Genomic DNA, 56,491 nt, shown 5'->3' on the forward strand with positions numbered 1-56,491 from the left:
TGGTCGCGCTGCCCGGCGGCGACGCGATCGGCTCGCGTCCGCTGGACATGCACCAGAACGGCCTGCGCAAGCTCGGCGCGCACAGCGAGATCGCGCACGGCTGCGTGGTCGCCGAGGCCGAGGGCCTGCACGGCGCGCAGATCTGGCTGGACTTCCCCAGCGTCGGCGCGACCGAGAACATCCTGATGGCGGCCGTGCTGGCGGACGGCACCACGGTGATCGACAACGCGGCCCGCGAGCCGGAGATCATCGACATCTGCGAGATGCTCGTGCAGATGGGTGCCCGGATCGAGGGCGCCGGCACCTCCACGCTGACCGTGCACGGCGTCGAGCAGCTCGAACCGACCGAGCACCGCGTGGTCGGCGACCGGATCGTGGGCGCGACCTGGGCGTTCGCCGCGACCATGACCCGGGGTGACATCACCGTCCGCGGGGTGAACCCGCACCACCTCGAGCTGGTGCTGGAGAAGCTCCGGACGGCGGGCGCCGAGGTGACCACGTTCGACGACCACGCGTTCCGCGTCGTGCAGCGCGAGCGCGCCGAGTCGGTGGACTTCGTCACGCTGCCCTACCCGGGCTTCGCGACCGACCTCCAGCCGTTCGCGATCGCGCTGTCGGCGGTGTCCGACGGCACGTCCATGATCACCGAGAACCTGTTCGAGGCCCGGTTCCGGTTCGTGGAGGAGATGATCCGGCTGGGCGCCGACGCCCGGACCGACGGCCACCACGCGGTCGTGCGCGGCGTCGAGAAGCTCTCCAGCGCGCCGGTGTGGGCCTCGGACATCCGCGCGGGCGCGGGCCTGGTGCTCGCGGGCCTGTGCGCGGACGGTGCGACGGAGGTCTACGAGATCTTCCACATCGAGCGCGGCTACCCCGGTTTCGTGGAGAACCTGCGCCGGCTCGGCGCCACCGTCGAGCGCGTGGGGGCCTAGAGCCCCCGCAGCACCAGCTTCGCGTCGCGGACGTCGGCGGGGAACACCAGCAGTCGGTGCGCCCCGCCGCGCCGCACGACGGTCGTCCTGATCCCGGCCGACCGCAGCCGGGCCGCCAGCACGTCGGCCGCCTCGACCGTCGGCAGCACGGCCACCTCGGTCAGCAGCCCGAAGTCGTCGCCGGTGTGGTCGGGTACGGCACGCCGGTCGCTGCCGAACGCCCAGCGCAGCCCGAGTCCCAGCAGCACGAAGACGATCACCAGCAGCAGGAACGGCGTGAGCGCGGTCACGTCGTCCATGCTCCCGCAATCTCGATTCAGTGAGCAACGGCACGCGCGACTTGTGTTACCCGTCAGTACGCTACGGGGACCGACGACGTGGGAGGTTGCCGTGCCCTACCCGGCCGACCGAGAGCGGGATCGCCCCTGGGTGATGCGCACCTACGCGGGTCACTCCAGCGCCACGGCCTCCAACGAGCTGTACCGGCGCAACCTCGCCAAGGGTCAGACCGGCCTGTCGGTGGCGTTCGACCTGCCCACCCAGACCGGCTACGACCCGGACGACGAGCTCGCCAGGGGCGAGGTCGGCAAGGTGGGCGTCCCGATCGGCCACATCGGGGACATGCGGGCGCTGTTCGACTCCATCCCGCTCGGCACGGCCAACACGTCGATGACCATCAACGCCACCGCGATGTGGCTGCTCGCGCTGTACGTGAGCGTGGCCGAGGAGCAGGGCGCGGACCGCGCCGCCCTGTCCGGCACCACGCAGAACGACATCATCAAGGAGTACCTGTCCCGCGGCACGTACGTGTTCCCGCCCGGGCCGAGCCTGCGGCTGATCACCGACATGGTCGCGTGGACCGTGTCGAACGTGCCGAGGTGGAACCCGATCAACATCTGCTCGTACCACCTCCAGGAGGTCGGCGCGACGCCCGCGCAGGAGATCGCGTACTCGATGTCGACCGCGATCGCGGTGCTGGACTCGGTGTTCGACTCCGGCCAGGTGCCCGAGGAGCGGCGCGGCGAGGTGGTCGCCCGGATCTCGTTCTTCGTCAACGCCGGGGTCCGGTTCGTCGAGGAGATGTGCAAGATGCGGGCGTTCGTCCGGCTGTGGGACGAGATCACCCGCGACCGGTACGGCATCGCCGACCCGAGGCACCGCCGCTTCCGGTACGGCGTGCAGGTCAACTCGCTCGGCCTGACCGAGGCGCAGCCGGAGAACAACGTGCAGCGGATCGTGCTGGAGATGCTGGCCGTGTCGCTGTCCCGCGACGCCCGGGCCCGCGCGATCCAGCTGCCCGCGTGGAACGAGGCCCTGGGCCTGCCGCGGCCGTGGGACCAGCAGTGGGCGTTGCGGATGCAGCAGGTGCTGGCCTACGAGACGGACCTGCTGGAGTACGAGGACATCTTCGCGGGTTCGCACGTGGTCGAGGCCAAGGTGGCCGAGATCGTGGCCGGCGCGCGCGAGGAGATCGACCGGGTGCAGGCCATGGGCGGCGCGGTGGCGGCCGTCGAGTCCGGCTACATGAAGTCGGCGCTGGTGTCCTCGCTCGCCGACCGGCGGCGTCGGGTCGAGTCCGGTGAGGACGTCGTGGTCGGCGTGAACCGGTTCGACACCACCGAACCCTCGCCGCTCCAGGCCGAGGGCGCGAAGGCGATCGAGACGATCGACCCCGAGGTGGAGAAGCACGCGATCGCCGCGATCCGCGAGTGGCGGGCCGGTCGGGACGAGGCCGCGGCGAAGTCCACCGTGGACGAACTGCGGGCCGCCGCGAAGACCGACCGCAACCTGGTCGAGGCCACGATCGCGTGCGCCCGTGCCGGTGTCACGACGGGGGAGTGGGCCTCGGCGCTGCGCGAGACGTTCGGCGAGTACCGCGCGCCCACCGGGGTGTCCGCCGCCTCCGCGTCCGGTGAGGCCGGTGCCGAGATCGGCCGGGTGCGCGACCGGGTCCGGACCACCGGCGAGGAACTGGGCGAGCGTCTGCGGATCCTGGTCGGCAAACCCGGTCTCGACGGGCACTCGAACGGTGCCGAGCAGGTCGCCGTCCGGGCGCGCGACGTCGGTTTCGAGGTGGTGTACCAGGGGATCCGGCTCACCCCGGCGCAGATCGTGTCCGCCGCCGTGCAGGAGGACGTGCACGTGGTCGGCCTGTCGATCCTGTCCGGCTCGCACCTCGAGGTGGTGCCGGCGGTGGTCGACGGGTTGCGCGCGGCGGGCGCGGGCGACGTGCCGGTCGTCGTCGGGGGGATCGTCCCGCCCGACGACGCCGACACGCTGCGGGAGCGCGGTGTCGCCCGGGTGTTCACGCCCAAGGACTACGAGCTGACCCAGATCATGGACGAGATCGTGACCGTGGTGCGGCAGGCCAACGGTCTCGACTAGCCCGTGATGTCCACAGTGGACACGATGGAGGCGAAGCCGCCGCCGCGCAGGTTGGTCGCGGTCGCCTCGGAGAGCTGGTCCGCGGTCAGGTCCTCCAGGTCGAACGTGAACGTGGCGTCCAGCACGACCTTGACGTCGTAGCCGAGGTTGCCGCCGACGCGCGCGGTCGTGTCGACGCACATGTTGGTCTGGATGCCCGCGAGCACGATCTCGGTGATGCCCCGGTCGGCCAGCCACGAGTGCAGGTCGACGTGGCCGTGGAACGCCGAGTTGACGTTCTTGGAGAACACCAGGTCCGGCTGCGCGCCGTCGAGTTCGGGCTTGAACCGGTTGCCGTCGGTGCCGGGCTCCAGCGGCGAGCCGGGCTGGAGCGAGTCGTGCCGCACGAGCACCAGCGGGCCGGTCCAGAAGTCCAGCAGCGCCGCGATGTTCGCCTCGGCGGCGGGGTTGTTCCGCTTGCCGAGCACCGGGAGGTCGAAGCCGCGCTGCACGTCGATGAGGATCAGGGCCGTGTTGGTCATGGCTTCATCCTCGGGGGTGCCGCGTGCGCTCCGGGAGTGGCAGGAGCGGCGCGATCCGGTACTTTCCTGCCATGCGCACCGTGGGAGTCCTCGTGCTGCCGGGCAGTCGGCTGTTCGACATCTCGGTGGTCAGCGAGGTGTGGCTGGTCGACCGCGTGGACGCGGGCGTCGGCCCGTTCGAGCTGCGGCTGTGCGCGCCCGGCCGGGTCGCCACACCGGTGCACCCGATCGGCGTCGTGCCCGCGACGCACGGTCTCGCCGGGTTGGCGGGCTGCGACCTGGTGGTCGTGCCGGGTCGCGTCGACCCGTTCGCGCCGGTGCCCGAGCAGGCGCTGCGCGCGCTGCGGTCGTTCGACGGCACGGTGGCCGCGCTCTGCTCGGGCGCGTTCACCCTGGCCGCGGCCGGGATGCTGGACGGGCGGCGGGCCACCACGCACTGGAAGCTGTTGGACGCGCTGGAGGAGGTCGCGCCGCGCGCGGACGTGCAGCGGGACGTGCTGTTCACCGACGAGGGTGACGTGCTGACGTCGGCGGGCGTGGTCGGCGGGCTCGACCTGTGCCTGCACCTGGTGCGCCGGGACCTGGGCGTGGACGCCGCGTCGTCGTTGGCGCGCCGGCTCGTGATGCCACCGACCCGCGAGGGTGGTCAGCGCCAGTACGTGGAAACCCCGTTGCCCGCAAGGCCTCGCGGTATCTCGTCCACTGTGGACTGGGCGGTGGACCGGCTCGGCTCGTCGATCGGGGTCGCCGACCTGGCCGCGCACGCCGGGTTGAGCGAACGCACGTTCCACCGCACCTGGGTGGCCGCGACCGGGAGCACCCCGGGCCGGTGGCTCCAGGTGCAGCGGGTGCTGCTCGCGCAGCGGCTGCTGGAAACCACCGACCTGCCGGTGGACCGGGTGGCCGAACGCGCCGGCCTCGGCACGTCGGCCAACCTGCGGCGGCGGTTGCGCGCCGAGATCGGCGTGGCGCCGGACGCGTACCGCCGCACGTTCCGCGTGGTGCCGAGCGCCTCCTGACGGCGCGGCGCCCGGCGGCCGGCCGAAGCGCGTGGGGCGCGGCGCCCGGCGGTCGGCCGAAATGCGTGGGGCGCGGCGCCCGGCGGTCGGCCGAAATGCGTGGGGCGCGGCGCCCGGCGGTCGGCCGAAATGCGTGGTGTCGAGCGCTTTTTGACGGCGCGGTGCCCGATGGCCGGCCGAAATGCGTGGTGCCGAGCGCTTCCTGACGGCGCGGCGCCCGGCGGTCGGCCCAAGCGCGTGGTGCCTCGCTCGGGAGCCACTTCGTGCCGCGCCCGGTGGCGGTCCGGGCGCGGCACCTCGGCCGCTCGCTACCGCTTGGTGACCGGCACGACGCCGCCGCCGGTGTCCAGCAGCAGGCGCGCGCCCAGCGGCTTGGCCAGCTTCACCTGGTAGGCCTGGGTGTGCAGGGCCAGGTCGCGCGGGCAGTCGCCGACCTCGCCGTTGATCTTCACGCTCACGATGACCGACTTGTCCGACTCGTGCACCACCGGCTCGGCGGTCGCGGGCTGGTCGCCCGGGCACGGCGACGGCGCGGACTCCATCACGACCTCCAGCGTCGACCCGCTCTCGGTCGCGCTCGGCGCGCTGGTCGACGGCTGGTTGATCCCCATGCCCCAGAACGCCTCCGGCACCGGCGCGGGCCACACCAGCTCGGTGCCGGACTCGGTGGTGAACCGCCACGACGGCAGCGCGAGCTTGCCCCGGTCGCTGAGGAACTCGTAGGTGCCCTCCTCGGCCTTGACCAGCTTGACCGGGTTGTCCACCTGCTCCACGGACATGGCCCGCACCGCGTCCAGCGCGCTGATCAGCGACAGCTTCACCTGGCCGTCGGGCAGCTGCACGTCCTGCGGGTCCGGCGTCTTGGGCGGCGTGCCGACGAACGTGAACCCGCCGCGGCCGACGTCCGCCTTCTCCGCGTCGGTGTGGAAACCCTTGTCCACCACCAGGGGCGACCCGACGAGCACGATCGGGCGCGGCTTGGCGTCGATCGGGAAGCCGGTGTCCTTCGGCGCGATGCCCGGCACGGTCGTCTCCTCGGAGGCCTGGGTGGGGTCGGACGGGGTGGCGGTGCCGGCTCCGGGCTGCTGAGCGGAGGCGCCACAGCCCGCCAGCAGGACGGCCAGCACGAGCAGTCGAAGTGTCATGCCCCGAGGACGGAACGAGGTCGCCCGGCGGTTGCACGCGCGCACTACGGTCGACCCCATGGCCGACTACCAGCACATCCGGGTCGAGCGCACCGGCGACGTCGCGCGCATCACGATGGCCAGGGCGGCGCGGCGCAACTCGCTGTCCGTCGAGCACCTGGCCGAGCTGCTCGCGGCGTTCCGCGAGGTCGCGGGCACCGACGCCGCAGGCGTGGTGCTGGCGGGCGAGGGGCCGGTGTTCTCCGCCGGGCACGACTTCGCCGACGTGGCCGCACGCGACCTGGACGGGGTGCGGGAGATGCTGACCCTGTGCACCGAGCTGATGCGCGCGATCGGGTCCGTGCCGCAGGTCGTCGTCGCCCGGGTGCACGGGCTGGCCACCGCCGCCGGGTGCCAACTGGTGGCCTCGTGCGACCTCGCGGTGGCCGCCGAGGAGGCCGGGTTCGCGCTGCCCGGCGGCAAGGGCGGCTGGTTCTGCCACACCCCGGCCGTGCCGGTCGCGCGGGCCGTCGGCCGCAAGCGGCTGATGGAGATGGCGCTGACCGGCGACGTGGTGGACGCCCGCACGGCGCTGGAGTGGGGCCTGGTGAACCGGGTCGTGCCGGCCGCGGGGCTGGACGCCGCGGTGGACGACCTGATGGCGCGCGCGACGCGGGGCAGCCGGGCGAGCAAGGCGCTGGGCAAGCAGACGATCCAGGCCCAGCTCGACCGGCCCGAGGCCGACGCGTACGCGATCGCGGTCGAGGTGATGGCCGCCGCCTCGCGGACGCCCGCCGCGCGCGAGGGCATGGCGTCGTTCCTGGAGAAGCGCGCGCCGGAGTGGACCGACTGACAGCCGACCGACCGGGGGGCGGGGACGACGACCCCGCCCCCCGGCTCACAGCTTCTTGTAGAAGTACGTGGTCGGCTTGAGCGCGCCGTCCGGGTCGGCCGCGAAGTCGGGGATCGTGCCGACCTCGGTCCACCCGGCGGACCGGTACAGCCGCTCGGCGGGCGAGCCCGTCTCGGTGTCCAGCACGAGCAGGGTCTGCCCGCGGCGGACCGCCTCGCGCTCGGCGGCGTCCAGCAGGGCCCGGCCGACGCCGTGCCCCCGTGCCGCCCGGGCCACCATCAGCTTGGCGATCTCGGACCGGTGCGCGCCGTTGGGCATGGTCCCGAACTTCAGCTGGACGGTGCCGACGATCCGGTCGTCCACCCGCGCGACCCAGCACACCAGCGCGCCGTTGGCCAGCGGGGCGGCGCTCGTGCGCCACCACGCGGCCGCCCTCGCCGCCGTCAGCCCGGACCGGAACCCGACCGACGAGCCGCCCGCGACCACGTCGGCCAGCAGCGCGCCGAGCTCGTCCGCGGCGGCGAGCAGGCCGGCCGAGGTCACCTCCTCGACGGTGGTCACGGCTGGGCGTGCTCGTGCAGCAGGAGCAGGGTGTAGGCGGCGATCGACTGGGCGTCGGTGATGTCGCCGCGCGCGATCATCGCCTCGAACTCCGCGCGCGGGAACCACGCCGAGCGCATGTCCTGCTCCTCGTGCTCCCGCTCGTGGAAGCCCTCGGTGAGCTTCGTCGCGAGGAACACCCGGCCGCGCTGGCTCGTCATGCCCGGCGCCACGTCGAGCAGCCCCAGCTCCACGAGTTCGCCCGCGCGCAGCCCGGTCTCCTCGCGCAGCTCGCGGGCGGCCAGCTCCAGCGGGTCGGCGGCACCCAGGCCGGGCGCGGTGCCCTGCGGGAACTCCCACCGGCGGAGGCCGAGCGGGTAGCGGTACTGCTCGACCAGCCGCAACCGCTCGCCGTCGAGCGGGATGACCAGTGCGTAGTCGGGCTTGTCGACCACGCCGTAGATGCCGGTGCTGCCGTCGCTGCGGCGGATGGGGTCCTCCCGGACCGTCATCCACTGGTTCGCGTACACCTGACGCGATCCGAGGGTTTCCACGATCACTCTCCCTGTGCCGGTCGGCGGACATCGCGGTCCGCCACCGGAAGTACACCACCGGGGCCGCGGCGCGCCGGTGCCGCCACGGCCGACGGTACCTGCCCGTCGCGCGCCGCTCGCACCCCGTAGCCTGTCGGCCGTGCGCCTCGTCATCGCCCGCTGCCAGGTCGACTACGTCGGCCGGCTGACCGCCCACCTGCCCATGGCCCAGCGACTGCTGCTGATCAAGGCGGACGGTTCGGTGTCCATCCACTCCGACGACCGCGCGTACAAGCCGCTGAACTGGATGAGCCCGCCGTGCTGGCTCATCGAGGAGCCGGACCTGTGGGTGGTGCAGAACAAGGCGGGCGAGAAGCTGATCATCAGCCTCGACGAGGTGCTGCACGACTCGAAGCACGAACTGGGCCCCGAGCCGGGCCTGGTCAAGGACGGCGTCGAGGCGGACCTCCAGAAGCTGCTCGCCGAGCACGTGCACACCCTGGGCGAGGGCTGGACCCTGGTCCGCCGCGAGTTCCCGACCGCGATCGGCCCGGTCGACCTGATGTGCCGCGACGAGGGCGGCGTGTCGGTGGCCGTGGAGATCAAGCGCCGCGGCGAGATCGACGGCGTCGAACAGCTGACCCGCTACCTGGAACTCCTCAACCGCGACCCCCTGCTGGCACCGGTGAAGGGCGTGTTCGCGGCCCAGCAGATCAAACCCCAGGCGCGAACCCTGGCCGAGGACCGCGGGATCCGCTGCGTGGTGCTGGACTACGACGCGCTGCGCGGCATCGAGTCCGACGAGTTCCGGCTGTTCTGACCCCGAGGCGCGAGCCCGTGCGACCGGCGCACGTCGTTTGGCTGAACGGCGCCGATGTCCGGGATTCCGGGTGGGCCCGCCGCTAGAGTGATCCCACTGCGGTAACAGCGTTTCCGTATTTTTGCGGAATTCGGGAGCGGGGGTCGTGTTGGCGCACACGGACTACTTCCAGGTCGCGATCGTGTCGTGCGACATCAGCGGGCACTCCACGGCGGACGGGCCCGTGCAGCACCAGCGGATCAGCGAGATCAACGAGATCGTCGGCGCCACCCTCGACCTGTGCGCGCCCGGCGACGTCGTGTGGTCCTCCGGCGGCGACGGCGGGCACGTCGCGTTCCGGCACGCCGACTGGCACTCCGACGCCCTGTCGCTGGTGGACGTCCTGGTGCACTGGACGAAGGCGCGCGGCGTGCCGCTGCGCATCGCGTGCCACGTCGGCGAGGTGTCCGAGATCGTCGGCGCGGACGGCCGGGTCCAGCTCATCGGCGGCGGGATCAACTACGCGGGGTGGCTGCTGGGGCAGATCACCGCCGGCCGCGTGGTGGCGTCCGAGGACTTCCGCCGGCACGTCGAGGAGGCCGGCACGCCGCCGGAGGTGCGGTTCGGCGAGGCCAGACCCGCGCCGAGCCGGGTGACGACGACGCTGTGGCTGTACCCGATGACGACCGACGGCGGTCCGCCCGACTGGCCCGTCGACATGCTCGACGACCGGCGCCGGCTCGGTGACCGCAAGCGGGACAACTGGGAGGTGCTCTACCTCGCCAAGCGGGTCTGGCAGGTCGACTCCGGCGACAAGGCGGTGATCGGCAGGCTCACCGCCGCGGCGGGCAACCTCTGGTACCACGACACGAACACCAACAGCACCAAGGCGAACGAGGTGCTCAACCGGCTCTACCCGGACGACCTGCGGGCGATGCTGCGGCTCGCGCAACTGGTCGAGCGCAAGGAGGGCGAGTACCTCTGCCGGTTCGACGAGCCCGGCGACGCGCTGTTCGTGATCCTGCGCGGCCGGGTCGGCGTCTACAACTCGGAGAACAGCGGGTACCGCAGCGAGCCCGACTACGTGAACGGTCCCGGCGAGATCGTCGGCGACCTGGCCTACGCGCTCGGCCGCAACCGCACCGCGGACCTGGTGGCGCTGACCGACGTCGCGGTGCTGTCGTTCACCAACGAGGACGTGCGGGCCAAGGTGCTGGGCGACGACGCCGGCCGGTCCGCCGCCGGGCTGTTCCTGGAGTCGATCTACGCCAAAACCCTGGAGCACGTCAGCGACAACGCGCCGTACCTGCTCGGCCGGGACAGCGGCGGTCCGCTCGGCGAGGGCCCGGACTACGAGGACGACCCGCTCGAGCCGTTGCGCCGGCACTGCGACCTCGTGCCGCTGGACGGCATCTCGCCGCTGACCCTGGACCACGTGCCGCCGCCGTACGACAGCCCGCACAAGGGCGTGTGCATCCTGGTGACGGGTTCGCTGCGGGACGACGAGGGCCGTGCCGAGCTCAAGGGCACCGGGTTCCCGCTGCTGTGGGTCGACCTGCCCGACCTGAGCCTGGAACCCGCGACCTACCACGCGCTCGACCGCAAGGTGCAGGCGCTGCGGATCGGTCCGCGCGGCGTGGAGAAGCTCAGCCCGCGCCAGCACGAGGCGCTGCTGCGGGAGTTGCCGCACGCCCTGCGGCACCCGCGCGACGAGCGCGCCTACGACGTGTTCCTCTACCACTCCAGCCTGGACCGGCCGGTCGTGCTGCGGCTGCGCGAGGAGTTGGAGGCGGCGGGGGTGCGGTGCTGGTACGACGAGCACGACAGGTGGGAGGGCGACCGCACCCGCGACGTGGCGCAGCAGGGTCTGCACGACAGCAGGCGGGTGCTGCTGTGCGTGAGCGACAACTTCTTCAGCTCGCGCCGCGCGGACTGGGAGCGGGACGTGTTCGCGCCGTCGCAGGCGAAGCAGTCGCAGCCGCGGGCGATCCAGGTGGTCGTGCTGGACGAGGGGTTCGACGAGGACGGCCACCTGCGCGGGCTGATCGGCACGTTCCAGCGCACCCACTACCGCAGGCCCGGCGCGGTCGAGCGGCTGATCCACAGCCTCCGGTCGTGAGCCGGGTCCGGTCCGACCCCGCACCCGCACGAGGTCGGACCGGATTTCCCAGTGGCCCCCTGACCAGACAGTCGTCGGCGGCGGGCGGACGTGACACCGGTTCACCCGTTCGGTGGTGCCAAGATCACCCGATGCGCTGGGCCGTTCGGGTGCATGGCGGAGGATGGTCCGCGATATACGCTGTCTGCCCGGTGTCCCGGTGGGGAGGCGTTGTGCGAAGACCCTGGTTGCCCGCTGTGTTCGTGCTGGTGTTGGGCGGGTGCTCGGTGGAGAGCGGTCCGGTGCCGATCGCCACACCCGTACCGGTGCGGAAGGTGGACACGACCTCCACGACACCCGCGCCCGCGCACCTGGCCGCGCAACCCATGGCCGGCAAGGCCGGTTTCCCGGTCGACATCAGCGGTGACGGCTTCCCGCCCGGTCGGCCGGTCGTGATCACGTTCAACGGCCAGAAGGTCGGTGAGGCCTCCGCCGACCTGGCCGGTGCCTTCACCGCCGTCTCGGTCACCGTGCCCGCGTCGTACGGCGACTCGGCGCCCGGCACGCAGTACTTCATCCGGGGCACGTCCGGCCCGCAGTACGCCGAGGCGCCGTTCGTGCTCACGAGGTAAGCCACCCCCCGCGGATCCGCGCACGGCCCTCTTCGCCGTGCGCGGATCCGCCGTTCCCACCGGGGGTTTAGGCCCGGGTAGTTCAGATCGGCGAGGTCGACCGGCCTGCACTACGGTCGCGACACGCGCTGTGCGCTACTGCTCAGTAGCGTTCGGGTCTGTTCGAACCGGGAGGTGGGCGACGGTGCCCGTGCTGGCCGAGGCGGATCTCCGGTTGGACGCCGGACCGCTGGACTACGCGTTGCTGGCGGTCTACTTCGTCTTCGTGCTCGGCATCGGCTTCCTGGCCAGGCGGTCGGTGTCGTCGTCGCTGGACTTCCTGCTGTCCGGCCGCTCGCTGCCCGCGTGGGTCACCGGGTTGGCGTTCATCTCGGCCAACCTCGGCGCGATCGAGCTGCTCGGCATGGCGGCCAACGGCGCGCAGTACGGCATGGCGACCGTGCACTACTACTGGATCGGCGCGATCCCGGCCATGGTGTTCCTCGGCCTGGTGATGATGCCGTTCTACTACGGCTCCAAGGTGCGCAGCGTCCCCGAGTTCCTCCGCCGCCGGTTCGGCACCGGCGCGCACCTGGTCAACGCGATCAGCTTCGCGGTGGCGCAGGTGCTGATCGCGGGCGTGAACCTGTACGCGCTGGCGTTCCTGCTGAACCTGATGCTCGGCTGGCCGATCCCGCTGTCCGTGGTGATCGCGGCGGTGATCGTGCTGGCCTACACCACCCTCGGCGGCCTGTCGGCGGCGATCTACAACGAGGTGCTCCAGTTCTTCGTGATCATCGCCGCGCTGACGCCGCTGACCGTCGTCGGCCTGCACAAGGTGGGCGGCTGGCAGGGGTTGGTCGACAAGGTGACCGCCGGGCCCGGTGGCGCCGAGCAGCTGTCCGCGTGGCCCGCGACCGAGCTGACCGGCATCGCCAACCCGGTGCTGAGCGTGATCGGGATCGTGCTGGGGCTGGGCTTCGTGCTCTCGTTCGGGTACTGGACGACGAACTTCGCCGAGGTGCAGCGCGCGCTGTCGGCCAAGTCGATGTCCGCCGCCAAGCGCACGCCGATCATCGGCGCGTTCCCGAAGGCGTTCATCCCGTTCGTGATCATCATCCCCGGCATCATCGCGGCGATCGTGGTGCCCGAGCTGGCCGCGCTGAAGGCGGGCGACGGGTCGTCCGGCATCGTCTACAACAACGCGCTGCCGGCGCTGATCGGCGAACTGCTGCCCAACGGCATGCTCGGCGTGGCGATCACCGGGTTGCTGGCCTCGTTCATGGCGGGCGTGGCGGCGAACGTGTCGTCGTTCAACACCGTGTTCACCTACGACCTGTGGCAGTCCTACGTCCGCAAGGACCGGCCGGACGGGTACTACCTCAAGGTCGGCCGGTACGCGACGGTCGGCGGCATCGTGATCGCGGTCGGCACCGCGTTCCTGGCGGCCGGCTACGGCAACATCATGGACTACATCCAGGCGCTGTTCTCGTTCTTCAACGCGCCGCTGTTCGCGACGTTCATCCTCGGCATGTTCTGGAAGCGGATGTCGGCGGCGGCCGGCTGGTCCGGCCTGGTCGCGGGCACGCTCGCGGCGGTGGCGGTGTTCGTGCTCGCCGAGACCGGCGTGCTCGACCTGCCCGGCCAGGGCGCGAGCTTCATCGGCGCCGGCGCGGCGTTCGTGGTGGACATCGTGGTGAGCGTCGCGGTCACCTCGGTCACCCGGCCGGTGCCCGCGTCCCAGCTCACCGGTCTGGTCTACGGGCTGACCCCGAAGGCGGACCGGGCGCACGAGTCCACCGGCGAGAACGCCGGCTGGTACCGCTCGCCGGCGCTGCTGGGCGGCCTCGTGATCGCCCTGACCGTCGTGCTCAACATCGTCTTCGGCTGAGGGAGGTCGTCGTGGCGCGCAAGGCAGGCCTGTTCGATCTGCGACTGGTGATCGCGTTGCTGTTCGGTGTGTACGGGATCGTGCTGACCGTCGTCGGGCTCGGGTTCACCTCGTCCGACGACCTGGCGAAGGCGGACGGGCTCAACATCAACCTGTGGTCGGGCGTGGGCATGGTCGTGCTCGCCGTGCTGTTCGCGGTGTGGAACTTCGCGCGGCCCGTGGTGGTGCCGGACGGTGACTCCTGAGAGGTCCGTCGAGAGCTGTTCGCGGTGGTGAAAGCAGGGTTGTGACCACGAACGGGCGAACCGGTCGCTACCGTGCACCCGTGCCCCGTCGCGTTCCCGCCCTCGTGCTGGCCCTGTGCGCCGTCCTCGTGCCGGCCGGGTGTGCCGGCGCGGACCTGAAGAAGCAGCCGCCCCAGGCCCGCAGCACCATCCCCGCCAACGCGGAGAACGTGACGCGGTCCTCCGGCCCGACGCCGACCGACGTGCCCTCCGGAGAGGCCGTCGACCCGGCGTTCGCGGTGGAGAAGCTGCGGCTGATCGACCCGTGCAAGCTGTTCGACCACGACGTGCTGGCCAAGCTCGGCAAACCCGCCAACGAGGACGGCGGCGGGTTCAGCCGGTGCTCCAACTTCATGAAGGACAAGAACGGCAAGGACCTCGCGATCACCGTCGAGGTGGGTCAGACGCTCACCTCCGAGGTCAGGAACGCGGACAAGCAGCTCGCCGGGTTGAAGTCCTACGAGCAGACGCTCGAGGGCAGCGCCTGCTTCGTGTCCGTCATCACGCAGGAGAAGCCGCCGCTCGGGATCACCGTGCAGATCGGCTACAAGGAGGGTGACGCGTGCGCGCCCGGCCGCACCGTCGCCGAGTCCGTGGTGAAGGCGGTCAAGGCGCGCACGGGCGCGTTCACCCCGGCCAAGGGTTCGCTCGTGACGCTCGACCCGTGCACCCTGCCGGACTCCGCGGCGGTGAGCGCGGCGGCGGGCGCGTCGGCCCGGGTGTACCCGTACGGGCTGCACAACTGCTCGTGGGTGGGCGACGGCGAGGAGATGACCGTCGACCTGCGGCAGACGTTCGTGCCGAAGAACGACAAGTTCGACGACAAGCAGACCGACGTCGACCTCGGCGGGACGAAGGCCTACCAGCTCGACAACCCGGGCGCCTACCCGTCGTGCTCGGTGCGCTGGGTGCAGCGGCGGCTGGCCGACGACGACGCCGAGATCGTGGAGGTGAAGTCGGCGGGCCCGAAGAAGTCGGAGTTCGACCGTTGCGCCAGGGCGGTGGCGTTCTCCAAGGTGTTGGTGGCGAAGATCCCCAAGGGGTGAACGGGGACTGTCGCCACTGGCAGTTACCCGTTACTGTTGAGTAACACCCGCGCACCTTGGAGGGCCCGATGACGCAGACCGCTCCGGCGCAGCCCCCGCGGGTGGACGACGGGCAGGCGCGGTTCGCCTCGCTCGACCCGCGCACCGGTGAAGTCGTCGGCCACCACGTCGTGCACACCGAGGCCGACGTGCACGAGGCGGTGCGCGTCGCCCGTTCCGCGGCCGCGTTCTGGTCCGACCTGGGTTTCGACGGTCGGAAGGCGCGGTTGGACGCGTGGCGACGGCTGCTGGTGAAGCGGTTGGACGAGTTCCAGGCGTTGATCAGCGCCGAGACCGGCAAGTCCGCCGACGACGCGCGGACCGAGGTCGCGCTGGTGATCGACCACCTGCACTGGGCGGCGAAGTCGGCGTCGAAGGTGTTGGGCAAGCGCAAGGTGTCGTCCGGGCTGCTGATGTACAACCACGCGGCGTCACTGGAATACCGACCCCTCGGTGTGGTCGGGGTGATCGGGCCGTGGAACTACCCGGCGTTCACCCCGATGGGGTCGATCGCGTACGCGCTCGCGGCGGGGAACGCCGTGGTGTTCAAGCCGAGCGAGTACACGCCGGGTGTCGGCGAGTTCCTGTCGGCCGCGTTCGGCGAGGTCGTGCCGGAGTTCCCGGTGTTCACGGTGGTGACCGGGTTCGGCGAGACCGGTGCCGCGGTGTGCTCGTCCGGGGTGGACAAGGTGGCGTTCACCGGGTCGACGGTGACGGGCAAGAAGGTCATGGCGGCGTGCGCCGGGTCGTTGACGCCGGTGCTGGTGGAGTGCGGCGGCAAGGACCCGTTGATCGTCGCGGAGGACGCGGACGTGCGGTCGGCGGCCGAGTCGGCGGTGTGGGGCGGGATCTTCAACGCCGGCCAGACGTGCGCGGGCGTCGAGCGGGTGTACGTGGCGGCGGCGGTGTACGACGAGTTCGTGCGGCTGGTGACGGAGCGGGCGTCGAAGCTGCGCCCCGGTGGTGAGCCGGACGCCGACTTCGGGCCGATCACCATGCCCCGGCAGGTCGACGTGATCGCCTCGCACGTGGCGGACGCGCTGGACCGGGGTGGTCGGGCGGTGGTCGGCGGGCTGGAGTCGGTGCGGCCGCCGTACGTGGAGCCGATCGTGCTGGTGGACGTGCCGGACGAGTCGACGGCGGTGACCGAGGAGACCTTCGGGCCGACGCTGGTGATCCGGAAGGTGGCGGACGCGGACGAGGCGGTGCGCCTGGCGAACTCGCTGCGCTACGGCCTGGGCGCCACGGTCTTCTCCCGCAACCGCGGCGAGGAACTGGCCGCCCGCCTCCGCTGCGGGATGGTCTCGGTCAACGCGGTCCTGGCCTACGCCTCGGTCCCGGGCCTGCCCTTCGGCGGCGTGGGCGACTCGGGCTTCGGTCGGATCCACGGCGAGGACGGCCTCCGCGAGTTCACCTACGCCCACGCGGTGACCAGGAAGCGCTTCGGAGCCCTCCTGGACCCCATGACCTACGACCGCGGTTCCCGCACGATGAAGCACATCATCCGCCTGGTCCGCCTCCTCTACGGCCGCTGACCTCGACGTTGACTCGTGGGATCGTTCAACAATCCCACCACGCGGTTCTTCCTGCAGCCGTAGGTCGTCCTACTTTTCCCATGTGGAATTGTTGAACGATTCTACGAGTGCTGCGCGCCTCGCGGAAGGGAATGGGGCGGAGTAGGAAGGAGGCGTCACTGCGGTCACTCGGAGGTGTCTCCCTTGAAGAAGATCATCAATGATCCGGCGACGGTGGTGGCGGACGCGTTGCGGGGGATGGCGGTGGCGCACGCGGACCTGCTGGACGTCCAGTACGAGCCCGCCGTGATCGTGCGGGCCGACGCGCCGGTGGCGCGGAAGGTCGCGCTCATCTCGGGTGGCGGGTCCGGGCACGAGCCGTTGCACGGGGGGTTCGTCGGGCGGGGGATGCTCGACGCCGCCTGCCCGGGCGCCGTGTTCACCTCGCCGACGCCCGATCAGGTGGCGGCGGCCGTGGTGCGGACCAACGGCGGGGTCGGGGCGCTGCTGATCATCAAGAACTACACCGGCGACGTGCTCAACTTCGAGACGGCGGCGGAGTTGGCCGCGGCCGAGGGGATCGACGTGCGGTCCGTCGTGATCGACGACGACGTGGCCGTCAAGGACTCGCTGTACACCGCCGGCCGGCGCGGGGTCGGCGGCACCGTGCTGCTGGAGAAGATCGTCGGCGCGGCGGCCGAGCGCGGGGTCGACCTCGACGGGTGCGAGGCGTTGGCGCGCAAGGTGGTAGGGCAGGTCAGGTCGATGGGGTTGGCGCTCGCGCCGTGCACCGTCCCGCACGCCGGCGAACCGAGCTTCACCCTCGGCGACGACGAGATGGAGCTGGGCATCGGCATCCACGGCGAGCCCGGCAGGCAGCGGGTGAAGGTGGGGACGGCCGAGCAACTCGTGCCCGCGCTCCTGGACCCGATCCTCGAGGACCTCCCGTTCACCGAGGGCGACCGGGTGCTGCTGTTCACCAACGGCATGGGCGGCACGCCGCTGATCGAGCTGTACCTCGCGCACGGCATCGCCGAACGACTCCTCGCCGAGCGCGGCATCACCGTGGAACGCCGCCTGGTCGGTCCGTACATCACGAGCCTGGAGATGCAGGGCATGAGCCTGACGCTGCTCAAGCTGGACGACGAACTCGTGGAGCTGTGGGACGCGCCCGTGCACACCCCCGCGCTGCGGTGGGGTGTCTGATGGCGTGCACGTCCGACACGGTGGTCGCCGGGATCCGGGCGGTCGCGGCCGCGGTCGCCGAGCACCGCGACGAACTCGTGCGGCTGGACCGGGAGATCGGCGACGGCGACCACGGCGAGAACCTCAACCGGGGGTTCACCGCCGTCGTCGCCAAGCTCGACCCCGTGCCCGCGACGCCGGGAGCGGTGCTCAAGCTCGTGGCGACGACGTTGATCTCCACGGTCGGCGGCGCGGCGGGACCGTTGTACGGCACGGCTTTCCTGCGCGCCGCGACGTCGGTCGGCGACGCGGCCGACCTGGACGGGCTCGCGGTGGCCAACGCGTTGCAGGCGGCGCTCGAAGGCGTCGTGTCCCGGGGCAAGGCGGTCGTCGGCGACAAGACCATGGTGGACGCCCTCACCCCGGCCGTCGCCGCCGCCGAGTCGGTGGCCTCGACGGGTGGGGACGCGGCCGCCGTGCTGGGCGCCGCGGCCGAGGCCGCCGAGGAGGGCGCGCGGTCCACCACGCCCCTGGTGGCGCGCAAGGGACGCGCGTCCTACCTGGGCGAGCGCAGTGCCGGCCACCTGGACCCGGGCGCGCGGTCGACGGCGCTCGTGCTGGCCACGCTCGCGGCGGCCGCCCGGTGATCGGGCTGGTCGTGGTGTCGCACAGCCGGATGCTGGCCGACGGCGTCGCCGAGCTGGCCGGGCAGATGGCGCCGGACGTGGTGATCGCGGCGTCCGGCGGTGACGGCTCGGGCGGGTTGGGCACGGACTACGAGGCGGTCGGCGAGGCGATCGACCGCGCGTCGTCGGGTGACGGCGTGGTGGTGCTCTACGACCTCGGCAGCGCCCGGATGGTCGCGGAGATGGCCGCCGAGGAGGCCGACGCCGAGGTGCGCCTCGCCGACGCGCCGTTGGTCGAGGGCGCGGTGGCGGCGGCCGTCGCGGCGCAGGGCGGTGCCGACCTGGCGCACGTGCTGGCCGCGGCGCTCACCGCGCGTGACTACGACGGGACGACGGGAGCGATCGCGCCGGACTCCGCGCCGGACTCCGCCGAGGTGTCCGCCGACCTGACGCTGACCAACGACGTCGGGCTGCACGCCCGGCCGGCGGCCCTCGTCGCCCGGGCGTTGGCCGGGGTGGACGCGCAGGTCGCGGTGCGGTTCGGCGAGCAGTCGGCGGACGGGCGGAGCGTGCTGGCGCTGATGGGGCTCGGCGCGCCGGGCGGCGGGTCGATCACCGTGGTGGCGAGCGGCCCCGAGGCGGCCGAGGCGTTGCGGAGAGTGACGGATTTGGTGCACCGGCGCTTCGACGAGTGAACCGGCCCTGGACCGGTCACTTGCTCGATACCGATGGTGAAGCTCACGCGAACGACCGGTGACGGCCGTGGGATAGTCGGGCCCAAGTTACCGTCTGGTAGCCACTCCGCCGCGTGGGAGGTAAACCGGTGACACGCCAGTTCAGCACGGTCGGGGTCGTGGGTCTCGGCACCATGGGCGCCGGCATCGCGGAAGTGCTCGCCCGGACCGGCCTCACCGTCGTGGCGGTGGACGTGGACGAGGAGGGACTGGCGCGCGGACGCGGTCACCTGGACCACTCCACCGGGCGCGCGGTCGCCAAGGGCAAGCTCTCCGAGGCCGACCGCGACGCCCTGCTCGCCCGGATCGGTTACGCCACGTCACTGGACGCGCTGGCCGGCGCCGACCTGGTCATCGAGGCGGTGCCCGAGCGCATCGAGTTGAAGGCCGCGGTGTTCGCCGAGCTGGACCGGATCTGCGGGCCGGACACCGTGTTCGCGTCCAACACCTCCTCGCTGTCGATCACCGAGATCGGCGTGCACACCGGGCGGCCGGGCAAGGTCGTCGGCCTGCACTTCTTCAACCCCACCACGGTGCTGAGGCTGGTCGAGGTGGTCCGCACGGTGGTCACCGAGCCGGACGTGGTGGCCGACGTGGTGGCGTTCGCGGAAAGCCTCGGCAAGTCGCCCGTCGTGATCGGCGACCGGGCCGGGTTCATCGCCAACGCGCTGCTGTTCGGCTACCTCAACCACGCCGTGCGGATGTACGAATCCCGTTACGCGACAAGGGAAGACCTCGACGCGGCGATGCGCTTCGGCTGCGGCTACCCGATGGGACCGCTCGCGCTGCTCGACCTGATCGGCCTCGACACCGCGTTCGAGATCCTGGACACGATGTACCACCAGTCGCGCAACCGGCTGCACGCGCCGGCGCCGCTGCTCAAGCAGATGATCACCGCGGGCCTGCTCGGTCGCAAGAGCGGCCGCGGCTTCTACACCTACGACGGTCCGGACTCGCCGGTCGTGGTCCCCGACGTGCACACGCCCGTCGCGGCGGACGAGGGCGAGTCGTCCCGCGAGGTGCGGCGGGTCGGCGTGATCGGCACCGGCACGATGGCGACCGGCATCGTGGAGGTGTTCGCCAAGCGCGGGTACGACGTGGTGCTGCGGGCGCGGTCGGCGGAGAAGGCCGACGCGGCGGTCGGCACGGTGCGCCGGTCGCTGGAGAAGTCGGTCGCGCGCGGCCGCCTGTCCGAGGCGGACCGGGATGCCGCGCTGGCCCGGGTGACGCCGGCCGTGGAGTTCGAGGGGTTGGCGGACTGCGACCTCGTGGTGGAGGCGGTCGCCGAGGACCTCGCGGTCAAGAGGGCGGTGTTCGAGGCGCTGGACGGCGTGTGCAAGCCGGGCGCGGTGCTCGCGACCACCACGTCGTCGCTGCCGGTGATCGAGTGCGCCGCCGCGACTTCCCGACCGGGTGACGTCGTCGGCCTGCACTTCTTCAACCCGGCGCAGGTCATGAAGCTGGTGGAGATCGTGGAGACGATCGCGACCTCCGCCGACGTGGTGGCGACCGCGCGCCGGGTGTGCCTCGACCTCGGCAAGCAACCGGTGCACTGCGGCGACCGCGCCGGGTTCATCGTGAACGCGCTGCTGTTCCCGTACCTCAACGACGCGGTGAAGATGCTCGAGGCGCACTACGCCGCGGCCGACGACATCGACAACGCGATGAAGGTCGGCTGCGGTCTGCCGATGGGCCCGTTCGAGCTGCTGGACGTGGTGGGGCTGGACGTGTCGCTCGCGATCGAGCGGACCCTGTACCTGGAGTTCCGCGAGGCGGGCTTCGCGCCCGCGCCGCTGCTGGAGCACCTCGTGACGGCCGGTCGACTGGGCCGGAAGACGGGAAAGGGCTTCCGCGACTACACCTGATGGCGCGCGCGGCCGGCGCGTTTGGCATCGTGGAGCCATGCGGCGTGCTGTGATTTCGCTCCTGGTTGCTGTCCTCGGGCTGTCGAGCGCCTGTGCCTACAAGGTGAACGGCACACCGCTGTCGGCGCAGGCGCTCGACATCGACCCGCCGTTCACCTCGGCCGTGCCGGAGCCGACCGACTCGCAGGACCCCAGCACGTCGGTCGACCCGAGCGCCACGACCTCCGACGTCGGCGACATCTGCGGGTTCGTGGGGTGGAAGGACCTGCCCTACGACGTGCCGGACAAGAACGCCAAGCCGTCGGAGACCGGGTACGACCCGAAGTACGACCAGTCGTGCAAGTGGCAGACCCACGTGGACGAGCTGGACGTGGGCGTGACGCTGCGCTTCCGGGCCGGTCGGACGATCAAGCTCGACCAGAGCAGCGGCGAGTTCGACGTCAACGGCCGCAAGCTCACCTACTTCGACCGGACCACGGACACCACGGTGCAGCCGTCCTGCGTGCTCGTCATGGACTACGCGGGCGGCGGCATCGGGATCATCGTGATCGACGGGACGTCGCGGTACGGCGCGATCTGCGACCAGGGCAAGAAGGTCGCCGAGGCGCTGCTGGCGAAGGAACCGTCCTAGCCGCAGCACCCGCCACCGCAGCACCCGCCGCCACCGGTCGCGGGCGCGGAGGCCTTGCCGGCCAGGCCGACCATGGACAGCAGCTTCACCGTGTCGTCGTGGCCGTGCGGGCAGGTCGCGGGGTCGGACGCCTCCGCGATGGGACGCTTGACGTCGAACGTCGAACCACAGGCCTTGCAGCGGAACTCGTAGGTCGGCACGGGGTCATTGTGACCGGCCGGTCGGCAGCAGCACCAGCACGGGCACCAGGACGACGCTCGTCACCGCCACGAGGGTGACCACCGGCAGCGCGTGCGCCCACCCGAGCCCGGCGGCGGCGAGGTGCGTGCCGGCGAACGGCACCAGCCAGATCCGGGTGTTCGGCCGGAGCCACACGGACGCGAGTACCGAGCCGGCGGTGATCAGCAGCATCGTGCACACCGCCAGGCGCACCCCGTGGCGGATCCGGACGGTCGGTCTGTCGATCGGCGGCACGTCCCGGAGAACGGGCAGCAGCGTGATCGCCACTTCGACCAGCAGTAACAGGGTAACCACGATCCGTTGCCACTTGCGCACGCCCTGGACCGTAGGGGATCACTCGAACGGGTGCCGGTTTACCCTCGGTTCCGTGCCACGCCGCAATCGCCCGAAGCGCGCCGACGACCCGAGTCCACCCGGCGGTCACGCCTGGGCGAGAGCGGAGACCGGGTCGGACGGCGAGTGGCTGGTACGCGCGGTGTCGGGCGCGGGCACCACGAAGACCTACCGCTGCCCGGGCTGCGACCACGAGATCCGCCCCGGCACGCCGCACCTGGTGGCGTGGCCGGCGGGCGAGTACGGCTCCATCGAGGACCGCAGGCACTGGCACCAGTCGTGCTGGAACGCCCGAACCCGCCGAGGCCCCACCTCCCGCCGCTGGTGATCTTCGCCCGCTGCTCCTCACCCGGCGATCCCCGCCCGCTGCTCCCCGCCCGCTGATCTTCGCCAGGCGACGTTCGTCTGCCGATCTTCGCCGGAGTGGGTGTGTTGCGCGAAAAAGTAAAGCGCTGTGGGGTAGTTTCGGGGTTCCGATCAAGATCGAGGGGGCGGCGTGGGCGTTCCGGAATGGGCCGTCGGGTTGTTCGGCGGGCGGGCGGAGGAGATCGGGCGGCGGTTGGTGCGGGCGTTGACCGACGCCCATCAACGGGGGTTGATGGCGCAGGAAGGCGCGCACCTCAAGACCAAGCACGCCTACGGCGGCGCGTGGACCGCCAAGTACGAGTTGGTGGTGGAGGCGTTGCGGGAGTTGCCCGGCGCCGAGGTGTTCCACCCGCACGGCGCGCACTTCGACCTGGTGCGGTTGGACGGCGCGGTGCTGTTGCCGTTCCGGCACGCGACCACGTTGTCCGTGCCGATCGGCGAGGCCAAGGTGACGACGAAGGTCCCCCGGCGCTTGGGCGAGGAGTTCCAGCCCCGGCTGCCGGAGTTGACGTTGTTCGACGTCGAGCGGGCCGAGGAGCCCGAGGACGCGGCGGAGGACGGCGACGGCGGTGCCGGGGAGTTGATCGACGTCGACACCCCGGTCGTGTACGTCGGGTTCGTCTGCAACGCCGGCAGCGACCGGTTGTTGGGCGCCTGGTGGGGCCTGGCCCCGCACCGCGACGCGGAGGGGAAGCTGTGGTGGACGCCGTCGGCCCTCCCGCTCTCCGCCCCCACGCCGCTGACCCTGGCCGGCGCCACCGGACCCGGCTTCGACCAGGGCGAGTTGCCGCTGGTGCCGGTGAAGTCGAAGGTCGACCCGGTCGATGCCCGTCGGCGGTGAGGTTCCCGACGCGGTGCGCTGGGCGTTCGACCCCGCGCGGCTGACCCAGGCCCGGCACCTGGCGGGCGTGACGAAGAAGGCGCTCGCCGAGGCGATCGGCGTGACGGCGGCGGCGGTAGGGCAGTACGAGGTGGGCGCGTCGAGGCCACGCCCCGACCTGATCCCCTTGCTGGCGCGCGAACTGGACGTGCCGCCGGAGTTCTTCGTCGCCGGCCGCCCGCACGGCAGGCTGGACACGTCCACCGCGCACTTCCGCAGCCTCCGCTCCACCCGCGCCTACCAGCGGGCCAAGGCCATCGCCTACACCGAGCAGGCCTGGGAGTTGGTGAACGCGCTGGAAAAGCGCGTCGACCTGCCCCCGGTCGACCTGCCGGGCGTCGACACCGACGACCCGCAGGCCGCGGCCCGCACCGTGCGCGCGCACTGGGGCCTGGGCGGCGGCCCGGTGACGCACCTGGTGCGCCGCCTGGAAGCGCACGGCGTCGTCGTGCTGACCCCACCCCGCGACCCGGACGCCGACTCGGTCGACGCGTTCTCCACCACCCGCCTGACCCGCCCGATCGTGGTGCTGACCCGCAACCGCGCCGACGACGTCCACCGCCACCGCTTCACCGCCGCGCACGAACTCGGACACCTGGTGCTGCACCACGAGTCCGCCGTGCCGGGCGACCCGGCGCGGGAGCGCGAGGCGGACGCCTTCGCCGCCGAGTTCCTCACGCCGCGCGACAGCATCCTGCCCGCGCTGCCGAAGCGCGTGGACCTCAAGCACCTCGCCGACCTGCGCCGGACGTGGGGCGTGTCGGTGCACTCGCTGGTGTACCGGTGCCGGGAACTCGGCCTGATCTCGGACTCGGCCGCCGGCCGCGCCTACCAGCGCCTGCACGCGCTCGCCGACACACCGGGCTTCGCGCCGGAACCCGTCGACACCTTCCCCGGCGAGCTGCCGAGCCTGCTGGCCAAGGCGTACGAACTGGCGTGCGCGCACGGCCTGGACCTCGCCGAACTGGCCACCGAGCTGTCCTGGCACCCGGCCCGGGTGCGGGAGCTGCTCGGGGTGCGGGCCGGTCGACCGGTGTTGACGTTGGTGGAATAGGGCTCCTTTCGGGAGGTTGGTGTGCACCGGCACACCGCCGAGTCCGGGGCGCAGGATCCACGCCTGCGGTGACCCGGGAGCGCCCCGCCCCGCAGCGGTGCTCGCCGGCGGTTGAGCGGGACGTCGTGCGCCCGCGCGGGTGCGGGCTTGCCCGACCGGCGCCCCAGCCGGAGCCGAGTGCCGGGCCACGGTCCGTGCCGCGGGAAGGCCGGGTGGGGCCGCCTAGCATCGGGGTGGACGCGGTGGCGTGGTGGGAGGACAGGGCGTGGGCGAGGTGCGGATCGGGGCCAACACCGTGTTGCCCGCGGTGCGGGAAGCGGTGACGTTGGTGACCGCTGACGGGGTTCGGTTGGTGGGGGAGTTCTCCCTTCCGGTCGACGGGGAGGTGCGCGGGGTGGTGGTGCTGTTGCACCCCTTGCCCACGCACGGCGGGATGATGGATTCGCACCTGCTGCGGAAGGCGGCGTGGCGGTTGCCCGCCCTGGCGGGGTTGGGGGTGTTGCGGTTCAACACCCGGGGCACCGCCAGCGCGGCTGGGCGCAGCGAGGGTGCGTTCGACCACGCCGTCGGCGAGCGGTTCGACGTGGCGGCCGCGGTGGACTTCGTGGTGGGGCGCGGCTTTTCCCCGGTGTGGTTGGTGGGCTGGTCGTTCGGGACCGACCTCGCGCTCATGCACGGGTGCCGGGACGAGGTGGCCGGCGCGGTGTTGATCTCGCCGCCGTTGCGGTGGAGCACGGCCGCGCACCTGCGGGCCTGGGTGGGGCGCCGCGTGGTGTGCCTGGTGCCCGAGTTCGACGACTACCTGCCGCCGGTGGACGCCAGGCGGCGGTTCGGTGTGGACCTCCCCACCGCGGACGTGGTCGAGTTCGCCGGCGCGCGGCACCTCATGGTCGGGCAGTCCGACGAGGTGCTCGACGCCGTCGTGTCCGCGGTGCTGCCCGAGGTGTCCACACCTCTGCCGCGCACCTGGTCCGGCCCCTGTGAGCAACGTCAGGTCGTCATCGGCACCCCCTGACGCCACAGCAGGATCGGGTGACCGTCGATCAGGACGGGCTCGCCCGCGTGCGCGAAGCCCAGCTTCTCCGCGACGCGCTGGGAGGGCTCGTTCGCCACGTCCGTCTGGATGATCACCGGACGGGAGGGGCGTTCCCGGTTGGCCCAGGCGATGGCCGCGCGCGCCATCTCCGGTGCGTAACCCCGGCCCCAGTGCTCGGGCCGGAACCGGTAGAACAGGTTGAACGCCTCCTCGCCGTCGAGGACCTTGTGGCGCAGCCCGCCGAAGCCGATGACCTCCTCCGACTCCGACAGCACCACCGCCCAGTAGCCGATGCCGTCCTTCTCCCAATCGGCCAGCCACTCCTCCAGCACCGCGCCCGTCGCCTCCGGAGTCGGCGGGCCGTACGGGTTGAAGAGGTTGGTCTCCGGGTCGGACATCACGGCCACCGCGGCACGCAGATCACCCGGGCGCACCCGCCGTAGCAGGAGCCGGTCAGTGCGGATTTCACCCGGGTTCGAGGTCATGGGTGCGAAGGTAATCAGGGGGTCCGACAATTTCGGGGTGGACAACCTGCCCCTGGTACTGCTGCACGCGTTCCCGCTCGACTCCCGGATGTGGGACCCGATCCGCCCCGAACTCGCGCCGATCACCCCTGACCTGCGAGGACGTGGTCGGACACCGGACCTGGCGGCGTTCGCCGACGACGTGCTGGAGCTGATCGAACCACTCGGACGAGTGATCCTCGGCGGCTGCTCGATGGGCGGCTACGCGACCATGGCGGTGTTGCGCCGGGCACCGGAGAAGATCGCCGGGATCGTGTTCGCGGACACCCGCGCGACCGCCGACACCCCGCAGGCGAGGGCGAACCGCCTGGTCATGGCGGACCGGGTGGAGGCGGAGGGCGTCGGCTGGGTTCCGGACGCGGTGCTGCCCGGGCTCCTCGGGCCCGACCCGACCGCGACCGCCGTGGCCGCGCTGAGGGAGATCGTGCTGGACCAGGACCCCGCCGAGGTGGCGTGGGCGCAGCGCGCGATGGCCCGCAGGCCGGACTCGACCGAGGTGCTGCGAGGGCTGGACGTGCCGGCGTTGGTGCTGGTGGGCGCGCACGACGCGGTCACGCCGCCGGACCAGGCGCGCGCGTTGGCCGGGTTGCTGCCGAGGGCGGATTACGTCGAGCTGCCGGACGTGGGACACCTGACGCCGGTCGAGGCGCCGGAGGCGTTCGCCGCGGCGGTGCGCGGGTGGGCTCAGCGCTTGCCGGACTGAGCCCTCGTGCCGGGACGGGCGATCTTCTGGGTGGGACCGTCGCCCCGGGGCTTCGCGGCGGCCGGACGTGGCGCGGACTTCGGCTGCGCGGTCGGCTCGTCGGCCACCGGCTCGGCGGACGGCGCCGCGGCCGGGGTTTCGGGCGCCGCGGCGGGTTCGGCCTGGGCCGCGGGCTCTGCGGCCGGGGTCGCCACGGCGGGCTGGACCGGCTGCGGCACCACCTGCTGCGGCGCGTGCGGCTGCACGGCGGGCTGTGGTGCCACCGGGGACTGCGGAGCGACAGGCTGCTGTGGCGGCGGACCGGCCTGGTGGGGCGGCGCGACCGGGGGACGGGGCGCCTGCCGGACCGGCGGCTTCTCCTCCTCCAGCGGATCCAGCAACGGCGTGACCTCGTGCAGCGCGGTGCGGACGTTGTGCAGCTGCTGGGAGAGCCGGTTGCGCAGCTGCTTGAGCGACTCCACCTTCTGGGTGGCCGCGCCGACCCGGCGGTTGGACTCCTCGGTCGCCTCGCGGACCCGGCGGTTGGCCTCGTCCGTGGCCTCCTGCACGCGCGCGGTCGCCTCGGACACCGAGTCGTGGCGGCGGCGGTTGGCCTCCTCGGTGGCCTCCCGGACCAGCCGGTTGGCCTCCGCGTTGGACGCGGCCTGCTCCTGGGCGATCTGCGCGCGGATCCGGGCGGCCTCCTCGGTCGCCTCGCGCACCCGCCGGTCCGCCTCGGCCTTCGAGGACGCCTCGGTCTCGGCCAGCGTCGTCATCGACTCGACGCGCCGGGCGGCCATCGCGATCTCGAAGTCCTCCTCGACGGTGGTGCGCCGGGTCAGGGACTCCTCGTCCAGCCGGGTCGCCTCGTCGCGGGACGTGCCCACGATCCGCTCGGCCTCGGCGCGCGCCTTCTCCAGCACGCCCCGGTGCTCGGCCTCCATCTCGGCGCGCCGCTGGTCCAGCTCCTCGATCAGCTTCTCGTACCGGGAGCGCAGCGCGCCCGCGTCGGCCTCGGCCTTCGCCCGGGTGTGCCCGCTCTCGGCCTCGGCGCGCGCCTTGATCTCGTTGGCCTCGTCCTGGGCCAGCCGCAGCATCCGCTGCAACCGCTCGCTCAAGCCCTCCAAAGTGGTGGGCGGCAAGGACAAGCGGTCGACCTGGCCGCGCAGCTCGCCGACCTCGAGCCGGGCGGCCTCCAACTGCCGCGCGAGGTCGTTGGTCTGCGACACCGCCGCGTCCCGGTCCGCGGCGAGCAGCCGGAGGTCCGAGTCGAGGCGTTCCAGGTGGTCGTCGACCTGGCCGCGGTCGTAGCCGCGTTTCGCGGTGTCGAAGCCGATTCCCAGGGGGACGAGGTCACGGTCGTCGGCGAGGCCCATGGGTTCACGCTACCCGCTACCGCACCGCGGCCGGCACCCCACCGGCCGCAGTGCGAAGCGGATTCGCTTTATACGCCGCGGAAACGGTTGATTTCGGTCACGTGTCGCGCGCGCAGTTCGTGATCGACCACACCGAGGCCTTCCTCGGGCGCGAGGCACAGCACGCCGACCTTGCCCTGGTGGGTGTTGCGGTGCACGTCGTGGGCCGCCTGGCCGGTGTCGGCCAACGAGTACACCTTGGACAGTGTGGGGTGGATCTTCCCCTTGGCGACGAGCCGGTTGGCCTCCCACGCCTCGCGGTAGTTCGCGAAGTGCGAGCCGATGATCCGCTTGAGGTTCATCCAGAGGTACCGGTTGTCGTACTGGTGCAGGAAACCGGAGGTGGACGCGCAGGTGACGATCGTGCCGCCGCGCTTGGCCACGAACACCGACGCGCCGAACGTCTCGCGGCCCGGGTGCTCGAACACGATGTCCGGGTCGTCGCCGCCGGTCAGCTCGCGGATGCGCGCGCCGAAGCGCTTCCACTCGCGCGGGTCCTGCTCGTGCTCGTCCTTCCAGAACCGGTAGCCCTCGGCGGACCGGTCGATGATCAGCTCGGCGCCCATCCGGCGGCAGATCTCCGCCTTCTCCGGCGACGACACCACGCACACCGGCGTCGCGCCGCCGTTGAGCGCGAACTGGGTGGCGTACGAGCCGAGTCCGCCGGACGCGCCCCAGATCAGCACCGTGTCGCCCTGCTTCATGGCGGCGCCGTTGGTCGACACGAGCTGGCGGTACGCGGTGGAGTTGACCAGGCCGGGCGACGCGGCCTCCTCCCACGTGAGGTGCTTGGGCATCGGCATCAACTGGTTGGACTTGACCAGCGCCAGGTCGGCCAGGCCGCCGAAGTTGGTCTCGAAGCCCCAGATGCGCTGCTCGGGGTCGAGCATCGTGTCGCTGTGCCCGTCCGGGTGCTCCAGCTGCACGTCGAGGCAGTGCGCGACGACGCGGTCGCCGGGCTTCCACGCGCCGACGCCCGGCCCGACCCGCAGCACCACGCCCGCGAGGTCGGAGCCGACCACGTGGTAGGGCAGGTCGTGCCGGCCGCCGTACTTCTTGAGGAACCCGAACGTGGACACCGGCTCGAAGATCGACGTCCACACGGTGTTGTAGTTGATCGCCGACGCCATCACGGCGACCAGCGCCTCGCCCGGGCCCAGCTCCGGTGTCGGGACCTCGTCCAGGTGCAGCGAGCGGCGCGGGTCCTTGTCCCTGGTGTCCAGCCCGTGGAACATGTCCGCCTCGTCGGCGTGCACCGTGACGCCGCGGTAGCTCTCGGGCACGTCGAGCGAGGCGATCGCGTCCGGTTCGTCGGCCAGGATCGCGTCGAGGATCTTCTGCACGGCGTTCCCTCCCTATCCGGGGGTCTTCGGGTTGCCGGAGGTTACCCACCGGTAACCGATTCAGACCCCGGGCGTGTGAGGTATCGCACTGCCGTTTCGCCTGATCGGGTGTCCCGCGTCAGTGGCTCTCGGCGGGCTGCACCAGTTCCACCAGCACACCTCCGGCGTCTTTCGGGTGCACGAAGTTCACCCGGCTGTTCGACGTGCCCCGCTTGGGCTGTTCGAAGAGCAACCGCAGGCCCTTGGCCCGCAGCGCGGCCGACGCGGCGTCCACATCGGACACCCGGTAGGCCAGCTGCTGGAGCCCGGGGCCGGACCGGCCGATGAACTTGGCGATGGTCGACTCCGGGGTCAGCGGCGCGAGCAGCTGGATCGCCGTGCCGGCGCCCGTGTCGCCCGGCGCGCGCAGCATCGCCTCGCGCACGCCCTGCTCCTCGTTGACCTCCTCGTGCGCCACCTCCAGGCCGAAGTGGTCCCGGTGGAAGGCGATGGCCGCGTCGAGGTCGGGGACCGCGATGCCGACGTGGTCGATGGCGGTGACGAGACCGCTCAGTTCTTCCCGCATGAGCTGGGAGGGTAGGCCCGGAATCGGTGCAGCGGGGGCTGTGCGGACCCTCACACGGCTACCGCGCGGTAACCGTGGGTATCGTGGCCAGTTAACAACCGCTTACACCCGTCGTGGAGGCCGCTGTGTCCGGTTCCGTCATCGTCGCCGGGGCCCGTACGCCCATGGGACGACTGCTCGGCTCGCTGAAGGACTTCTCGGGCGCCCAACTGGGCGGCGTCGCGATCAAGGCGGCGCTGGAGCGGGCCGGTGTCGCGCCGGAGCAGGTCCAGTACGTGATCATGGGTCAGGTGCTCACCGCCGGCGCGGGCCAGATCCCGGCCCGCCAGGCCGCCGTGGCCGCCGGCATCCCGATGACCGTGCCCGCGCTCACCGTCAACAAGGTGTGCCTGTCCGGCGTCGACGCGATCGCGCTCGCCGACCAGCTGATCCGCGCGGGCGAGTTCGACATCGTGGTGGCCGGTGGCCAGGAGTCGATGACCCAGGCGCCGCACCTGCTGCCCAAGTCGCGCGGCGGGTTCAAGTTCGGCGACGTGTCGCTTGTGGACCACATGTCGCTGGACGGGCTGTTCTGCGCGTTCGACCAGGTGGCCATGGGCGCGTCCACGGAGAAGCACAACGCCCGCTACGGCGTCACCCGCGAGGAGCAGGACGCGTTCTCCGCGCGGTCGCACCACAACGCCGCCCGTGCCGCGGCCGACGGCCTGTTCGCCGAGGAGATCGCGCCGGTCAGCGTGCCGCAGCGCAAGGGCGAGCCGCTCGTGGTCGACACCGACGAGGGCGTGCGACCGGACACCACGGTGGAGGCGCTGGCCAAGCTGCGCCCGGCGTTCGCCGCCGACGGGACGATCACCGCGGGCTCGTCCTCGCCGATCTCCGACGGCGCGGCGGCCGTCGTGGTGATGAGCAAGGCCAAGGCCGAGGAGCTGGGGCTGACCTGGCTCGCCGAGATCGGCGCGCACGGCGTCGTCGCCGGTCCGGACGCCTCGCTGCACGAGCAGCCGGCGAACGCGATCAAGGCGGCGTGCGCCAAGGAGGGCATCGACCCGGCCGACCTCGACCTGATCGAGATCAACGAGGCGTTCGCGGCGGTCGGCCTGGTGTCCACGAAGCAGCTCGGCGTCGCCGAGGAGAAGGTCAACGTCAACGGCGGCGCGATCGCGCTGGGCCACCCGATCGGGATGTCCGGCGCCCGGATCGCGCTGCACCTCGCCCTGGAGCTCAAGCGGCGTGGTGGCGGTGTCGGCGCGGCCGCGCTGTGCGGCGGCGGCGGTCAGGGCGACGCCCTGATCGTGCGGGTGCCCAAGGCGTAGGCGTGTGGCCCGTACCGTCGACGTAGCAGGACTGGTCGACCGCGCGCTGGCCGGCGAGCCGCGCGCGGTCGCCAGGCTGATCTCGCTGGTCGAGACGGCGAGCCCGGTGCTGCCCGAGGTGGCCCGGGCGTTGGCGCCGCACACCGGGCGGGCGTGGGTGGTCGGGTTGACCGGCGCGCCCGGTGTCGGCAAGTCGACCACGACGTCGGCCCTGGTCGGCGCGTTGCGCGCGCGGGGGCAGCGGGTCGGGGTGCTGGCGGTGGACCCGTCGTCGCCGTTCTCCGGCGGCGCGTTGCTGGGCGACCGGGTGCGGATGGGCGCGCACGCCACCGATCCCGGCGTGTTCATCCGGTCGATGGCCACCCGCGGTCACCTCGGCGGGTTGTCCTGGGCGACACCGCAGGCGTTGCGGGTGCTCGACGCGGCCGGGTGCGACGTGGTGCTGGTCGAGACGGTCGGCGTCGGGCAGTCGGAGGTCGAGGTCGTGTCGCTGGCGGACACGGTCGCGGTCTTGATCGCGCCCGGATCGGGTGACGGCGTGCAGGCCGCCAAGGCCGGTATCCTGGAGATCGCGGACGTGTTCGTGGTCAACAAGTCCGATCGGGACGGCGCGGACGCCACCGCGCGCGATCTCAAGCACATGATCTCGCTGGGTCGACGGGACCGGGCACCGACGTGGCGGCCGCCAGTGGTCAAGGCGGTGGCGTCGTCGGGAGTCGGGGTCGACGCGGTGGTCGGGGCGCTGGACGCCCACCTCGCCTGGATGGTCGAGCACGGCGAGCGGGACCGGCGGCGCGCACGGCGGGCGGCGGGCGAGGTCGAGGCGATCGCGGTGGAGCGGGTGCGGTCGCGGTTCGGCGGGCTGCGCGGTGGGGCGGCGCTGGACGTGCTGGCCAAGCGGGTCGTGGCGGGTGAGCTGGATCCCTACGCCGCGGCCGACCTGTTGGTGGACGGGGTCGGCTGAGCGCTGGGGTTCGGTGGATTCGGCGTGCCGTGAACCGGGACGGGACGCGGTTGGCGCCTGCCTTGGTGGCGTGGGCCGCGGTCGGTGACGGGGTGCGTGCCGGCTCGGACGGCGGTGGTCGCGGTGCGTGGCGGCCAGGGTCTGGGCGAGGCGCGGTCGGTTTGGTGCGCCCTGGTGGGTGTGCCGGATGACGTGGCGGCCGGTGGGTCGGCGTGCCCTCACGGAGGTGCCGGGCGTGGCCCGGTGGGTTCGGCGTGCCCTGATGAGGGCGTGCCGGGCGCGGGTGGGTTCCGTGCCGTGCGTGGTGATCGCGAGGCGCGGTGGAATGGTGTCGGGGGTGCCCGATAAGCGGGTGATCGGGCCCGCTCCGGGTGGCGGTGTCGCGCGCTCGGGTGGGATTTCCGGCGTCTCGTTTGGACTCGTTCGACAAATGCGCGGGATGCTCGTGTCGTGGGGGTGTCGTGCCTGGTCGGCGGGGCTGTTCCGGATTGTTGCGGTCCCCGTGGGAGGGGTGACCGATTACTTCCTCCTAGTTCGGCGGAGAACGGGGGACTTCCGCCTCTAGCCCCGGGGTGATCGCGCCAAGGAATGTTCAGGACGACGACCCGGGTGACGAAGAGGTGCGATGTACGACTCGGTTGGGCTCGAGGTGCTCTCCCGACAGGAGTGCCTGGAGCTGCTCGGCTCGACAACCATCGGCAGGCTGGTCTTCACCGACCGCGCGCTGCCCATGGTGCACCCGGTGGTGTACGCCCTCGACGGGGAGTCCGTGGTGCTCCGCGTGCCCGAGGGCAGCACCACGCTCGGCGCCCGGGACGGGATCGTGGCGTTCGAGATCGACGAGATCGCCAAGGACCTGTCGCGCGGCTGGTCGGTGATGGCGGTCGGGCACGTCACCGAGGTGCTGGACGAGGCGGTGCTGGACCGGTTGCGGGGGTTGCCGCTCGCGAGTCGGCCGCACGGGCGGGCCGACCACTACCTCCAGGTCGAGCTGGAGGTGCTGACCGGTCGGCGCATCCCGTGACGGCGTGGACCGGATAACCTCTGGTCGGGAGGGTCCGGTGAGTGGTTCCGCCGAGTCGAACGCGACGCGCCTGGACGGGCTGGTGCGCGAGTTGACCGACCGCACCGCCGAGGTGGTCGTCTCGCAGGAGCGGCTGCACCGGTTGCTCGGCGCGGTCGTGTCGCTGACCAGTGACCTCTCCCTGCCCGACGTGCTGCGGCGGATCGTGGAGTCCTCGTGCGGGCTGGTCGGCGCCCGGTACGGCGCGCTGGCCGTGGTGGGCCCGAACCGGCAGCTGCTGGAGTTCACCTACGGCGACGAGCAGCACGCGGGTCACTCCGAGGGCACCGCGTTCGACCCGGCCGCGCCCGGGTTCCTCGGCGTGCCGGTGCACGTGCGGGGTGAGGTGTTCGGCAACCTCTACCTGACCGACAAGGAGGACGGCGCGGACTTCACCCGCGCCGACCAGGAGGTCGTGGTCGCGATCGCCGCCGCGGCGGGCATCGCGATCGAGAACGCCCGGCTCTACGAGCAGTCCCGGCAGCGCGAGGTGTGGCTGCGCGCGTCCAACGAGGTCACCAACGCGCTGCTCACCGGCACCCCGGACCGGGACGCGCTGCGGTTGGTGGCGGTGCGGGCCCGGCTCGCCGCGGACGGCGCGAGCTCGGTGCTGGCGCTGCCCGACCCGAACGGCGAGCTGGCCGTGCGGGTCATGGACGGCGAGCTGCGCGGGTTCGCCGTGTCGCGCGAGGGCAGCGCGAGCCGCGAGGTGTTCGCGACCGGGCGCACGAAGGTGCTCGACCGGCTGCCCGGCCACTTCGACGGCATCGGGCCGGTGGTGATCGTGCCGCTGGCGGCCGGTGACCGGGTGCTCGGCGTGCTCGTGGTGGCCCGCGCCCGCGACCGGGCGGGGTTCGACCCCTCGGACGTGTCGCTCGTGGAGTCGTTCGCCCGGCAGGCCGCGCTGATCCTCGAGTTCACCCGGGCGACCGGCGCGAGCAGACGGCTGGCGGTGCTGGAGGACCGCGACCGGATCGCGCGCGACCTGCACGACCTGGTGGTGCAGCGGCTGTTCGGGCTCGGCCTCGGGTTGCAGGGGCTCAACGGGCTGGTCGAGCAACCGCTCGTCGCGGACCGGTTGGCGGACTTCGTCAGCGAGGTCGACCAGACGATCCGGGAGATCAGGCGCACCATCTTCTCGCTCCAGGAACCGCCCGCGGGCTCCGCGAGCCTGCGCGTGCAGCTGATGCGCGTCGTGCAGGACTCCAGCAGACTGCTGGGCTTCGAGCCCGTGCTCGCGGTGGACGGGCCGGTGGACTCGGTCGTGCCCGACCAGGTGCGGCCGGACCTGCTGGCCACGCTGCGCGAGGCGCTGGCGAACGCGGCGCGGCACGCGGAGGCGAAGAAGGTGGAGGTCGAGGTGGTCGTGGACCGGGCCGGGACCCGGTTGACGCTGGTGGTGCGGGACGACGGCGGCGGGTTGCCGACCGGTCGGGCCAGGCACACCGGAGGGTTGGTCAACATGGCGGCGCGCGCCGGCCGGTGGAACGGCACGTGCGCGGTGGACTCGGCGGAGGGGCGCGGTGTCACGGTGACGTGGTCCGTCCCGCTGGGATCCGGGTGAGGGGAAGGGACCCATGTCCATCTCGGTGCTGCTCGTGGACGACCACGAGATCGTCCGGCGCGGTCTCCAGCAGTTGCTCGCGGTCGAGGCGGACATCACCGTCGTCGGCGAGGCGGAGAGCGCGGCGGCGGCGGTGGCCGCGGCGGCCGAGCACAAGCCCGACGTCGCGGTGATCGACGTGCGGCTGCCCGACGGCGACGGGGTGACCGTGTGCCGGGAGATCCGGTCGGTCGTGCAGCCGCCGCCCGCGTGCCTGATGCTCACCTCGTACTCGGACGACGAGGCGCTGTTCGGCGCGATCATGGCGGGCGCGGCCGGGTACATGCTCAAGCAGGTGTCGGGCAACGACCTGGTGTCGGCCATCCGCACGCTCGCCGACGGCGGTTCGCTGCTGCACTCGGGCGTCACCGCGACCGTGCTGCAACGGTTGCGCGGCGGCCCGGTCGAGGACCCGCGCTACGCGGCGCTGAGCCCGCAGGAGCGGCGGATCCTCGACCTGATCGCCGAGGGCCTCACGAACCGGCAGATCGCGTCCCGGCTGTACCTGGCGGAGAAGACGGTGAAGAACTACGTGTCCTCGCTGCTGCACAAGCTGGGATTCGACCGCCGGACCGAGGCCGGTGTCTACGCCGCGCGACGGCGGCAGACCGGCGGTTCCGGGTTGTAGCGGTGGATCAGAAGACGCGCGGCAGCACCGGGGTGGTGGTGGCCGAGCGCTTCGCCGACGGCGCGGTCGGGTCGGGCAGGCCGATGCCCTCGCAGGTCAGGTCCTTCGTCGGGACCTTGCCGTCCACCAGGTACGCCTCCACGATGTCGTCGACGCACTTGTTGCCGAACCCGAACGCGCCGTGGTCGCCCTCGTTCTTCACGGTCAGCAGCCGGGAGCCGGCGAACTTCGCGTGCGCCTCGCGCGCGCCCTCGATCGGCGTCGCCGGGTCGCGCTCGGTCTGCACCATCAGCACCGGCGGGACGCCCTTGCCGGTCGGCTTCCTGAGTTGCAGCGCCGGCCGGTCCCAGAACGCGCACGCGGCGGTGATCTGGTAGTAGCCGATCAACGGGTACTGCTTGCCGAGCCGGTTGGCCTCGTTGACCAGGTACTGCCGGTTGCCGTTGAACTTCGTGTCGTTGCACAGGATCGCGTTGCCCGTGGCGTCCGCGGCGTCGGCGTACTGCGGGTCCGCGGCGCCGGCCTTCGCGACGGCGGCGACGGCGCCGGCGAGGGCCTGGGTGTCCGCGGACTCGCTGCCCGCCTGCGCCAGGGTTTGCGCCGCGGTCGCGAAGTTGTACTTGCTGTACATGCCGCCGATCAGCACGAAGTCGAGCTGCGGTCCGTCGAACAGGGTGCCGCCGGGCAGCCGGATCGGGTTCGTGACCAGCTTGGCGCGGGTGGCCTCGTAGGTCTGGCGCACCTGCTCGGCGGTCCCGCCGAGGTGGTAGAGGCCGTCGTACTTCGCGACCCACGGCGTGAAGTCGGTGCGGAACCGGCGTTCGAAGGCGTAGGGGAAGTTGTCGAAGACGTCCTGCCACGTGCTGACGAAGTTCGTGTTCGAGTCGAGCACGAACCTGTCGACGCGGTTCGGGAAGTACGTGGCGTAGTAGGCGCCCATCCACGTGCCGCCCGAGTAGCCGAGCCAGCTGATCTTCTCCCGACCCAGGAGGTGCCGCAGCAGGTCGAGGTCCTTGACGGTCTGCTCGGTGTTGACCACCGCGCCGTACTCGCCGCCCTTGACCTGGCAGGAGGTGGCCTCGAACTCGGCCGCGTCGTAGAGCAGCTTCAGGTTGGCCTTGCTGCGGTCGCGCGGATCGGTCACGTCGAGGTGGTTGAACCCACCGCAGGTGAGGTTGGTCGACGCGCCGGTGCCCCGGACGTCGATGCCGACCAGTTCGACGTTGTCCACCAGCCTGGCGTGGTCGGTGAACGCCAGAGGCAGGTCGCGGCCGGGCGCGCCGGGACCGCCGGGGTTGGTGAGGACGGAGGTCTTGGCCGGCGTGGTGCGCTTGAGCCGGCTGACCGCGATGGTGATCTTCTTGCCGTCGCCGACGCGGTTCCAGTCGCGCGGCGATCGGAAAGTGCCGCATTCCAAGGCTTCCGAGTTCGCGATGTCGGCGCACGGACCCCAGGTGATGGTCTGATCGGCGTACTGGGCCGGGAGCTTCTGCTCCTGTGCCTGGGCGTACACCGGTAAACCGGCTGCCAACAGGGTCGCGGCGGTCACGGTCACGGTGATTCTTCGCATCGTTTTCCCCTCGCAGGAACGGAGGGCTACACCCCACCCTTCGGCCGGTCGCGCGCACAACCGCCTACAGGCCCACTCGCGGAGCAACGAAAGAGTTAGTCCACTCGGCCTCCGGGGAAAGTAAGGTCGGAGGTGTGGGTATGTTCCGGAGGAAGCGGCCGGCCGCGGTCGCCCGTGAGGTCGTGCGGGACCACACCTACGACGACGCGATCCTGGACATCGCGGCGGAGGAGATGGACGCGGGCCACCTGAGAGCGGCCACCACCGTCCTCGCCGAGTGCCGTGACGAACCCGAGGTCCGCGCGTTGCGGGTGGAGGTGCTGGGCGAGCACGCGATCGGGCACGCCGACGAGCTGTCGGACCTGGCCAAGGCCAACACCGATCCGGACCTGTGGTTGTTGGCGGGCACGGCGTTCATCCGCGAGGCGTGGGCGATCCGCGGTTCGGGCCGCGCGGACAACGTCGGCAAGGACCGCTTCAAGGTGTTCTTCGCCACGCTGCGCAAGGCCGTCGGTCCGTTGCACGAGGCCGCGAAGATCCTGCCGGGCGACGCGGTTCCGTGGGCGCAGTTGCAGACCGCGGGCCTCGGCCTCCAGGTGGACCGCGAGCAGAAGGACGAGGTGTGGCGCGAGATCGCGCGCCGCTGCGCCACGCTGTACCCCGCGCACTGGACCCGGTTGCAGATCCTGGCGACGAAGTGGGGCGGCTCGGCCGAGGAGATGATGGCGTTCGCGCAGGGCAGCGCGGACCACGCGCCGCCGGGCGACCCGGTGGTGGCCATGCTGCCGCTGGCGCACTTCGAGATCTTCCTGGAGCAGTTCGAGGAGGCGGTGCAGGCGCGCAGCGCGCTGAAGATCGCGACGTTGAAGATGCGCTACTTCGGCCGGCACCGCGAGGAGATCGCGGCGGCGGCGGACAAGTGGGGCGCCTCGCCGGCGCGCCCGCACCCGCGTTCGCTCCAGGCGCACAACCTGTTCGCGGCGGCGTTCGCGCTCGCCGACGACGCGCCGCGGGCCAAGCGGCACCTGCTCGGCATGCGCGACCACGTCCACGACGTGCCGTGGTCCTACGTCGCCTACCTCGCGGACGACGTGGAGAAGGAGTACTCGGAGCTGGCGAACAAGTACCTCGACGCGTGAGCGGACGCGGCGCGGGGTCGACCGCGCCACGCCCGCCGGCGGGTCAGCACTTCTGGCGGTAGAAGTACTTCTCGTCGGCCTTGTCCTTGGTGAGCGCGACCAGTTCGGTCTGCACGTCCCGCCGCACGGAGCCGCCCTCGATCGCGGCGACCGCCTGCTCGACGCCGGTGCGGCCGATGGTCGCCGGGTCCTGTGCGATCAACGCCTGCACCACACCGGACTTCAGGTCCTGCACTTGCTTCGGCGACGCGTCGAACCCGACGAGGTTCACCGCGCCGGTGCGCCCGGCGTTGCGCAACCCGGTCGCCGCGCCCTCGCCGGTGTTGAGGTTGGTGGCGAACACGCCCACCAGGTCGGGGTTCGCGGCCAGCGTCGCGGTGACCTTCGACGCGGCCTGGTCCGGCTCGTTGTCGGTGTACTGCTGACCGACGTACTTCAGGTCGGGGTACTTGGTGATCTCGTCCTCGAAGCCCTTGGCGCGCGCGTCCGTGGTCGAGGTGCCGGCCTTGGTGTTGAGCACCAGCACCGAGCCGGGTTTGCCGCCGACGAGGTCCGCGAGCGTGCGCGCGGCGAGCCGGCCGCCCTGCTCGTTGTCCGACGAGATCGTGGACGCCGCGACGGAGGTGTCCTCGAGCCTGGTGTCCACCTCGACCACCTTGATGCCGGCGTCCTTCAACTGCCGCATCGGTCCCGCGAGCGCCTTGTCGTCGGTCGGCGCGATGAGCACGCCGGCGGGTTTGTCCGCCAGCACGCCGGAGACGATCGGCGTTTGCAGCGTGGCGTCGAACTTCGCCGGCGCCTGCACGTCGACCTCGTACCCCTTGGCCTCGGCCGCTTCCCGGAAACCGCACTCCATCGAGATGTAGAACGGTTCGGCGGCCACACCCGGGATCAGCACGAGCTTCTTCTTCGCCGCCGTGCCACCGGTGTCGCCGATCTGCCCGCCACCGCAGGCGGTCAGCACCAGTACGGCTAACAGTGCGAGAACCCTCATCGTCGCGCCCTCCTACCGTTGGTTTCGCGCCCTTCTCCGCGACTGGTCGAACCACACGGCGGCCACCAGCACCACGGCCACCGCGATCGGCTGCCAGTACACGTCCACACCGACGATCACGAACCCCTTGCGCAGCACGGCGGGGATGAACACGCCGAGCACCGTGCCGACCACCGATCCGGCGCCGCCGAACAGGCTCGTACCGCCGAGCACCACACCCGCGATGGCGTTGAGGTTGTCCGTGTCGTGCCCGGTGATCGACGCGACGCGGAAGTACGCCAGCGCCATGAAACCGGCCAGCCCGGCCAGCACGCCCGCCAGCAGGTACACCAGCACGAGGTGCCGCCGCACGGCGATGCCCGCCCGGCGCGCGGCCTCCTCGTTCGACCCGATCGCGTAGGTGTGCCTGCCGAACCGGGTGACGCCCAGGCCCAGCGCGCCCAACGCGGTCACCGCGGCGGCGAGCAGCACCAGGTTCGGCACGCCGAACCACGTGCCGGTGCCCAGTCCCTCGCCGAGCACGTCCGGCACGCCGCTGACGTTCGACCCGCCGGAGAGCAGCTGGCCCGCGCCGAGCGCCGCGCCGAACGAGCCGAGCGTCACGATCAGCGGCGGGATCCGGAACGCGGCGATCAGCACGCCGTTCAGCAGTCCCCAGGCCGCGCCGCTCGCGATCGCCACGACAAGTCCCAACAGGACGGTGCCCCACCCGGCCCGGGTCGCGTCGCCGCCGTTGACCGCGTTCATGGTCAGGGCCGAGGTGACGCCGGAGAACACCAGCACGGAGCCGACCGACAGGTCGATGCCGGACGTCACCACGACGTAGGTCATGCCGACCGACAGCACCAGCAGCACCGACGTCTCGACCAGCGTGGTCTGGAGGGTGAACGCGGTCAGCACCGCGTCCGGCCGCAGCGCGCCGAACACCGCGACCAGCACCAGCAGCACCACGCCGATCCACAGCGTGTTCACGCCCAGCAGCCGCTTCACCGCTCCTCCTGGGTGAGCGCGCCGGTCATCGCGCCGACCAGTTCCTCGACGGTGGTGTCCGCGGCGGTGAACCTGGCCACCCGCCGACCCAGCCGCAGCACCTCGACCCGGTCCGCGACCGCCAGCACCTCGGGCATGTTGTGGCTGATCAGCACCACCGCCAGGCCGCGGTCGCGCACCCGGCGCACCACGTCGAGCACGCGTTCCCGTTGCACCACGCCGAGTGCGGCGGTCGGCTCGTCCATGAACACCAGCCGGCTCGCCCACACCACCGACCGGGCCACGGCCACGGACTGCCGCTGGCCGCCGGAGAGCGACCCGATCGGCACGTCCAGGCTTTGCAGGCTCACGCCGAGGTCGGCGAACGACTCGGCGGCCCGGCGGCGCATCTCCGCGCGGTCCAGCACGCCCAACGCGCCCAGCAGGCCGCGGCGGCGGATCTCCCGGCCCAGGAACAGGTTCGCGGCCGGGTCGAGGTCCGGTGCCACGGCCAGGTCCTGGTACACCGTCTCGATCCCCAGCGCGCGGGCGGCGGTGGGCGAGGGCAGCGTCACCTCCGCGCCGTCGAACGCGATCGTGCCCGAGTCCGGGGTTTCCGCCCCGGACAGGCACTTCACCAGCGTCGACTTGCCCGCGCCGTTGTCGCCGACCAGCGCGACGACCTCACCGGCGTGCGCGGTGAACGAGGCGCCGCGCAGCGCCTCCACCCCTCCGTAGTGCTTCACCAACTCCCGTGCGGCCAATAAGGGTTCCGACACCTCGGGCTCCTCGTCGCTCGACTCCTCAGACCGGCTTCGGCGGTCGGCACCGGATGACGACCAGGTCGCCGGTCAGCCCGACCTCGCCCGCGCCGTGCGGCACCACGACCGTGCTGCCACCGCGCACCTCCAGGTCGCCGACCGTCCCGGAACCCGCCAACACCACCAGGACCGCGAACGACGGCTCCAGCACGGCGGCGCCGGACACGTGCAGCCGGTCGGCGCGGAAGAACGGGTCGGCGTGCGCGTCGAACAGCGGCACCGACGGCCCGGTCAGCCCGCCGGTGCGGCGGACCAGCGCGTCCACCGACCGGCCGCGCAGGTCGAGGCACTCCAGCGCGGTGGCGAACCCGAGACCGAGGTGGCCCGCGCCCTCGTCGGCCAGGAAACCGCGCCACTCCAACGTGATCGAGAAGTCCGTCGGCTGTTGCAGCTCCACGATGAAGACGCCCTCGCCGATCGCGTGCGGCACGCCGGCGGGCACGAACACCGTGTCGCCGGGCGCCACCCGCACCGGGTTCAGCGCGTCCAGCAGCGCCGAGGAGTCCTGTGTGGACACCCACCGCGCGACGGTCGCCGCCGGCACGTCCTCGCGGAATCCGATGTGGACGGTCGGGTCGGCGCCCGTGACGCCGACGACGATCCACGCCTCGGTCTTGCCGTGCCGGCACGACAGGTGCTCGGCGGCGAACTCGTCCGACGGGTGGCAGTGCACCGGCAGCCGCTGACCCGCGTCGAGCAGCTTGACCAGCAGCGCGGTGTCCGGGCCGAACGCGTTGACGTGCTCGTGGCCGAGCCAGGTCAGCGGGTCCGCGGCCACCGCCGAGCGCAGCCACCGCCCGTCCGGCAGTCTGCTGAGCCCGGACTCCTCGTGCCCGAACCGGGTCGTGGTCGACGCCACCCAGTCCTCGGGTCCGCCGTCGCCTGCCGGCAGACCGCGCAACGCCGCGATGGCCGCGCCACCGCGGTAGAACTGCTCCGGCTGGTTCGCCGGCAGTGCGACGGGCTTGTCGTCGCTCACGCCCGCACCTCCCCTGATCCACGTGCCACCAACCGCACCGGCAGCACGACGCGGCGCGGAGGTGCCACGTCGCCGTCCAGCCGGGCGTACAACAGGTCGGCCCCCGCCTTGCCGAGCGCGCTCGCGTCGTGCGCGAGCACGGTCACCGGCGGCGAGAGCAGGTCGGCCAGTTCGAAGTCGTCGAAGCCCACCAGCGCCGGGCGCGGCCGGGACGAGCCCGCCAGCGCGCGCAGCACGTGCACGGTGATCCGGTTGTTGCCGGTGACGACGGCGGTCGCGAGGCCCTCGAGCCGGCGCAACACCCCGGCCACCGACCGCTCGTCGTGCGGTCCCATCACGACCAGGTCGTCGCGCGGTTCCAGGCCGGCGCGCAGGCAGCCCTCGCGGTAGCCGCGCAACCGCTCGGCGGCGGTGAAGATCCGCGGCCGGTCGCCCAGGAACGCGATCCTGCGGTGCCCGTGCGCCGCGAGGTGCCGCACGGCCTCGGCGGCGCCGCCCACGTTGTCCACGAGCACGGTGTCCGCCGCGACGTCGCCCGCCGGTCGGTCCAGGAACACCACGGGGGTGCCGGCGCGCATCTCCGGGAGCAGGTAGCCGTGCTGGACACCGGCGGGGACGATGAGCAGCCCGTCGACCCGGCGCGAGCAGAACTCCAGCGCCAGTTCGCGTTCCCGGGCGGGCTCCTCGTCGGACGACCCGGTGATCACCTGTCGACCGCGCAGCCGGGAGATCTCCTCGACAGCGCGCGTCACCCCGGAGTAGAACGGGTTCGCCACGTCCTCCAGCACGAGACCGATCGTGCCGGTGGACGAGCCGCGGCGCAGGTTGCGCGCGCTGAGGTTGCGCCGGAAGCCGAGTTGGTCGATCGCGGCCAGGACCCGTTCGGCGGTGGCCGGGTGCACGCCCGCCTCGTCGTTCACCACGCGCGAGACGGTCTTGATGCTGACGCCCGCGAGTCGCGCCACGTCGTTCATGGTGGCGCGCCGGACTTTGCGGACGTTGGCCGCACCGGTCGGGGACAACGTTGTCATAGTGGGCGAATCACACACCCGGTGTTGCCGGATGTCAACGGTGGGTGGTGTCTCGAACCGGACAACTCGGCCTCCTCGTCTTGACGGCACCCGGGCACGCTCCGCAAGTATGCGATTACGCGATGTTCGTGGACAGGGTTGTCGACGAGGAGGCGCTCGTGAGGATCGCACTGGTGGCGACGGCCCTGGTGGCGGCGGCGGTGCTCCAGCCGGTCCCGCCCGCCGGCGCGCAGGCGGACGACCTGGCGCAGTGGGTGAACCCGTTCGTGGGCACCCGTCCGGGTGGCCCGGACCACGGCACCGGTGGCGGCGCGGGCAACGACTTCCCGGGCGCGGACGTGCCCTTCGGCATGGTCCAGTGGAGCCCGGACACGGTGACGCGGCAGCACGGCGGCTACTTCTACGACGACGACCGGATCAAGGGCTTCTCGCTGACCCACCTGTCGGGCGCGGGCTGTTCGACGTACCAGGACATCCCGTTCATCCCGTTCGCGGGCGAGGTCACCACGTCGCCCGCGACCGATCCGAACCGGTACGTGTCCACCTTCAAGCACACCGCCGAGACCGCCACGCCCGGCTACTACGGGGTGACCCTCGACAGCGGGACCAAGGTCGAGTTGTCGGTCACGCAGCGCACCGGCGTCGCGAAGCTCGCCTACCCCGGCGGTGACCCGGCCACGCTGCTGATCAACACCTCCGGTTCGATCTCCGGCACCGACGACGCGGAGGTCACCGTCGGGACCGACAGCGTCAGCGGGTGGGCGGCCAGCGGGCGGTTCTGCGGCTCGGAGCACACCTACCGGGTGTACTTCCACGCCGAGTTCTCCCAGCCGTTCGCCTCCCTCGGCACCTGGAAGAACGGCGCCGTCACGCCCGGTCGGTCCTCCGAGCGCGGTGGCTCCGGCCGGCGCGTGGGCCTCGGCGACGCGCCCAAAACCCCGGCGGCCCAGCACGCGACGCCCGAGATGAGCACCCGGGACACCACCGTCTCCGGGCCCGGCAGCGGCGCGTGGGTGACGTTCGACGACCCGGACGTGGTGGTCCGGGTCGGCCTGTCGTTCGTGTCGGTCGACGGCGCGCGGCGCAACCTCGCGGCCGAGAACACCGGGAAGTCCTTCGACACCGTCGAGTCCGACGCGCGCCGGGCGTGGAACGACCGGCTCGGGCAGGTCCGGGTGACCGGCGGCACGGACGCCCGGCGCACCACGTTCTACACCGCGCTGTACCACTCCCTGTTGCAGCCCAACGTGTTCTCCGACGCCGACGGCCGCTACCCGGGCTTCGACGGCCGGCAGCACACCGCCGAGCCGGGGCACGCGATGTACACCAACTTCTCCGGCTGGGACGTGTACCGGTCGGAGATGCAACTGCTGTCCCTGTTGGCGCCCAAGGAGTCCTCGGACATGGTGCGCTCGATGGCCGCCTACGCCGAGCAGGGCGGCTCGTGGGACCGGTGGACGGTGGCCAACGGCTACACCGGGGTGATGGTCGGCGACCCGTACCACGTGATGGTGTCGAGCGCGTACGCGTTCGGGGCGCGGGACTTCGACGCGTCCAAGGCGCTGCTGCTGATGCTGCGCGGCGCGACCCAGAAGACCCAGGGCTACGAGGAGCGGCCGGGGTTGGCCGAGTACCAGTCCCTCGGGTACGTGCCGGTGGGCACGCAGGACGTCTGGGGCGCGCCCGCGACCACGCTGGAGTACACGACCGCCGACTTCGCGATCGCCCAGCTGGCCCGCAGGCTCGGCGACGGTCCGTCCTGGCAGACCTTCATGAAACGGGCCCAGTACTGGCAGAACGTGGTCAACCCGGCCACCGGCTACACCCAGGCGCGGGCCAAGGACGGCTCGTACGTGGAGCCGTTCTCGCCGGGCAGCCCGGAGAACTGGGTCGAGGGCAACGCGGCCCAGTACACCTGGATGGTCCCGTACAACCCGCGCGGCCTGTTCACCGCGCTGGGCGGCGACGCGAAGGTGCGCGACCGGTTGGACTTCTTCTTCCGGAAGCTCAACGCCGGTCCCGGCGAGCCGCACGCGTTCCTGGGCAACGAGCCGGTGATGCACGTGCCGTGGTTGTACAACTGGGCGGGCGCGCCGGCGCGGACCCAGGCGCTGGTGCGCAAGGCGGTGGACGAGCTGTTCGGCCCCGGTCCGGAGGGGTTGACGGGCAACGACGACCTAGGCCAGATGTCGTCCTGGTACGTGTGGGCCGCGCTGGGCGTGTACCCGGCGATCCCGGGCCGGGCCGAGCTGGTGGTGAACAGCCCGCTGTTCTCCTCGGTCACCGTCACCCGGCCGGACGGGAAGACGTTGGTGTTCAAGACTTCCGGCGAGGGCGCGTACGTGGCGGGCCTGTCGCTCAACGGCCGGGCGCAAACCCGGACGTGGCTGCCCGAGTCGTTCGTGGCCAACGGCGGCACGGTCGAGTTCGCGCTGTCGCCGACCCCGACCGCCTGGGGCACCGGCACGTCCGACGCGCCACCGTCCTTCCGGGACGGTGAGGTCGGTCAGCAGGCCTACGTGCAGCCGGGTCGGCTGGTGCTGCCGCCCGGTGCGACCGGCACGGTGACCGTGGGCGCGCAGGACTTCTCCGGCAAGGGCGGCAAGGTGACGTGGAACGCCGCCGTGCCGCCGGGGTCGACCGTCACGCCGTCCTCCGGCGAGATCACCGCGCCGCCGGGGGACAAGGCGGGCGTTCCGGTGTCGGTGTCGGTGGCGGCGGGTGTGCCCGAGCAGACCCTGCGGGTGCCGGTCACCTTCTCCAACGGCCAGAAGAGCACGGTGTCGGTGCTGGTGGCGGACCCGGCGAGCCTGCGGGCGGCGTTCGACAACGTCGGCACGTCGCCGGACGACGACCAGGCGATCGGCAACTTCGACGGCGGCGGGTTCAGCTACTCGCGCAAGGCGCTCGCCGAGCTGGGCGTGACACCCGGCGGCACGAAGACATCGGAGGGGATCACCTACACCTGGCCCACCTCACCCGTGGGGGAACCGGACAACGTCAACGCCTCGGGCGAGGTCGTCACGGTGCCCGCGCCCGCCGGCGCGACCAAGCTCGGCCTGGTCGGCAGCGCGGGCGGCGGCAAGGCGTCCGGCACGCTGACGATCACCTTCACCGACGGCTCGACGCAGAACGCGGCCGTCGGGTTCTCCGACTGGGCGCTGGGCGGTTCGGCCGACCTGCCGCCGTCGTTCGACAACCGGATCCTGCTGACCACCCCGTACCGCAACAACTCCGGCGGCGAGGCGCAGCGGATCAAGGTGTACGTGTTCGCCACCGCGCCGATCCCGCTGCCGGCGGACAAGCAGGTCAAGTCGGTGACGCTGCCGTCCTCGGTCGCGGGCGGCACGTTCCACGTGTTCGCGATCGGCGTCGGGTGAGCGGGTGAACTTCGGCTTCCGGGCGGTTGTCGAGGTGCCGCCGCCGGCTAGGGTGACCCCATGGCGGACGCGGCGGCGGACCCGGTCGACTCGGTGGACACGTTCATCGGCACGAAGGACGAGGGCAACACCTTCCCGGGCGCGGCGGTGCCGTTCGGCATGGTGCAGTCGAGTCCGATCGGCTCGCACTACGCCGGGTACCACTACGACGACCCGCTGATCCGGGGGTTCGGCCACTTCTTCCTGTCCGGCGCGGGCTGCTGGGAGCAGGGCGGGCTGGTGTCCGTGCTGCCGACGACCGCGCTGCCCTCGTCGTTCGACCACCGCCGGTACGCGGTCGGGTACACCCACGCGGGCGAGGTCGGGTCGCCCGGCTACTACCGGGTGCGGTTGAACTCGGGCGTGCTGGTGGAAACCACCGCGACGCTGCGGACCGGCGTCGAGCGCTACGCGTTCCCGCCGGGCGCGAAGGCGCACGTGCTGGTGAACGTGGGGCAGGCCAACGACAAGGAGCCGGTGTCGGGCAGCGCGATCCGGGTCGTCGACGACCGGACGCTGGCCGGAACCGTGACGGCGCAGGCGTTCTGCGGTGGCAAGCCGTACACCACGTACTTCACCACCACGTTCGACCGGCCGTTCGCCCGCACCGGCAACTGGGGCGGCGCCTCGGGCGGGTCGGGGCTGCGCGGGCAGTGGGTGTCGTTCGACGGCGACGCGCCGGTCACCGCGGCGACCGCGTTGTCGCACGTGGACGCGGACGGCGCGACCCGGAACCTGGCCGAGGCGCGCGGGGTCCCGTTCGACCACCTTCGGGACGCGGCGCGGAGCGCGTGGCGGCGGGAGTTGGGCAGCGTCGAGGTGGCCGCGACGGGAGCGGACCGCACGGTGTTCTACACGGCGCTGTACCACGTGCTGCTGCAACCGTTGACCGGCAACGACGTCGACGGGCGGTACCGCGGCTTCGACGGCCGGGTGCACCGGGCCGACGGCTGGACCTACTACGAGTACTTCTCCCTGTGGGACACCTATCGCGCGCAGAACCCACTGCTGGCGCTGCTGCGGCCGGAACGGGCGCGGGACGTCGCGCGGTCGCTGCTGGCGGTGCACGAGCAGGGCGGCTGGCTGCCGCGCTGGGCGTACGCCAACCAGGAGACCAACACCATGACCGGCGACCCGGTCACCCCGTTCCTGGTGGACCTGTGGCGCTTCGGCGCGCTGGAGGGGTTCGAGGAGCAGGCCTACCGGGCGCTGTGGCAGAACGTCTCCTCGGTGCCGCCCGCGTCCTCGCCGTTCGAGGGCCGGTCGGGCAACCCGTCGTACCTGGCGGCCGGGTTCGTCCAGTACGACAAGGACTTCCCGAAGAAGGGCCAGGACGTCGACCCGCGGCACGGCGCGTCCGCGACACTCGAGTACGGGCTCGCGGACGGCGCGCTCGCGATCATGGCCCGCGCCCTGGGCCACGCGGCGGACGCGGAGGTCCTGCGCGTGCGGGCGTCGAACCACCGGAAGCTGTGGGACGCCACCGTGACCGACCGCGGGTTCACCGGGTTCCACCGGCCGAGGCTCGCGGGCGGCGGGTGGCTGAGCCCGTACACGCCGCAGGGGCCGGAGGGGTTCCACGAGGGGACCGCCTGGCAGTACCAGTGGTTGACCCAGCACGACGTGCCCGGCCTGGTCGAGCGGCTCGGCGGCCGGGAGCGCGCGCTGGCCAGGCTGGACGACTTCTTCGCCTACCCCGACCTGGTCGCGGACCCGGCGAAGGCGGTGCGGGAGAAGTGGGTCGTCGGTCCGTACGACTACTACAACCAGTTCCGCTACAACCCCAACAACGAGCCGGACCTGCACGCGCCGTGGATGTACACGCTCATCGGGCAGCCGTGGAAGACCTCGGCGGTGGTCCGGGCGGCGCAGACGCTGTTCGTGGCCGGGCCGGGCGGGGTGACCGGCAACGACGACCTCGGCCAGATGTCCGCGTGGTACGTGTTCAGCGCGCTGGGGCTGTACCCGGTGGTGCCGGGCTCGGGCGAGTTCGTGCTGCACGCGCCGAGGTTCCCGGAAGCGGTCGTGCACCAGGAGAACGGGCGGGACGTGGTGATCACCGCGCCCGGCGCGGTCCCGTCGTCCGTGCAGTACGTGGAATCGCTGAGCCTGGACGGCGTGCCGCACGAGGACGTGGTGGTGTCGTGGGAAACCCTGCGAAACGGGACGAAACTCGAGCACACCCTGACGACCGACCCGGCGCGCGCGACCTGGGGCGTTCCCCGGGGGTGAGCACTCCTCGCATTCGGTCGTGCGCGGTGCGCGACCGAAGGGCCGTCGAAAGTCGCTGAGTCGGCCTACTTTGGTCGCCGTCGGCGCAATCGAGCAGCACGGGCGGTGACGGCGGCTTACCGTGCCCGCATGACAGGGGCACGGATGCCGGCTGTCGTGGCGGCGGACCTCCGCAAGAGCTACGGCGAGCTGAAAGCGGTGGACGGGGTGTCGTTCACGGTGGCCGAGGGGGAGTTCTTCGGGATCCTCGGCCCGAACGGCGCGGGCAAGACGACCACGTTGGAGATCGTCGAGGGGTTGCGCAAGCCGGACGACGGCTCGGTGACGTTGCTGGGTGAGAGCCCGTGGCCGCGCAACCCCGCGCTGCTGCCCCGGATCGGCGTGCAGCTCCAGGCGTCGAGCTTCTTCGAGAAGCTGACCGCGCGCGAGCAGTTGCGCACCTTCGGCTCGCTCTACGGCGTCGGGCCCGCGAAGGCCGACGAGATGCTGGAACTGGTCGGGTTGACCGACAAGGCCGACGTGCAGGAGAACAAGCTCTCCGGCGGCCAGCGGCAGCGGTTGTCGATCGCCTGCGCGCTGGTGCACGACCCGGACCTGGTGTTCCTGGACGAGCCGACGGCCGCGCTCGACCCGCAGGCTCGGCGCAACCTGTGGGACGTGCTGCGGGAGATCCAGGCGCGCGGCAAGACGATCGTCTACACCACGCACTACCTGGACGAGGCCGAGATCCTGTGCGACCGGGTCGCGATCATGGACAAGGGCCGGATCCTCGCCATGGACGCGCCCGCCACCCTGGTGCGCGGACTCGACGCGCCGACCCGGGTGATCCTCCAGAGCGGCGCGCTCGACGTGGTCGACGCCGAGGGGATCGAGGGCGTGGACGAGGTGCAGCAGGACGAGGTGTCGCTGACCATCACCACCCGTCGCCCGGCGCCGGTGCTCTCGGACCTGGCCGATCGCGGCGCGCTGGACGGGCTCCAGGTCCGCACCGCGACGCTCGAGGACGTGTTCTTGAACTTGACCGGAAGGGAGTACCGGGCATGACGGCCGACGTGTGCTTCTCGGCGGAGGGCGCGAGATGACCGCGTTCAAGAGCTTGGCCGTGGCCATGATCAAGGGCTTCCTGCGGGACCGGATGACGTTGTTCTTCGTCTTCGTGTTCCCGTTGATGTTCCTGGTGGTCTTCGGGTTGATCGCGGGCGGTTCCGGCTCGTCGGACAAGACCAAGATCGCCACCGTCGGCGACGGGCCGGTGATCACCGCGCTGGACAAGACCGGCGCGTTGGAGCTCCAGCGGTTCGACGACGTCGCGGCCGCGCGGCAGAAGGTGCACGACGGCGACCTGCCCGCGCTGGTGGCGGTGACCGGCGACGACGTGCAGGTGGTCTACGCCGCCAGCGACCAGGTGAAGGCGCGGACCGTGCTGGGCATCGTGTCCGGCGTGGTGGACCAGGCCAACATCGCGGCCAGCGGCACGCCGCCGAAGTTCTCGCTCGACGCGCAGTCGGTCGAGGACGCCTCGCTCAAGCCGATCCAGTACCTGACGCCGGGCATCCTCTCGTGGGCCATCTCGGTGTCCGGCGTGTTCGGCGCGGCGCTGACGCTGGTGTCGTGGCGGCGCAAGCAGGTGCTGCGGCGGATCCAGCTCGCGCCGGTCGGCGCGGCGTCCGTGCTCAGCTCGCGGGTGCTGGTGAGCGTCGGCACGGCGCTCACCCAGGGTGTCGTGTTCGTCGGCGTGGCGCTGCTCCCGCCGTTCGGGCTCAAGCTGACCGGCCAGTGGTGGCTCGCGATCCCGTTGCTGGTCCTCGGGACCATGGCGTTCTTCTCGATCGGCATGCTCGTCGGCGCGTTCTGCAAGACCGAGGAGGCGGCCAGCGGCGCGGCGAACTTCATCACGCTGCCGATGGCGTTCCTGTCCGGCACGTTCTTCCCGATGGACGACGCGCCGGGCTGGTTGAAGGCGATCTCGAACGTGCTGCCGCTCAAGCACATGAACCAGGGCATGCTCGACGTCCTGGTGCGCGGCAAGGGGATCGAGGCGCTGGCCGTGCCGGCGGCGGTGCTGATCGGGTTCACCGTCGTGGTCGGGTTCATCGCGTCCCGCGTGTTCCGCTGGGAGGACTGACCCGGGAGGCTGGTGAGCGGCGTCACGACCCACAATGGGACGCATGCTCACCAGCCCCGTCGGTCGGTTCCGCCTCCTCGCGCTCGCCGAGGCGGTGTCCTGGGCCGGTCTGCTGCTCGGGATGCTGTTCAAGTACGTCGTCGTCGGCAACGAGATCGGCGTGAAGGTCTTCGGCCCGATCCACGGCGTGATCTTCGTCGGCTACGTCCTCGTGACGCTCATGCTGGCCTCGCGCTGGGACCGCCGCACCACGTTCCTCGCGCTCGTCGCGAGCCTCCCGCCGTTCGGCACGATCGTCTTCGAGCGCTGGGCGCGCCGGACGGGTCGGCTGGACGAGACGGCTCAGACCGCGAACGACTGAGCGGTTCTCAGCTCCTCCTCCACGTCGCCCTCGTGGTAGACGCGCTCGCTCGGTTCGATCGCGTCGAGGAAACCCTGGTACACCACCGCCAGCATCCGGTGGTTCTGCGGGCGCGCGTGCCGCAGCGCGGCCCGGGGATCGCTGTCCGGGCGGTGGGTGAGCCACGCGTCCGCCCACACGTCCTCGATCAGCGGCCACAGGTCCTCCGGCGTGAACGACAGCAGCCGCCCGATGTCGAGCGCCGGGTGGCCCCAGTGCGCGTCGGACCAGTCGAGCACCACGCCCGACGAGCGCCAGTTGCCCGGGTGGAAGTCGCCGTGCAGCACCGTCTTCGGCGGCAACCCGAAGTCCGGCACCGGGAAACCCAGCTCCCGCAGGCGCGGCGGCCCGGCCAGTGCCGCCTGCACCGCGACCCAGCGCGGCAGCACGTCCCGGATGACCGCCTCGTCGGGCCTCCAGCAGTCGTGGCCCGGCACGTCCGCCAGCAGCACCCTGCGGTCCTCGGCGGCGAGCAGCGGCGGCACCAGGCCGGGATCGACCTCGGCGACCATCGGGATGACCTCGCCCTCGTCCACCTGGAACGGGGGCACCGCCTTGAGCCAGCGGGTTTCGCCGGCCTGGCGCAGCCGGTAGACGCACGACAGGTTCCAGGTCTTCACCTGCACCGCGCGCTCGTGCGGCCCGGCCCACGCCAGCAGGTCCGCCGGGCCGCCGGGTTTCGCCCAGGGCAGGCGCCGCGGGTGGTCGGTGAGTTCGTGGTCCACTGTGGACAGTCCGGCCGGCGTGCGGTCCACCTCGACCTCGTAGGTCGTCGTGCCGTCCCGGCCGAAGCGACCCGTCGTGGACACCAGCCGCAGCACGGCCGCGGTGACGCCCAGCGCCGCGTCGAGGTGCGCGGTGACCGTCTCGACCTCGTTCCACCACGGCACGTCGACGGTGAACGGCGGTGCCTCGCCCACGCACCGCCCGTCGACCACGATCAGCGCCCGGACCTCCCGCATGCGGGCAGTGTCGCGGACCGGGGCGACCCGGTCGAGCGGTTAATCCTCGAAGTCGCCCGTCGCGCGGCGGACCTTGGCCAGCAGGTCGGTGAGCTGCTCGGTCTGCCGGTCGGTCAGGCCGCGCAGGCCAAACCCGACCTCCGTCACCGCCTCGGTCGCGGCCTCCCGGCGCGCCCGGCCCGCGTCGGTGATCTCCACCAGCGTGGTGCGGCGGTCGGTGGGGTGCGGGTTGCGGCGGACCAGGCCGTCGGCCTCCAGCCGGTCCACGATGTTGGTCACGCTCGTGGGGTGCAGCTGGAGCCGTTCGCCCATCACCCGCATCGGCAGGTTGCCCGCGCGCGAGAACGTCAGCAGGACCAGCGCCTCGAACCGGGCGAAGGTCAGCCCGTGCGGCTTGAGGGCGGCGTCCACCGAGCCCTGGATGATCTGCTGTACTCGCATGACGCTCGTGACCGCCGCCATCGCCGTCGACGGTCCGATCCGCTTCTCCCACAGCTCGGCGGCGCGGGCGATCGGGTCGAACGGGAGCGGCTGGGACGTCATGCCGCCGAAATTACCAGTGGGTACCACTCCAGCAGGAGGCAGCAGTGCTCGTCGCGTTCAGTGTCAGCCCCACGGGTGGCGAGTCGGACGGCGTGGCCGCCGCCGTGGCCGAGGCCGTGCGCGTGGTCCGGGAGTCCGGCCTGCCGAACGAGACCAACGCCATGTTCACCCTGATCGAGGGGGAGTGGGACGAGGTGATGGCCGTGGTGAAGCGGGCGACCGAGGTCGTGCAGGCGACCGCGCCCCGGGTGGGGCTCGTGCTCAAGGCCGACATCCGGCCCGGGTACACCGGTCAGCTGCGGGCCAAGGTCGAGCGGGTGGAGCGGCACCTCGCCGAGGGTGCGTCTGGCGAGTAGTCGGACGTCCTACTAAATTCGGGGCCATGCGACCCCGCGACCTGTGGCTCCGGTTCGAGACCTACCACGACGTCACGTACTTCACGCCCGAGTCGCGCGCGGTCACCGACGCGCTCGGGTGCCGCGGTGGCTGGATGGGCTACTTCGGGATGCGCGCCGCGCCACTCGGCGCGGCGTCACCCGAGGTGGTGACCTCGGCGTGCTTCGGCTTCGCGCCGTGGATGGTCCACCGCGCGCTGCCCGACGCGTGGGAGGTCGCCTCGCCGCGGCGGTTCCTCGCCGCGCGGCTGGAGGGGGTCGACGCGGCGCTGCGGCGAATTCTCGGTGACGTCTCGGGGTTGGCCGAGGCCGCCGAGCTGGCCGTCGAGGCCGCGTCCCGCGCGTCCACCGCCGGCAGGGTGCTCGGCGCGGCCAACGCGGCCCTCCCGCTGCCACCGCAACCCCACCTCGCGCTGTGGCAGGCGTGCACCACGTTGCGCGAATCACGCGGCGACGGGCACCTGGCGGCGCTCGTGGCGGCGGACCTGGAACCGTGCGAGGCGCTCGTGCTGTTCGGGGCGGACAAGGGGCTCGAGCCCGCGTACCTGCGTTCGGCCCGGGGCTGGAGCGAGGACGAGTGGGCCGCGGCCGAGGCGGCGCTGCGGGACCGGGGACTGCTCGCGGACGGGCTGACCGCGGCCGGGCGGGAGCTGCGGGCGGAGGTGGAGCGGCGCACCGACGAGGCCGCCGCGCGACCGTGGACCGCGCTCGGACCGGAGCGGACGGCGCGGTTCGCCGAGCTGATGACGCCCGTCGCGCGGCTCGTCGGCGAGCGCAACGAGGCGATGCGGACCAACCCGATGGCAATCGACCCGGTCCGCGAGCTGCCCGCCTGACGGCCGTGCCAGGATGGACGGGTGACAAGGCCAGACCCCCGCAAGACCGCCGCACTGTCCGCCGCGCTGTCCGGCGCGGTCGACCTGGGAGCGCTGAAGGCGCGAGCCGACGCCGCCCGCCAGCGCGCCACCACCCCGCCGCCACCGCCCGGCGGCACCGACTCCGCGCCCAGCCCGTGGGTGCTGGACGTGACCGAGCAGACGTTCCAGTCCGTTGTCGACCGGTCGATGGACGTGCCCGTCGTGGTCGAGCTGACCGCGTCGTGGAGTCCGGAGGCGGGTCAGCTCTCGGCCGTGCTGGAGAAGGCGGCCCGGGCCGGCGGCGGCGCGTGGCTGCTCGCCAGGGTCGACGTCGACCAGAGCCCGCGCATCGCCCAGGTGTTCCAGGTCCAGTCCGTGCCGACGGTGATGGCCGTCGCCGGCGGCCAGCCCGTGGACGGCTTCGCGGGCGCGCTCGGCGAGCCCGAGGTCCTCGCGTGGCTCGCCCGGCTGCTCGACGCCCTGCGCGACCGCCTGCCGGGCATCCGCGCGGCCGAGGCGGGCCAGGCGGGCGCCGTGCCGGAGGAGGAGTTCGACGACCCGCGCTTCACCGCGGCCGAGGACGCCTTCGAGGAGGGCGACTTCGCCGCCGCCGAGGCCGCCTACGAGGCCATCCTGGCCGTGGAGCCGGGCAACGCCGACGCGAAGGCCGCCCTGGCCCAGGTCCGCTTCACGGCCAGGGCCGAGTCGCTGACGCCGGACGTGGTGGCGCTGGCCGACGCGAACCGCGACGACGTCGACGCCCAGCTGGCGGCGGCGGACCTGGAACTCGCGAGCCAGGACGTCGACGGCGCGTTCAAGCGGCTGATCGACACCATCCGGGTGTTGTTCGGCGAGGACCGGGACAAGGTGCGCGAACACCTGGTGTCGCTGTTCGAGCTCTTCCCGGCCGACGACCCCCGGGTCGCCGCCGCCCGCCGCAACCTGGCGAGCGCCCTGTACTGACGCCCTGAACGCCGCCTTTCGGCCCCCGCGTCCTTCGACGTGGGGGCCGAGCCGTGCGGGTCTGTTTCCCGGACGCTGTCGGGGACGGATCTTGGTGCCGGATTTCGGGGTGGGTTGGCCTCCGGCCCCCGTCTCGATTGTCCCACGGGGCACCGACAGTTTCGGGTGGTCGTGGGCCGGGGCGGGGGGTTCGCGCGTGGCCCGGGTGGGTGAATCCGCCCCGCCCCTGCCCCCGCCCCGGTGTCGGTCTCGGCCTCGGTGTCGGGGTGCGTGATCGGGTCTGCGGTCCGGTGTCAGCCCGCGTACTTGCGGGTGCAGAGGCCGGAGCCCTGGAAGAAGCCGTCTCGGAAGGCTTCCACGCGGGCGAAGCCCGAGGGGACCACGCCTCCGTTGACGTCGGCGGCGATGAGGGACTTGTCGGCCAGGAGTTCGGCCACCGCCTCGTCCAGGTCGCCCGACGAGAGCTGGAGCTGGGCGGTCGGCTTGGTGGTCGTGCCGGCCCACGCGCCCGTCAGGCACGCGGTGCGCAGGCCCGCCGCCGGGCCCTCCAGCGGGTAGCCGGTCGCCTTCTGGATCGACAGCGCGAAGCGGGACGCGATTTCGGCGAAGGCCGCGAAGTCGCCGATACCGCCCTTCTGGCCGCGTTTCGGCGGGGTGCCGATCTTCACCAGTTCCGGCAGGTCCACCGAGATCTCGTTGGTGGACGGGCAGTACGCCACCGGCGAGGTGGCCTGCGCGTCCGCGCACGTCGACTCGCCGATCTTCAGCGCGGGCGGCGTGGCGCCGGACTGCTTGTAGGCGTCCCGCAGCGAGTCCTCCAGCAGGTTCAACGACTTCCGGTCGTCCACCCGCAGGTTTCCCTTGCCCTGGCCGAGGTCGACGTCCTTCTCATCGAACTGCTGTTGCGCGATGCGGGACTTCACCTCGGCCTCGTCAATGGCCGCACACCGCTTCGGGTCGCCCGCGAAACCGAACTGGAAGGCCGCCACGCGGTCGAACGCCGAGCCGTGTGCGCCCTGCTTCTCCGCCGACGTGCCCGCCGCGTCCCGGATGAAGAACATCGTCGCCAGGATCGCGTTCAACCCCGGTCCGGTGGAGATGCGGAAGTGCGCGGACTTGCCCTCGGCGACCCAGCGGAAGAAGTTGCCCGCGTAGCAGTCCGCCTGCTGCTCCTTGATGATCGACGGCGTGGCCTGCGTGATCCCGCTGCGCGCACCGAGCTTGTACTGCACCGCGTGGCCCATCTCGTGCGCCAGCACGGTCACCACGGACATCGGGCCGAACGCGTCGTTCAGCATCGGCAGCAGCTCGCCGCGGTCCCACGCGATGCTGTCGTCCAGCGAGCAGTAGAACGCGTTCGCGACACCGGCGGTGTTGGTGCGGCACACGGTCACCCCGGCGCCGGTCGAGTCGTAGGACACCAGCCGCTTCACCGGGTCGAACTTCGTGCCGGCGAAGTTCGCGGGCAGCTGCTGCTCCCAGTAGTCCTCGACGTCGGCGAGCGTGTTGATGGCCAACCGGTCCATCTCGCCGCCGTCGCCGTTCTCCACCGGCAGCCGCGCGTCCGCCACACCGGGCTTCGGGCCGCTCTCGCCGGTGGTGATGTCCAGCCCGGCGACCTTCGACACGTCGGGTCGCTCGGCGCGGGCCAGCCCCTCGACGGCCTGTGTGCAGGAACTGAGCAGCCCCGCGGCCGCGACGACCGCCACCAGCGCCGCGAGCCTGCCACCACGTCGAGCCATGCCCCAGTCCCGTCCCGAAGTCGTGTGATCCAGCCGAACCTTACTTGGCCCGCCCGGTCGGTGAGGAGGGAACTAGGCGAGCCCGCACGCCTTCGTGCCGTCGAACACGCC

The 56,491-nt window shown here is 72.0% G+C and carries 56 protein-coding genes (2 of these 56 only partly in view); 35 read left to right on the top strand and 21 right to left on the bottom strand.

Features of this window, described 5'->3' with window-relative positions:
- Positions 1-932, top strand: the 3' portion of a protein-coding gene (gene murA / locus AB0G50_RS17640; RefSeq protein WP_360109111.1) for a UDP-N-acetylglucosamine 1-carboxyvinyltransferase. 328 nt of this gene lie to the left of the window's left edge; 932 of the gene's 1,260 nt are visible here — the last part of the coding sequence; the start codon falls outside the window, past its left edge; the stop codon is at positions 930-932.
- Here the strand turns inward: murA and AB0G50_RS17645 are convergent.
- Positions 929-1,231, bottom strand: coding sequence for a hypothetical protein (locus AB0G50_RS17645; RefSeq protein ID WP_360109113.1), 303 nt, complete (start codon positions 1,229-1,231; stop codon positions 929-931). The genes murA and AB0G50_RS17645 overlap by 4 nt on opposite strands.
- 91 nt (positions 1,232-1,322) lie before the next feature.
- Between AB0G50_RS17645 and AB0G50_RS17650 the strand changes: the two genes are divergently transcribed.
- Entirely contained in the window at positions 1,323-3,317 is a 1,995-nt protein-coding gene (locus tag AB0G50_RS17650; RefSeq protein WP_360109116.1) for a protein meaA, read from the top strand.
- On the opposite strand, the gene AB0G50_RS17655 is transcribed toward AB0G50_RS17650, so the two are convergent.
- Entirely contained in the window at positions 3,314-3,838 is a 525-nt protein-coding gene (locus AB0G50_RS17655) for a cysteine hydrolase family protein (protein ID WP_360109119.1), read from the bottom strand. The two genes, AB0G50_RS17650 and AB0G50_RS17655, sit on opposite strands and share 4 nt — an antisense overlap.
- A 71-nt stretch (positions 3,839-3,909) precedes the next feature.
- Here AB0G50_RS17655 and AB0G50_RS17660 point away from each other — a divergent pair, with 71 nt between their 5' ends.
- Positions 3,910-4,857, top strand: coding sequence for a helix-turn-helix domain-containing protein (locus AB0G50_RS17660; RefSeq protein WP_360109122.1), 948 nt, complete (start codon positions 3,910-3,912; stop codon positions 4,855-4,857).
- A 308-nt stretch (positions 4,858-5,165) separates the two neighbouring features.
- Here the strand turns inward: AB0G50_RS17660 and AB0G50_RS17665 are convergent, their stop codons facing one another.
- Positions 5,166-6,002, bottom strand: coding sequence for a hypothetical protein (locus AB0G50_RS17665; RefSeq protein WP_360109125.1), 837 nt, complete (start codon positions 6,000-6,002; stop codon positions 5,166-5,168).
- Between the two features lie 58 nt (positions 6,003-6,060).
- Here AB0G50_RS17665 and AB0G50_RS17670 point away from each other — a divergent pair, with 58 nt between their 5' ends.
- A complete protein-coding gene (locus AB0G50_RS17670) occupies positions 6,061-6,834 on the top strand; it encodes an enoyl-CoA hydratase-related protein (protein ID WP_360109128.1) in 774 nt (257 codons plus the stop codon).
- Positions 6,835-6,879: 45 nt separating this feature from the next.
- Here AB0G50_RS17670 and AB0G50_RS17675 read toward each other — a convergent pair whose 3' ends face one another.
- Both AB0G50_RS17675 and AB0G50_RS17680 read right to left on the bottom strand, forming a co-directional pair.
- Positions 6,880-7,395 (bottom strand): GNAT family N-acetyltransferase, encoded by a 516-nt coding sequence (locus AB0G50_RS17675; protein ID WP_360109131.1) that lies wholly within the window; start codon positions 7,393-7,395, stop codon positions 6,880-6,882.
- Positions 7,392-7,928, bottom strand: a complete 537-nt coding sequence (locus tag AB0G50_RS17680) for an NUDIX hydrolase (protein ID WP_360109134.1) — start codon at positions 7,926-7,928, stop codon at positions 7,392-7,394. Before AB0G50_RS17680 ends, AB0G50_RS17675 begins: the two co-directional genes overlap by 4 nt.
- A gap of 139 nt (positions 7,929-8,067) precedes the next feature.
- Between AB0G50_RS17680 and nucS the strand changes: the two genes are divergently transcribed.
- The 12 genes from nucS to AB0G50_RS17740 all read left to right on the top strand — a co-directional run bounded on the left by nucS (position 8,068) and on the right by AB0G50_RS17740 (position 21,230).
- Positions 8,068-8,727: an endonuclease NucS gene (nucS, locus tag AB0G50_RS17685; RefSeq protein WP_360109137.1), complete on the top strand. Its 660-nt coding sequence runs from the start codon at positions 8,068-8,070 to the stop codon at positions 8,725-8,727.
- Between the two features lie 145 nt (positions 8,728-8,872).
- Entirely contained in the window at positions 8,873-10,825 is a 1,953-nt protein-coding gene (locus AB0G50_RS17690; protein ID WP_360109139.1) for a TIR domain-containing protein, read from the top strand.
- Between the two features lie 212 nt (positions 10,826-11,037).
- Positions 11,038-11,436 (top strand): hypothetical protein, encoded by a 399-nt coding sequence (locus AB0G50_RS17695; RefSeq protein WP_360109141.1) that lies wholly within the window; start codon positions 11,038-11,040, stop codon positions 11,434-11,436.
- A 184-nt stretch (positions 11,437-11,620) separates the two neighbouring features.
- Positions 11,621-13,306 carry a sodium:solute symporter family protein gene (locus tag AB0G50_RS17700; RefSeq protein WP_360109144.1) on the top strand — a complete coding sequence of 562 codons (1,686 nt, stop codon included), beginning with the start codon at positions 11,621-11,623 and terminating at the stop codon, positions 13,304-13,306.
- A gap of 11 nt (positions 13,307-13,317) precedes the next feature.
- Positions 13,318-13,551 (top strand): hypothetical protein, encoded by a 234-nt coding sequence (locus AB0G50_RS17705; protein WP_360109147.1) that lies wholly within the window; start codon positions 13,318-13,320, stop codon positions 13,549-13,551.
- 80 nt (positions 13,552-13,631) lie between these two features.
- Entirely contained in the window at positions 13,632-14,636 is a 1,005-nt protein-coding gene (locus tag AB0G50_RS17710) for a hypothetical protein (RefSeq protein WP_360109150.1), read from the top strand.
- A 68-nt stretch (positions 14,637-14,704) separates the two neighbouring features.
- On the top strand, positions 14,705-16,210 hold the full coding sequence (locus AB0G50_RS17715) for an aldehyde dehydrogenase family protein (protein WP_360109153.1): 1,506 nt from the start codon (positions 14,705-14,707) through the stop codon (positions 16,208-16,210).
- A gap of 183 nt (positions 16,211-16,393) precedes the next feature.
- Positions 16,394-17,395: a dihydroxyacetone kinase subunit DhaK gene (dhaK, locus tag AB0G50_RS17720; protein WP_360109156.1), complete on the top strand. Its 1,002-nt coding sequence runs from the start codon at positions 16,394-16,396 to the stop codon at positions 17,393-17,395.
- Positions 17,395-18,021 carry a dihydroxyacetone kinase subunit DhaL gene (gene dhaL, locus AB0G50_RS17725; protein WP_360109159.1) on the top strand — a complete coding sequence of 209 codons (627 nt, stop codon included), beginning with the start codon at positions 17,395-17,397 and terminating at the stop codon, positions 18,019-18,021. The genes dhaK and dhaL overlap by 1 nt, the downstream gene beginning before the upstream one ends.
- On the top strand, positions 18,018-18,695 hold the full coding sequence (gene dhaM, locus AB0G50_RS17730) for a dihydroxyacetone kinase phosphoryl donor subunit DhaM (protein ID WP_360109162.1): 678 nt from the start codon (positions 18,018-18,020) through the stop codon (positions 18,693-18,695). The genes dhaL and dhaM overlap by 4 nt, the downstream gene beginning before the upstream one ends.
- 128 nt (positions 18,696-18,823) lie before the next feature.
- Complete coding sequence (locus AB0G50_RS17735; RefSeq protein ID WP_360109165.1) at positions 18,824-20,599, top strand: 3-hydroxybutyryl-CoA dehydrogenase; 1,776 nt, start codon at positions 18,824-18,826, stop codon at positions 20,597-20,599.
- 37 nt (positions 20,600-20,636) lie between these two features.
- On the top strand, positions 20,637-21,230 hold the full coding sequence (locus tag AB0G50_RS17740) for a DUF3558 family protein (protein ID WP_360109168.1): 594 nt from the start codon (positions 20,637-20,639) through the stop codon (positions 21,228-21,230).
- Here AB0G50_RS17740 and AB0G50_RS17745 read toward each other — a convergent pair.
- The gene (locus AB0G50_RS17745; RefSeq protein WP_360109171.1) at positions 21,227-21,430 is read right to left on the bottom strand and encodes a zinc ribbon domain-containing protein; all 204 of its coding nucleotides are present in this window, start codon (positions 21,428-21,430) and stop codon (positions 21,227-21,229) included. The genes AB0G50_RS17740 and AB0G50_RS17745 overlap by 4 nt on opposite strands.
- A 4-nt stretch (positions 21,431-21,434) precedes the next feature.
- A complete protein-coding gene (locus tag AB0G50_RS17750) occupies positions 21,435-21,785 on the bottom strand; it encodes a hypothetical protein (protein WP_360109174.1) in 351 nt (116 codons plus the stop codon).
- Positions 21,786-21,837: 52 nt separating this feature from the next.
- Between AB0G50_RS17750 and AB0G50_RS17755 the strand changes: the two genes are divergently transcribed.
- The 4 genes from AB0G50_RS17755 (at position 21,838) to AB0G50_RS17770 (ending at position 25,118) form a co-directional block, all read left to right on the top strand.
- Entirely contained in the window at positions 21,838-22,131 is a 294-nt protein-coding gene (locus tag AB0G50_RS17755; RefSeq protein WP_360109177.1) for a hypothetical protein, read from the top strand.
- Between the two features lie 168 nt (positions 22,132-22,299).
- Positions 22,300-23,010, top strand: coding sequence for a hypothetical protein (locus tag AB0G50_RS17760; protein WP_360109180.1), 711 nt, complete (start codon positions 22,300-22,302; stop codon positions 23,008-23,010).
- Positions 22,994-24,103 carry an XRE family transcriptional regulator gene (locus AB0G50_RS17765; protein ID WP_360109183.1) on the top strand — a complete coding sequence of 370 codons (1,110 nt, stop codon included), beginning with the start codon at positions 22,994-22,996 and terminating at the stop codon, positions 24,101-24,103. The genes AB0G50_RS17760 and AB0G50_RS17765 overlap by 17 nt, the downstream gene beginning before the upstream one ends.
- 265 nt (positions 24,104-24,368) lie before the next feature.
- Positions 24,369-25,118: an alpha/beta hydrolase gene (locus AB0G50_RS17770; protein ID WP_360109186.1), complete on the top strand. Its 750-nt coding sequence runs from the start codon at positions 24,369-24,371 to the stop codon at positions 25,116-25,118.
- Here AB0G50_RS17770 and AB0G50_RS17775 read toward each other — a convergent pair.
- Positions 25,094-25,624, bottom strand: a complete 531-nt coding sequence (locus AB0G50_RS17775) for a GNAT family N-acetyltransferase (RefSeq protein WP_360109189.1) — start codon at positions 25,622-25,624, stop codon at positions 25,094-25,096. The two genes, AB0G50_RS17770 and AB0G50_RS17775, sit on opposite strands and share 25 nt — an antisense overlap.
- 37 nt (positions 25,625-25,661) lie before the next feature.
- Between AB0G50_RS17775 and AB0G50_RS17780 the strand changes: the two genes are divergently transcribed.
- On the top strand, positions 25,662-26,366 hold the full coding sequence (locus AB0G50_RS17780; protein WP_360109192.1) for an alpha/beta hydrolase: 705 nt from the start codon (positions 25,662-25,664) through the stop codon (positions 26,364-26,366).
- Here the strand turns inward: AB0G50_RS17780 and AB0G50_RS17785 are convergent.
- The 3 genes from AB0G50_RS17785 to mce all read right to left on the bottom strand — a co-directional run bounded on the left by AB0G50_RS17785 (position 26,348) and on the right by mce (position 29,668).
- Positions 26,348-27,721 (bottom strand): chromosome segregation protein, encoded by a 1,374-nt coding sequence (locus tag AB0G50_RS17785; RefSeq protein ID WP_360109195.1) that lies wholly within the window; start codon positions 27,719-27,721, stop codon positions 26,348-26,350. The two genes, AB0G50_RS17780 and AB0G50_RS17785, sit on opposite strands and share 19 nt — an antisense overlap.
- Positions 27,722-27,789: 68 nt before the next feature.
- Positions 27,790-29,103: a crotonyl-CoA carboxylase/reductase gene (ccrA, locus tag AB0G50_RS17790; protein ID WP_360109198.1), complete on the bottom strand. Its 1,314-nt coding sequence runs from the start codon at positions 29,101-29,103 to the stop codon at positions 27,790-27,792.
- Between the two features lie 118 nt (positions 29,104-29,221).
- Positions 29,222-29,668, bottom strand: a complete 447-nt coding sequence (gene mce, locus AB0G50_RS17795; RefSeq protein ID WP_360109201.1) for a methylmalonyl-CoA epimerase — start codon at positions 29,666-29,668, stop codon at positions 29,222-29,224.
- Between the two features lie 125 nt (positions 29,669-29,793).
- Between mce and AB0G50_RS17800 the strand changes: the two genes are divergently transcribed.
- The 5 genes from AB0G50_RS17800 to AB0G50_RS17820 all read left to right on the top strand — a co-directional run bounded on the left by AB0G50_RS17800 (position 29,794) and on the right by AB0G50_RS17820 (position 35,239).
- Positions 29,794-30,981 (top strand): acetyl-CoA C-acetyltransferase, encoded by a 1,188-nt coding sequence (locus AB0G50_RS17800; protein ID WP_360109204.1) that lies wholly within the window; start codon positions 29,794-29,796, stop codon positions 30,979-30,981.
- A gap of 4 nt (positions 30,982-30,985) precedes the next feature.
- A complete protein-coding gene (meaB, locus tag AB0G50_RS17805) occupies positions 30,986-31,945 on the top strand; it encodes a methylmalonyl Co-A mutase-associated GTPase MeaB (protein WP_360109207.1) in 960 nt (319 codons plus the stop codon).
- Positions 31,946-32,570: 625 nt separating this feature from the next.
- The gene (locus AB0G50_RS17810) at positions 32,571-32,969 is read left to right on the top strand and encodes a pyridoxamine 5'-phosphate oxidase family protein (RefSeq protein WP_360109210.1); all 399 of its coding nucleotides are present in this window, start codon (positions 32,571-32,573) and stop codon (positions 32,967-32,969) included.
- 37 nt (positions 32,970-33,006) lie between these two features.
- Positions 33,007-34,572, top strand: a complete 1,566-nt coding sequence (locus AB0G50_RS17815; RefSeq protein ID WP_360109213.1) for a GAF domain-containing protein — start codon at positions 33,007-33,009, stop codon at positions 34,570-34,572.
- A 13-nt stretch (positions 34,573-34,585) separates the two neighbouring features.
- Positions 34,586-35,239, top strand: coding sequence for a response regulator transcription factor (locus AB0G50_RS17820; RefSeq protein WP_360109216.1), 654 nt, complete (start codon positions 34,586-34,588; stop codon positions 35,237-35,239).
- Positions 35,240-35,246: 7 nt separating this feature from the next.
- On the opposite strand, the gene AB0G50_RS17825 is transcribed toward AB0G50_RS17820, so the two are convergent.
- Complete coding sequence (locus AB0G50_RS17825; protein WP_360109219.1) at positions 35,247-36,809, bottom strand: alpha/beta hydrolase; 1,563 nt, start codon at positions 36,807-36,809, stop codon at positions 35,247-35,249.
- A gap of 140 nt (positions 36,810-36,949) precedes the next feature.
- Here AB0G50_RS17825 and AB0G50_RS17830 point away from each other — a divergent pair, with 140 nt between their 5' ends.
- Positions 36,950-37,948: a hypothetical protein gene (locus tag AB0G50_RS17830; protein WP_360109222.1), complete on the top strand. Its 999-nt coding sequence runs from the start codon at positions 36,950-36,952 to the stop codon at positions 37,946-37,948.
- A gap of 43 nt (positions 37,949-37,991) precedes the next feature.
- On the opposite strand, the gene AB0G50_RS17835 is transcribed toward AB0G50_RS17830, so the two are convergent.
- Genes AB0G50_RS17835 through AB0G50_RS17855 form a run of 5 tightly spaced genes read right to left on the bottom strand, consistent with a single transcriptional unit; the run spans position 37,992 to position 42,685 of the window.
- Positions 37,992-38,942, bottom strand: a complete 951-nt coding sequence (locus AB0G50_RS17835) for an ABC transporter substrate-binding protein (RefSeq protein WP_360109225.1) — start codon at positions 38,940-38,942, stop codon at positions 37,992-37,994.
- 12 nt (positions 38,943-38,954) lie between these two features.
- The gene (locus AB0G50_RS17840; protein ID WP_360109228.1) at positions 38,955-39,932 is read right to left on the bottom strand and encodes an ABC transporter permease; all 978 of its coding nucleotides are present in this window, start codon (positions 39,930-39,932) and stop codon (positions 38,955-38,957) included.
- Complete coding sequence (locus AB0G50_RS17845; RefSeq protein ID WP_360109230.1) at positions 39,929-40,690, bottom strand: ATP-binding cassette domain-containing protein; 762 nt, start codon at positions 40,688-40,690, stop codon at positions 39,929-39,931. The genes AB0G50_RS17840 and AB0G50_RS17845 overlap by 4 nt, the downstream gene beginning before the upstream one ends.
- A gap of 25 nt (positions 40,691-40,715) precedes the next feature.
- Complete coding sequence (locus AB0G50_RS17850) at positions 40,716-41,711, bottom strand: mannose-6-phosphate isomerase (protein WP_360109233.1); 996 nt, start codon at positions 41,709-41,711, stop codon at positions 40,716-40,718.
- Positions 41,708-42,685 (bottom strand): LacI family DNA-binding transcriptional regulator, encoded by a 978-nt coding sequence (locus AB0G50_RS17855; protein ID WP_360109272.1) that lies wholly within the window; start codon positions 42,683-42,685, stop codon positions 41,708-41,710. Before AB0G50_RS17855 ends, AB0G50_RS17850 begins: the two co-directional genes overlap by 4 nt.
- A gap of 215 nt (positions 42,686-42,900) precedes the next feature.
- Here AB0G50_RS17855 and AB0G50_RS17860 point away from each other — a divergent pair, with 215 nt between their 5' ends.
- The 5 genes from AB0G50_RS17860 (at position 42,901) to AB0G50_RS17880 (ending at position 50,879) form a co-directional block, all read left to right on the top strand.
- Positions 42,901-46,122 carry a GH92 family glycosyl hydrolase gene (locus AB0G50_RS17860; protein WP_360109236.1) on the top strand — a complete coding sequence of 1,074 codons (3,222 nt, stop codon included), beginning with the start codon at positions 42,901-42,903 and terminating at the stop codon, positions 46,120-46,122.
- Positions 46,123-46,182: 60 nt separating this feature from the next.
- The gene (locus AB0G50_RS17865; RefSeq protein WP_360109239.1) at positions 46,183-48,393 is read left to right on the top strand and encodes a GH92 family glycosyl hydrolase; all 2,211 of its coding nucleotides are present in this window, start codon (positions 46,183-46,185) and stop codon (positions 48,391-48,393) included.
- Positions 48,394-48,522: 129 nt separating this feature from the next.
- Complete coding sequence (locus tag AB0G50_RS17870) at positions 48,523-49,437, top strand: ABC transporter ATP-binding protein (RefSeq protein ID WP_360109241.1); 915 nt, start codon at positions 48,523-48,525, stop codon at positions 49,435-49,437.
- Between the two features lie 34 nt (positions 49,438-49,471).
- Complete coding sequence (locus AB0G50_RS17875) at positions 49,472-50,518, top strand: ABC transporter permease (RefSeq protein WP_360109244.1); 1,047 nt, start codon at positions 49,472-49,474, stop codon at positions 50,516-50,518.
- A 43-nt stretch (positions 50,519-50,561) separates the two neighbouring features.
- Entirely contained in the window at positions 50,562-50,879 is a 318-nt protein-coding gene (locus AB0G50_RS17880) for a DUF3817 domain-containing protein (protein ID WP_360109247.1), read from the top strand.
- Here AB0G50_RS17880 and AB0G50_RS17885 read toward each other — a convergent pair.
- Complete coding sequence (locus AB0G50_RS17885; protein ID WP_360109250.1) at positions 50,861-51,880, bottom strand: phosphotransferase; 1,020 nt, start codon at positions 51,878-51,880, stop codon at positions 50,861-50,863. The genes AB0G50_RS17880 and AB0G50_RS17885 overlap by 19 nt on opposite strands.
- Positions 51,881-51,919: 39 nt before the next feature.
- Positions 51,920-52,423, bottom strand: a complete 504-nt coding sequence (locus tag AB0G50_RS17890) for a MarR family transcriptional regulator (RefSeq protein WP_360109253.1) — start codon at positions 52,421-52,423, stop codon at positions 51,920-51,922.
- Positions 52,424-52,467: 44 nt separating this feature from the next.
- Here AB0G50_RS17890 and AB0G50_RS17895 point away from each other — a divergent pair, with 44 nt between their 5' ends.
- From AB0G50_RS17895 to AB0G50_RS17905, 3 genes are read left to right on the top strand one after another with little or no spacing between them, the layout of a single operon-like run.
- Positions 52,468-52,779, top strand: coding sequence for an MTH1187 family thiamine-binding protein (locus AB0G50_RS17895; protein WP_360109255.1), 312 nt, complete (start codon positions 52,468-52,470; stop codon positions 52,777-52,779).
- A gap of 26 nt (positions 52,780-52,805) precedes the next feature.
- Positions 52,806-53,654 carry a hypothetical protein gene (locus AB0G50_RS17900; protein ID WP_360109258.1) on the top strand — a complete coding sequence of 283 codons (849 nt, stop codon included), beginning with the start codon at positions 52,806-52,808 and terminating at the stop codon, positions 53,652-53,654.
- A 21-nt stretch (positions 53,655-53,675) separates the two neighbouring features.
- A complete protein-coding gene (locus AB0G50_RS17905; protein WP_360109260.1) occupies positions 53,676-54,638 on the top strand; it encodes a tetratricopeptide repeat protein in 963 nt (320 codons plus the stop codon).
- 293 nt (positions 54,639-54,931) lie between these two features.
- On the opposite strand, the gene AB0G50_RS17910 is transcribed toward AB0G50_RS17905, so the two are convergent.
- Together AB0G50_RS17910 and AB0G50_RS17915 are read right to left on the bottom strand one after the other, a co-directional pair.
- Positions 54,932-56,380: a neutral zinc metallopeptidase gene (locus AB0G50_RS17910; protein ID WP_360109263.1), complete on the bottom strand. Its 1,449-nt coding sequence runs from the start codon at positions 56,378-56,380 to the stop codon at positions 54,932-54,934.
- 72 nt (positions 56,381-56,452) lie between these two features.
- Positions 56,453-56,491 carry the final stretch of a neutral zinc metallopeptidase gene (locus tag AB0G50_RS17915; protein WP_360109266.1) on the bottom strand. 1,347 nt of this gene lie beyond the right edge of the window, so only the last 39 of its 1,386 coding nucleotides appear in the window; its start codon lies off the right edge, out of view; the stop codon is at positions 56,453-56,455.

It is taken from the genome of Actinosynnema sp. NPDC020468 (genome assembly GCF_040642015.1).
Lineage (GTDB): Bacteria > Actinomycetota > Actinomycetes > Mycobacteriales > Pseudonocardiaceae > Actinosynnema.

What these genes read in the sequence shown, in the direction of transcription:
- AB0G50_RS17645 (WP_360109113.1), bottom strand. Translation starts at nt 1,231, where the DNA reads ATGGACGACGTGACCGCGCTCACGCCGTTCCTGCTGCTGGTGATCGTC.
- AB0G50_RS17655 (WP_360109119.1), bottom strand. Translation starts at nt 3,838, where the DNA reads ATGACCAACACGGCCCTGATCCTCATCGACGTGCAGCGCGGCTTCGAC.
- AB0G50_RS17660 (WP_360109122.1), top strand. Translation starts at nt 3,910, where the DNA reads ATGCGCACCGTGGGAGTCCTCGTGCTGCCGGGCAGTCGGCTGTTCGAC.
- AB0G50_RS17665 (WP_360109125.1), bottom strand. Translation starts at nt 6,002, where the DNA reads ATGACACTTCGACTGCTCGTGCTGGCCGTCCTGCTGGCGGGCTGTGGC.
- AB0G50_RS17670 (WP_360109128.1), top strand. Translation starts at nt 6,061, where the DNA reads ATGGCCGACTACCAGCACATCCGGGTCGAGCGCACCGGCGACGTCGCG.
- AB0G50_RS17715 (WP_360109153.1), top strand. Translation starts at nt 14,705, where the DNA reads ATGACGCAGACCGCTCCGGCGCAGCCCCCGCGGGTGGACGACGGGCAG.
- dhaL (WP_360109159.1), top strand. Translation starts at nt 17,395, where the DNA reads ATGGCGTGCACGTCCGACACGGTGGTCGCCGGGATCCGGGCGGTCGCG.
- AB0G50_RS17740 (WP_360109168.1), top strand. Translation starts at nt 20,637, where the DNA reads ATGCGGCGTGCTGTGATTTCGCTCCTGGTTGCTGTCCTCGGGCTGTCG.
- AB0G50_RS17765 (WP_360109183.1), top strand. Translation starts at nt 22,994, where the DNA reads ATGCCCGTCGGCGGTGAGGTTCCCGACGCGGTGCGCTGGGCGTTCGAC.
- AB0G50_RS17775 (WP_360109189.1), bottom strand. Translation starts at nt 25,624, where the DNA reads ATGACCTCGAACCCGGGTGAAATCCGCACTGACCGGCTCCTGCTACGG.
- AB0G50_RS17785 (WP_360109195.1), bottom strand. Translation starts at nt 27,721, where the DNA reads ATGGGCCTCGCCGACGACCGTGACCTCGTCCCCCTGGGAATCGGCTTC.
- mce (WP_360109201.1), bottom strand. Translation starts at nt 29,668, where the DNA reads ATGCGGGAAGAACTGAGCGGTCTCGTCACCGCCATCGACCACGTCGGC.
- AB0G50_RS17810 (WP_360109210.1), top strand. Translation starts at nt 32,571, where the DNA reads ATGTACGACTCGGTTGGGCTCGAGGTGCTCTCCCGACAGGAGTGCCTG.
- AB0G50_RS17820 (WP_360109216.1), top strand. Translation starts at nt 34,586, where the DNA reads ATGTCCATCTCGGTGCTGCTCGTGGACGACCACGAGATCGTCCGGCGC.
- AB0G50_RS17825 (WP_360109219.1), bottom strand. Translation starts at nt 36,809, where the DNA reads ATGCGAAGAATCACCGTGACCGTGACCGCCGCGACCCTGTTGGCAGCC.
- AB0G50_RS17830 (WP_360109222.1), top strand. Translation starts at nt 36,950, where the DNA reads ATGTTCCGGAGGAAGCGGCCGGCCGCGGTCGCCCGTGAGGTCGTGCGG.
- AB0G50_RS17835 (WP_360109225.1), bottom strand. Translation starts at nt 38,942, where the DNA reads ATGAGGGTTCTCGCACTGTTAGCCGTACTGGTGCTGACCGCCTGCGGT.
- AB0G50_RS17855 (WP_360109272.1), bottom strand. Translation starts at nt 42,685, where the DNA reads ATGAACGACGTGGCGCGACTCGCGGGCGTCAGCATCAAGACCGTCTCG.
- AB0G50_RS17865 (WP_360109239.1), top strand. Translation starts at nt 46,183, where the DNA reads ATGGCGGACGCGGCGGCGGACCCGGTCGACTCGGTGGACACGTTCATC.
- AB0G50_RS17870 (WP_360109241.1), top strand. Translation starts at nt 48,523, where the DNA reads ATGACAGGGGCACGGATGCCGGCTGTCGTGGCGGCGGACCTCCGCAAG.
- AB0G50_RS17875 (WP_360109244.1), top strand. Translation starts at nt 49,472, where the DNA reads ATGACCGCGTTCAAGAGCTTGGCCGTGGCCATGATCAAGGGCTTCCTG.
- AB0G50_RS17880 (WP_360109247.1), top strand. Translation starts at nt 50,562, where the DNA reads ATGCTCACCAGCCCCGTCGGTCGGTTCCGCCTCCTCGCGCTCGCCGAG.
- AB0G50_RS17885 (WP_360109250.1), bottom strand. Translation starts at nt 51,880, where the DNA reads ATGCGGGAGGTCCGGGCGCTGATCGTGGTCGACGGGCGGTGCGTGGGC.
- AB0G50_RS17890 (WP_360109253.1), bottom strand. Translation starts at nt 52,423, where the DNA reads ATGACGTCCCAGCCGCTCCCGTTCGACCCGATCGCCCGCGCCGCCGAG.
- AB0G50_RS17900 (WP_360109258.1), top strand. Translation starts at nt 52,806, where the DNA reads ATGCGACCCCGCGACCTGTGGCTCCGGTTCGAGACCTACCACGACGTC.
- AB0G50_RS17910 (WP_360109263.1), bottom strand. Translation starts at nt 56,380, where the DNA reads ATGGCTCGACGTGGTGGCAGGCTCGCGGCGCTGGTGGCGGTCGTCGCG.